Genomic DNA, 56475 nt, shown 5'->3' on the forward strand with positions numbered 1-56475 from the left:
CGGTTGTCCGTCGCGCCACCAAAAGGGGTGAACGGTCGTAACTTTCCCGTGCGGATCGCGTTCCGTCGCGCTAGGAGATCAGCCGGACACGGATCGTCATGCTGCGGCCGACTAGACGCGTTACGCGTCGCTCCTGTGACGCCGTCAGTTTCCGGGATACGCCCAGGGATTGGCCCGGCAGCGGATGCCGTCGTGGTCGAGGAACTTGGTCTGCTGCTGCATGACCGGGGCGAGGCCGCCGTCCTTGTCGCAGGTGACGTGGCCGTAGCCGAGCCGGTGACCGACCTCGTGGTTGATCAGCATCTGCCGGTAGGCGTGGATCTTGTCGCCGTACGTCTCCGAGCCCTGCGCCCACCGGTAGGCGTTGATCATCACGCGCTCGGTGGCGGCCGAGTCGCAGGAGACGTTGTCCACGGTGGTGTCCAGACCGGACTTGGCGCACCATTCGGCGGTCGTGCCGGGGCTGGCGAGCGTGATCACGAAGTCTGGCTTGCCGGAGTAGATCCGCTCGAAGGTGCGTGCGCCGTTGTGGGCCCAGCTGCGCTGGTCGTTGAGCGTCTTCTGCACGGCCTCGGCGAACAGCTCGGCGTCGAGCCCGAGTCCCTGCTCCACGTCCACGCGATAGGTGAATTTCTGCCCCGTACCCGGCCCTGTGGCGATTCCGGGCACGGCGTCGAACTTGCCCGAGCCCTTGAACGTGGCGCCGAGCGGATAGGTCTTGCCCATCTTCTCGTCGTACGTCAGCGGCTTCGCGCCGGCGTGCGGTGCGGGCGCCGGCCCGTCCGCGCGGGACGAGGGGTCCCGGAGGTCGCGGGCCTGATCGGTGGCGGACTGCGACTGCACATCGGCGCCACCGGGGTCGTCGGTGACCTGACCGGCGACGATCACGGCCAGCACGGTGGTCACGGCGGCAGCCGCGATGCCGGTGAACGTACGGCCCTTGGCGCCCTTGACCGGCGCGGGTGCGCCGGTGGGCGCCGCGTCGTCATCGTCGTCGGAGCGGATGCCGGCCGGGGCGCCCGCGTTCCAGTCCGTGACGGAGGCGTAGGCGTCCGCCGCGTGTGCGGAGGCGGGCGTACGGGGTGCGAAGACGTCGTCCTCCTCGTCGAAGGCCTTGATGTACTCCTGCCGCGGGGCGGGCACGGAAGCCCGCCGCTGCCGCGGTATGGGAGCACCGCCAACGGCCCTCAAATCGCCCCAGCCACCTCCGGATTCCCGCTGCTCGGGATGGCCTCCACGCGCTTGCGGAAAGCCGTGCGCGGGAGTGCCGTGCGCCGGAGTCCCGTCGGGAACCCGGGGCACGCCGCGCGCGGGGGTACCGTCCAAAAGCCGCGGAACGCCGTGCGCGGGAGTCCCGTCGGCAAGCCGCGGAACACCCTGCGCGGGAGTCCCGTCGGGCAGGCGCGGAACAGCGCGCGCCGGCGTGCCGTCGGGAAAGCGGGGCAGCCCCCGCGCCGGGGTGCCGTCGGGCAGGCGCGGAGCCCCGTGCACGGGCGTGCCGTCCGGCAGCCAGCCGTCCGGAAGACGCGGCATCCCGTGCGCGGGCGTCCCGTCCATCGGCGCGGGCCGAGGCCCCGGCGTCCGGTGAGGGCCCGCACCCGGCGGCGGCCAGCCGCCCGGCGAGGCGCCGCGGGGCGGGGCCGTCCGGCCTTCCCGGCTCGTGCCCGGCGCCTGACCCTGCTCCGGTTGCTGTCCCGACCCGGCCCGACCGTTCCGTACTGCGGTTGTGTCCGCGGTGTCACCCTTGGCGACCGGCCCACGGCGGCTGTGGCGTCCCACGTCGCGCCTCAGCCCCCCATGCTCTCGTCGGTTTCTGCTTCGTCGACAACCTCGTCCGCGCGAGCCTTCCTCGCTCGCCGTTCGCCCGACTCCCCCGCGTCTTCGAGGAGTTCACGAAATGCCATGGCCACCGTCTCCGGGTACTCCATCATGGCCACGTGCCCCGCGTCCGGCAATGTCACCAGCCGCGAGTCGCGGTACGCCCGGGCCGCCCTCTGGGCCATCCGGAAGCCGACCAGTTGGTCACGGCCACCGTAGACGAGGAGGGTCGGCGCGAGAACCCGTTCGGCCTGGCGCCACAGTCCCTGCTGGCCACCCAGCGTGTACGCGTTGACGATCCCGCGCGCGGAACGCGCCATCGCGTCCCAGAAGTACGGTAGCCGCAGCCGCCGCTCCATCTCGTGCACGGCATTGCTGAATCCTTCCGGCGTCACCCGCCCCGGATCCCCGTAGCACAGCGCCATCACCCCACGGACGCGCTGCTCCGCCGTCCAGTCCCGGGTCAGCCGGGTGAAGAGCGGCGCGACACCGGGCACCGCCAGCAGCGCTGTGGGCACGGCGGTGCGCTGCACTCGGATCTCGGGCAGAGCGGGCGACACGAGCGTGAGCGTACGGACCAGATCGGGCCGTACCGCGGCGACACGGGTGGTGATGGCGCCACCGAGCGAGTTCCCGAACAGGTGCACGGGCCCGCGACCGGTGGCGTCGAGGTACCGGATGACGGCACGCGCGTGCCCCGTGACCGAGTAGTCGCCGTCGTCCGGCGGCGGGGAGTCGCCGAAGCCCGGCAGATCGAGGGCCTCGCTGTCGACGACGTCGTCCAACAGCTGCATCAGCGCCGACCAGTTCTGCGAGGAACCCCCGAGTCCGTGCACGTACAGCGCGGGAGCCGGCCCCTTGCGCGCGGGAGGCCTCGACCGCACCGTCAGCGTGATCCCGGGCAGCTCGACCGACCTCAGCCGCTCACCCTCGGCAACCCTGACGGTCCCCACCTTCGGCAGCACATTGGCGGGCGGCACGAAGGGCAGCTCGGTCGAAGACATGCGGCAATGTTACGAGACGATCACGTAGTGGCTCATGTGTTCGCCATCACAGGAATCGGCCATGCGGGGCGGGCGCATGAGGCGGACACGGGGAAGGCGCGGGAGAGCGGAAAGACATCCGAGCACGGGGTGGCACGGGGGAAAAGCAGGGCACATGAGAAGCACTCGACGGGATGCGCACTGCGTCACGTCCCGGACGCGGATCGCATAGCGTCCGGATCGGGTGTCTCCTAGGCTCGTAGAGAGGGCACCCGCGTGTGGCCCCTGCATTCCCAGGGACGTTCGTAGGAAGGGAGCCCAGCATGGCCGTAGATCCCACAGACCCGGAGACGTTCGAGGCCGAGGAGGCGCCGGAGGCGCCCGAGTACGACGTCGAGGCCCCCGAGGTGGACGCCGTCGAGCAGCACACGGACGTCGCACCGAACCGCGACGACCCGCTGCCCCGCGTCGACCCCGACCGTGCCAATGAGGCCGACCTGGTGGAGCAGGCCCGGATCGTCTCCCTCGACGAGGACGACTACCGGTGACGCACGCCGCCGGGTGGCGACAGGGAGCATCACCGAGCAGGAAAGGAGCCGCATTTTGCCCGCTCTGACCCTGTTTGAAACCTTCTCAACCGCTTTCGTAACCGTCCGGTCCGTGAAATTCTGCGTTCTCACCGCGCACACCACGGTTACCGAAAAGTACGATGGCGACGCGGCCAGATCCGCACATGGACGAACATGGGAGGCGGCGTGACAGCCATCGAGCAGACAGAGGCGGTTCGCCCGCGGGGCACTCGCCTGCCGCGCCGTGCCCGACGGAACCAGCTCCTGGGTGCCGCCCAGGAGGTCTTCGTGGCCCAGGGCTACCACGCGGCCGCGATGGACGACATCGCGGAGCGCGCCGGAGTCAGCAAGCCGGTGCTCTACCAGCACTTCCCGGGCAAGCTCGACCTCTACCTCGCGCTGCTGGACCAGCACTGCGAGTCGCTCATCCAGGCCGTACGGAACGCGCTGGCGTCGACCACCGACAACAAGCAGCGCGTCCGGGCGACGATGGACGCCTACTTCGCGTACGTCGAGGACGACGGCGGCGCCTTCCGCCTGGTCTTCGAGTCGGACCTGACCAACGAGCCCGCCGTGCGCGAGCGCGTCGACAAGGTCACGAACGAGTGTGCGGAGGCGATCTGCGACGTCATCGCCGAGGACACGGGCCTGTCGCGCGCGGAGTCGATGCTGCTCGCCTCGGGGCTGGGCGGCCTCGCCCAGGTGGTGGCCCGGTCCTGGCTGCACAGCGACCGCAGCGTGCCGCGCGACCAGGCCGTACAGCTGCTCGCCTCGCTCGCGTGGCGCGGCATCGCGGGCTTCCCGCTGCACGGAACCGACCAGCAGCACCACTGACGGCCGCCTTGTTCCCGCCCGCTGTTCGCTCGTGGCGTTCTCGGGCGGAGCATGCCGGTCCTCTCACCGGGCTAATGTGTGCTGCGTACGGCGCGGAAGGTCGCGCACATCACTGACCGTCGGAGGGACATAGCCGTGGAGGTCAAGATCGGCGTGCAGCACGCGCCCCGCGAGATCGTTCTGGAGAGCGGTCAGAGTGCCGAGGAGGTCGAGCGGGCGGTGTCCGAGGCGCTGGCCGGGAAGTCGGCGCTGCTGACCCTCGTGGACGAGCACGGCCGCAAGGTCCTGGTCCCGGCCGACCGTCTCGCGTACGTCGAGCTCGGTGAGCCGGCCCCGCGCAAGGTGGGCTTCGGCGCTCTGTAGGCGCATGTGCGGAACGGGGCGGGGCGGCTGTCGGCCGACCCGCCCCGTTCGCGTTCCCTCTTCTCCGCGGCACCCCGTGCGGCACACGGGTTCCGCCACGGATGGAGCACGGTTCGCCCCCAGAGGTGGATTGGATTCCGCAGGTCAGGGGTATGACGGGGTACGACCGATTCGGGCAGGCCATGTGGGAGGGACCCCGACATGCTCCTGGAAGCGCTGAGTTCCGCGATCCTGGGCCTGGCCCTGGCATGGGCGGCCACGCATCGCCTGGCACACCGCCTCCCGTCCCGGCCCCTGGTGCTGTCGACCGGCGTGGCCGGCGCCCTCTTCGGGGCCTTCGTCATGCACAGCGCGCTGGACGCCGGGCACTGGCTGCTGGTGCTGCTCGGCGCGGTGGTCGTCTCGGTGGCGTCGCTGTCGCTGCTGCTGCGCCCCGCGGGGCGCCTGCGCCGACGATCAGCGACGGCGTAACCGCGGCCGACCGGGCGCGGTGACCTGCGCGCCCCGCCGGCAACGGACCGCAGCCGCGACACGGCCGGAACCCCTCGGCGCCCGCCGCCGCTGCGCAAGAGCGCTACGCGGCCAGACCGAGCGCAGCCATCCGCTTGGTGTGCGCCTCGGTGATCCGGGAGAACATCTTGCCGACCTCGGCGAGGTCGAAGCCGTCCGCGACACCGCCCACCAGCATGGTCGACAGCGCGTCCCGCTCGGCGACCACCCGCTGGGACTGCGACAGGGCCTCGCCCATCAGCCGCCGCGCCCACAGCGCGAGCCGCCCGCCCACCCGCGGGTCCGCGTCGATCGCGGCACGCACCTTCTCCACGGCGAAGCCGCCGTGCCCGGTGTCGTCGAGCACGGCCAGCACCAGACCGCGGGAGTCGGAGTCGAGCCGGGCGGCGACCTCCCGGTAGAAGTCGCTGGCGATGGAGTCGCCGACGTAGGCCTTGACGAGGCCCTCCAGCCAGTCCGAGGGGGCCGTCTGCTTGTGGAAGCCGTCGTAGGCCGCGACGAACGGCTCCATCGCCCGCGTCGGCTCCTCCCCGATCTCGGCGAGCCGGTCGCGCAGCCTCTCGAAGTGGTGGAACTCGGCCGACGCCATCTTCGCCAGCTCCGCCTTGTCCTCCAGCGTCGGCGCCAGTTTGGCGTCCTCCGCGAGACGTTCGAACGCCGCCAGCTCCCCGTACGCGAGCGCGCCGAGCAGGTCCACGACCGCGGCGCGGTACTGCGGGTCGGCGGAGGCCGTCGCCCAGTCCCGGGCGGCGACTCCGGTGTGTCCGGCCGGGGTGGCGGTGGTGTCCGAGGCGTTCTCAGGCTTGTCAGAGCTCGTCATGAAGCGCACAATAGCCCGCCCGTCGGGAGGCGTAAGGCCCTGGTCAATCAGTGTGACGACGACTACGTGACCAAATCGGCCATCACATGTGCGGGATTCCGGGGTATGGTGGTAATGCGCCTGCTGGTACGTCGACGTACCTCGACAGGCCGCACGTATGAGGATGCCCGGTCGGTGGCCCGATCGGCTCCGACCCGACAGCCCTCTCCGGTCGTACGGCACTGTGCGTACGAGACCCGGAGGGGACACCCTCAGCGGCATGAGCGCTAGAGCGTCGGCGCGGTCCCGTGCTCTACGGCCGCCCGTAGGCAGCCGACGTCCCCGGCACGGTCCGACAAGACCCCGCGCTCGCCTCGCGCCGCCCACACAGAAGAGGCAGCACCCTGACTACGACGTTCCGAGAGCTCGGGATCCTTCCCGAGACGGCCGAGGCCCTGGAGGCCGTCGGCATCACCACCGCCTTCCCCATCCAGGAGATGACGCTTCCCGTGGCCCTTTCGGGCTCGGACGTCATCGGTCAGGCCAAGACCGGCACCGGCAAGACGCTGGGCTTCGGCCTCCCGCTCCTCGAGCGCGTCACCGTCCCCGCCGACGTCGAGGCCGGACGCGCCCAGCCCGAGGACCTCACCGATGCCCCGCAGGCGCTCGTCGTCGTCCCCACGCGCGAGCTGTGCACGCAGGTCACCAACGACCTGCTGACCGCGGGCAAGGTGCGCAACGTGCGCGTCCTCGCGATCTACGGCGGCCGGGCCTACGAGCCCCAGGTCGACGCCCTGAAGAAGGGCGTCGACGTGGTCGTCGGCACCCCGGGCCGGCTGCTCGACCTCGCCGGGCAGAAGAAGCTGAACCTGAAGCACGTCAGGTGCCTGGTCCTCGACGAGGCCGACGAGATGCTCGACCTGGGCTTCCTGCCCGACGTCGAGAAGATCATCAACATGCTGCCGGTCCGGCGCCAGACGATGCTGTTCTCGGCGACCATGCCGGGCGCGGTCATCGGACTGGCCCGCCGCTACATGTCGCAGCCCACGCACATCAGCGCCACGTCGCCGGACGACGCGGGCAAGACGGTCGCGAACACCAAGCAGTACGTCTACCGCGCGCACAACATGGACAAGCCGGAGATGGTCGCGCGCATACTGCAGGCCGACCACCGGGGACTGGTCATGGTCTTCTGCCGTACGAAGCGCACCGCGGCGGACCTCGCCGACCAGCTCCAGCAGCGCGGCTTCGCGTCCGGCGCGGTCCACGGCGACCTCGGCCAGGGCGCCCGCGAGCAGGCCCTGCGGGCCTTCCGCAACGGCAAGGTGGACGTCCTCGTCTGCACCGACGTCGCCGCCCGCGGCATCGACGTCGAGGGCGTGACGCACGTCATCAACTACCAGTCGCCGGAAGACGAGAAGACGTACCTGCACCGCATCGGCCGTACCGGCCGCGCGGGCGCCAAGGGCATCGCGATCACGCTCGTCGACTGGGACGACATCCCGCGCTGGCAGCTCATCAACAAGGCGCTGGACCTGGGCTTCAACGACCCGCCGGAGACGTACTCCACGTCCCCGCACCTCTACGCCGACCTCGGCATCCCCCAGGGCACGAAGGGCGTCCTGCCGCGCTCGGAGCGCAAGCGTGCCGGGCTGGCCGCGGAGGAGCTGGAGGACCTGGGCGAGACGGGCGGCCGGGGGCCGCGCGGGCGCGGCGGCCGCGGTCGTGGCGGCCGGGACGAGTCCCCGTCGGCCGACCGCGAGCGTTCGGAACGTACGCCTCGGCGCCGCCGCCGCATGCGGGGCGGGACGCCGCTGGACGGAGCGCCGGAGTCCACCGGCACCGCCACTGCCGACACCACGGCCACGGGCGGCTCCTCCGAGGCGGAGGCCGTCTCGGCTCCGCGCACCCCGCGTCGCCGTCGCCGCACCCGCGGCGGTGCCTCTGCCGAGTCGGCGCCGGTCACGGCTGTCGAGTCCCCCGCGTCCGAGCCGGCGGAGAGCGCCGTAGCGACGGCGGAGGGCACGAGCACCGAGGCGGGGACGTCGCGGCGGCGCCGTACGCGCAGGTCGGAGACGCCGGCGGTGGAGGCCGAGGCCGCGGTGACGCCGTCGGCCGCCGCGGACGCCCCGGCGGAGGCGGAAGCCGCGCCGGTCGTGGCCGCCCCGGTGGCCGACCAGCCCGAGGCTCCCGCGTCCAGGCCGCGCCGCCGCACCCGCAGGACCACGGCTGCCACCGCGGCCGAGTCGGCGCTCGACACGGCCGAGGGGACCACCGAGTCCGCGCCTGAGCCGACGGAGACGAAGCCGCGGCGCACCCGCAGGACGGCTGCCGACTCCGCGACCCCTGCCGCTCCGGACGAGGCCGCTGAGACCAAGCCGCGCCGCACGCGCAAGGCGACCGCCGCAGCGGAGGACGCCGTCGACACGGCCGAGGCCGCCGCGGCCAAGCCCCGGCGTACGCGCAAGGCAGCGGCAGCGGCGGAGGACGCCGCCGGCGAGGCGCAGGCCACCGAGCCCAAGCCCCGCCGCACGCGGAAGACCACCGCAGCCGCCGAAGCCGCAGCCGACACCGCCGAAGGCACGGAGGCCAAGCCGCGCCGCACGCGCAAGACGGCCGCAGCCGTGGCGGAGGACGCCGTCGACACGGCCGACACCACCGAGGCCAAGCCCCGCCGCACGCGGAAGACCGCCGCAGCCGCCGAAGCCGCGGCCGACACCGCCGAAGGCACGGAGGCCAAGCCGCGCCGCCGCACCCGCAAGGCCGTCGACGCCGCCGAGCCCGCCGAGTCCGTCGCCGCCGGGATCCCGGCCCAGACGGCTCAGGAGCCGGAGGCCGCCGAGGCCAAGCCGCGGCGTGCCCGCAAGGCGACGGCCAAGGCCGAGGCGAGCGTCGACACGGCCGAGGCGGCCGAGGCGAAGCCGCGCCGTACGCGGAAGACGGCCGCCGCGACCGCGGAGGCCGAGACCGCCGAGGCCAAGCCCCGCCGCACGCGGAAGACCGCCGCAGCCGCCGAGGCCGCGGCCGACACCGCCGAAGGCACGGAGGCCAAGCCGCGCCGCCGCACCCGCAAGGTCACCGAGCCCGCCGACATCCCGGCTCAGGCCGGGCAGGAGCCGGAGGCCGCCAAGCCGCGTCGCACGCGGAAGACCGCGACGGCCGCAGCCTCCGCCGAGGTCGCGGACGACGCGGCCGAGGCGAAGCCGAGGGCCCGCCGCGCCCGCAAGGCCACGGCCGGCGCGGAGCCCACGGAGGGCTGACACTCTCCCCGTTGGCCCGGCCCCACCCGCGTGGTGGGGCCGGGCCATCGGCATTCCCGAGCGCGTCCCGCCCCTCGTCCTTGTCGCCCGTCGCCCCGCCCCCACCCGCTACCCTCACCCCGTGACCAGGCAAGCCACCTTCACCCCGCCCCCGGGCGCCCGCGCCTACCTCCTGCCCACGGCCCGCGGGGAGTTCGCCGTCGTCGACTCGCCGCCGACGGCGGAGGCGGGAGCCAGGGGGGTCGTCCTGATGCTGCCCGGATTCACCGGGAGCAAGGAGGACTTCCGCCTGCTCCACGAGCCGCTCGCGGAGCGGGGATACCGGGTCGTCGCGGTGGACGGGCGGGGGCAGCACGAGTCGGACGGGCCCCTGGACGACGAATCCGCCTACGCCCAGCGGGAACTGGCCCGGGACGTGCTCGCGCAGGCAGAGGCGCTCGGCGTGCCCGTACACCTCGTCGGGCACTCGCTCGGCGGACAGATCGCTCGTGCGGCCGTGCTGCTCGACCACTCCCCCTTCCTCTCCCTCACCCTGATGTCGTCCGGCCCGGCGCAGATCTCCGTCTCCCAGCAGCAGCGCGTGAAGCTGCTGCGCGACGCGCTCGCCGTGCTGTCGATGGAGGAGGTGTGGGAGGCCATCCAGGCCATGGGGCCGCCGGAGGAGGTCGGCGGGCCCGCCCGCGGTCCCGGCGACCCGGAGCAGTTGCGCCGCCGCTGGCTGGGCCACAGTCCCGCCCAACTCCTCGCGACCGGCCGCCAGTTGTGCACCGAGCCGGACCGCGTCGCCGAACTCGCCGCCGTGCCGCTGCCGTTCCACGTCCTGTCGGGGGCGCACGACGACACCTGGCCGGTGGCGATCCTCGACGACATGGCCGTACGGCTGGACGCGCACCGCACGGTCGTCGCGGGAGCCGAGCACTCCCCGGGCGCCGATCAGCCCCTGCCGACCGCCCAGGCCCTCGCCGACTTCTGGGACGCAACCCACTCGGCCGGAACCCACACGGCCTAGTAACTGCGTCTGGAGATGGCCTAATGCTGCGTCTGGAGACGGCCTAGTACTGCGTCTGGAGGTGGTCCCAGAAGCCGTCCCGCAGCGCACGCCGCAGGTCCGCCTGTCCGCGCAGCGAGTACTGCAACAGGCCCTCCGCCTCCACGAGCAGGTCCTGGTCCACCGAGCCGGGCAGGTAGGGGTGGCCGGGCAGCAGCTCGACCAGCGTGTCCCGGCCGCGGGCCGCCAGCCACTTCGCCGCGATCTGGGCGCCGACGAACCGCACGTCCTCACGGGTGGGCCGGCCCGCGGTCGTCTCGTAGGCGGGGGCAGCGCGGCGGGAGACGTAGGGCTTGAAGAAGTCGAGGTCGAAGGTGCGCTGGCTGTCGACCTCCCACAGGAGGGGCTCCGCCTGGTTGCGCCCCTCCGGCGCCTCGATGCCCCAGAGGTGGACGCGGGCGCCGTACCCCTGGGCCGCCTCCACCGCCGACACCAGGTCCTCGTCGCCGCCGAGCAGGGCCGCGTCGCTGATGGCGCGGTGCCGGGCGAGGGACTCCAGGTCGCTGCGGATGAGTGAGTCGACGCCCTTCTGCTGGTTGTTGGAGTTCAGGTTGCCCAGCCGCACCTTCACGTCCGGCAGCTCCGCGATGCTCTGCTGCTCGGCCGTGTGGATGCGGCGGCGGGCGCCGTCGTACCAGTAGACCCGCAGCAGCCTGCTGTCCGCGAAGATCGTGCGGGCCGTGTCGATGAGCGCGTCGATCAGGCCCTCGGCGTCCAGGTCGAACGCCCGGCGGTCCTCCGTGCCGGCGACGAGCCGTCCCGCGGCCGCGTAGAGGTACCCGGCATCGACGAAGATCGCATGGGTCGAGGGCGTCTTCGCCACCTCGGCGAGCATGCGCTGGAGCAGCTCGTTGGTGCGGTCGATGCGGGCGCTCAGGGCCGCGAGGTCGTCGTTCATCGCCTTCATTGTCCTGGCCGTCACGCTGCGAACACAACTGGTCCCGATCGGTCCCGTAACGACAGTCTTACGACTCAGTAATTAGCAGTTCGAAAAATTTCCTTAGCGTAGGGAATGTTTCAACGGTGCAGTCCTGTTGACTCATATGGAACACCGGGCACCGCTGCCTCGTGGGCCGACCACCAAGTAGTTCTCCTCAGGAGGATGACCAGACGAAGGGAGAAGCCCTTGCGCTTCGAAATCATGCACCTCGACGACGTCGACGGCACGCCCGTGGACACGACCGTCGTGGACGCCGCCTCCGTCAACCGCATCGTTCAGCAGGCCGCCGCCACAGGGCAGCGCCTCTGGATCCGCCCGGCCGGGACCACGGCCTCGTAACGCGCGCCGCTCTCCCACACTTCGAGCCCCCGCACGGCATAGGCCGTGCGGGGGCTTTGCTGTTGCGGACCTCCCTGGTGGGGCGCGTACTGGCTGAGGGGAACGGCGACAGCGAGAGCGAGGCGGTGGACCACATGTCCGTGACGGGCCGGTTGAACGAGGAACTGCACGAGCAGGCCGTGGCCGAGGCCGCGCAGCGGTACGAGGACTCTTCCGCGGAGCGCGAGCGGGTCGAAGGCCGGCTGGCGGCCGGTGTGCGGTTCCCGGACAACCCGGACGCGCTCGCCGTGCGCGCCGAACGGATCCTCGACCGGGGCGGTCTCTCGCCCTCGGCGGTGGTGGCCGACATCCACGGCGAGGCCCTGGACCTGCCCCACACCAACGAACGCATCATCAACCTGTCGAACGAGCTCCAGGCCTGGAGCTTCCTGCCGCGCGGGGTCAGGGCCGGAGCCACGGTCGCCCGGATCACCCTGCGCCGCGACGGCCGTGAGCTTCCGCACGGCACCGGCTTCCTGGTCTCGCCGCGGCTGATGATGACCAACCACCACGTGCTGCCCGACGAGGGCTTCGCCCGCCAGTGCTTCGCGGAGTTCAACGCCCAGGTGACGGTCGACAACGTCCCCGACACCGCCGTCCGCATGGAGCTCGACCCGGGGAGCTTCTTCGCCGCGGACAGGCGGCTGGACTTCGCCCTGGTGGCGGTCACGCCCGCCCTGGACGGCCGTCCGCCGGGCGAGATCTTCGGCTGGAACCGGCTCAGCGTGCAGCTCGGCAAGGTGGTGCTGGGCGAGAAGGTGAACATCATCGGTCACCCGGACGGGCGCCTCAAGGAGATCGTTCTGCGCGACAACTCGGTGCTGGTACGACTGGACGACTTCGTCCACTACCTGGCCGACACGCGCCCCGGAAACTCCGGCTCCCCCGTCTTCAACGACCAGTGGGAGGTCGTGGCCCTCCACCACAGCGGCGTGCCGAAGAAGGACGACCAGGGCCGCGTCCTGCGGAAGGACGGCCAGCCCTGGCGCCAGGGCGACGGCGACGACGCGATCGACTGGGTCGCCAACGAGGGCGTCCGCATCAGCTCGATCCTGAAGCATCTGGCCCGGCTGGACCTCGGCCCCGGGCGCCGCGCGCTGCTGGCCGAGATGGGCCCGGACTCCGGCCTGGACCAGAGCACGGCCGTCCCCGCGCCTCAGCCGGAGAGAATCACGCCGGCCGTACCCGGCGTCACGACCCCGTCGGTCCCCGGCGTCCCGGTGACGGTGACCATGACCGAGAGCGATGCCCGGGCGCGGGGCCCCAAGAAGGGACGCCCGGCCCGCGGCACCGCCTTCGGCGGCCGTCAGCACCTGGTGTTCCTGCACGGCAGGGACCAGCAGGGCAAGGAGCCCGAGGACCTCCGGCGGAGCTGGACGTCCGGCCTGAACCAGGGCCTCACGCTCGCGGCACTGCCCACGGTCGACCCGGAGGACGTGTGGTTCCCGTTCTACGGCACGAGACTGGCCGGCCTCGTGAGCGGCCGGGAGAGCACGGCCCAGGCCGTCGGACTCGACGAGGTGAGCGCCGCCGCTGCCGCCGAGGTCTTCGCCGCCGAATCGCCCACCGGCTCCTACGAGCAGCTGCTGTACGAGGCGGCCGCCCGGGCCGGCATGCCCCAGAACGGTCCGGCGGCCACGGAGGGCTTCGGAGCGGGGCTGGTCGGCGCACTGCACCGGCCGCTGAGCTGGCTCGCCGCCAGATCCGACCTGGACGAGTGGACCATCGCCACGTTCCTGCGGGACGTCGACCTGTACCTCGGTGACAGCTCGGTGCGGCAGGCCGTGCTGGACAGCGTCCTGGAGACGATGCCCGCCACGGGTGAAGTTGTCCTGGTCACGCACAGCCTGGGCACGGTCGTCGGCATGGACCTGCTGACCCGGCTCCCGGACGGCCTCGACCCCGTACTGCTGGTCACCGCGGGCAGCCCGCTCGGCCTGGACGGCGTCAACGAGCGGCTCCTCGCCCGCGGCCCGCACCGGCCGCCCAAGGTGCGCGACTGGGTCAACGTCTGGTGCCCCACCGACGCGGTCGCCGTCGGCTGCCCCCTGGAGGACGAGCGGTGGGGCAAGCTCACGCAGCTGGCCGTCCAGAACGGCCGGGACCGCGCGCACAAGATCGAGGAGTACCTCGCCCACGCGGGACCGGCCAGGGAGATCGGCACGGTACTCACCCGCACCGCGTGACGCGGCGGCCTCTCAGCTGCCCTGGATCACCTGCGTGACCCCGTTGATGATCTGCTGCACGGCGATCGCGGACAGCATCATGCCCGCGAGCCGCGTCACCAGGACCACACCGCCGTCCTTGATGATCCGGATGATCACCAGCGAGTAGCGCATCACCAGCCACAGCACGACGTGGATGGCGAGGATCGCCGTCCACACGGAGATCTGCGTGGCGACCGTGTGGGCCTTCTGCACGGCGAGGATGACCGACACGATCGCCCCCGGCCCGGCCAGCAGCGGCATGCCCAGCGGCACGAGGGCGACGTTGACGTCCTTGGTCTGCTTGGGCTCGTCCGTCTTGCCGGTCAGCAGATCGAGCGCGATCAGCAGAAGCAGCAGCCCGCCCGCGATCATCAGCGCGGGCACGGACACGTGCAGGTAGTTCAGGATCTGATGCCCGAGCAGCCCGAACACGGTGATCACACCACCGGCGACACAGACGGCCTGGAAGGCCATCCGCTTCTGCACCTTGCCGGGCCGTCCGGCGGTGAGCGCGAGGAAGATCGGGGTGATCCCGGGGGGATCCATGATGACGAAGAGGGTCAGGAACAGGGAGCCGAAGACGGCGAGGTCGAACATGACAGCGATGGCCTTGCGAGGTGGGTGAAAGAACGCGGCGGACGGTACTGCCGCTCTGGGCAGGCGTTCCTCTGGGGGTCCCCACAGGCCCTTGAGGCACTTGGGGGAGGAACGGGTGGGCACAGCCGACAGCGCCGGGTGCCTGACAACGGACCTACAGGACGGAAACCTCAGACCCCGCCGGCCCCCGGCACGGGAAACGCCCCGAAGGCCCGCCGCGTGATCTCCCCGTACACCTCGGGATCCGTCGTGTACTCCCCGAGCACACACGTCTTCCGGCTGCCGTGATAGTCGCTGGACCCGGTCACCAGGAGCTCCAGCTCCTTCGCCAGCCCCCGCAGCCGCGCACGCGTGTCCGCGTCGTGGTCCATGTGGTCGACCTCGACGCCGTCGAGCCCGGCCGCGGCCATCTCGGCGATCGCGGCCTCCGGCACCGTACGCCCCCGCTTGCTCGCCCCGGGGTGCGCGAACACCGCGACCCCGCCCGCGCCCTTGATCAGCCGGATCGCCTCGAACGGGTCGGTCTCGTGCTTCTCCACGAAGGCCCGGCCGCCGTCGGCCAGCCAGTCCTGGGTGAAGGCGTCGTTGACGGTGGGCACGACACCCAGCTCGACGAGCGCGGTCGCCACGTGCGGACGCCCGACGGACCCGTCGCCGGCGATCCGCGCCACCTGGTCCCAGGTCACGGGCACGCCCAGCTCCTGAAGCCTGGCGACCATGCCCCGCGCCCGGGGCACCCGGTCGTCCCGGACCAGCTCGCGCTCGGCGAGCAGCGCCGGCTCCTCGGCGTCGAAGAGGTACGCCAGCATGTGCATGCTGATGCCGTCGAGCCGGCAGGACAGCTCGGCTCCGGTGACCAGCGTGAGCCCCTCGGGCAGCGCGGCGATCGCCTCGGCGTGGCCACGGGTGGTGTCGTGATCGGTCAGCGCGACGACGTCCAGCCCGACCGCGGCGGCCTTCCGCACCAGATCGGCGGGAGCGTCCGTACCGTCGGAAGCGGTGGAGTGGGTGTGCAGATCGATACGCACGACGCGGACTCCAGACACGAACGGGACGAACAGGGCTGCTCAAGGATAACCGGACTTTCGCCGACCCCTGTCACACCCGAACCCAGCAAGCGCCCCCTACACAGCCCTACGGCTGAAGCAACCGCGGCGACAGCGCCCCGCAGGGCACCAACTCCACCTCGGCACCGGCCTCCCGCAGATCCGCCAGCACCAGCTCGTCGTACATCAGCAACCCGGACTGCTCCGGCCAGACGACCGCCCACAGCCACATCCCGAGCGCCTCCCCCGCGAACACCGCCCGGTCGTCCGGCGCCCCGGACACATGCCACAACGGCGTGGGACGCCCCGCGGCCAGCACCTTCGCCTGGGCCGGCTTCCCGACGTCGATGTACGGCCCCGGATCCGGACCGTCCATGCCCGCGTACCGCGCACCGAGTCCGACGCCGAGCTCCTCCGCCACCAGGATCAGCTCGCCCATCCCGCCGAGCGGGCCGGGCCCCGTGCAGGCCACGGCCGTGGCGCGGCCGCCCGTGCGGTCGTCCCCCGCGCAGGCCACGCCCGTGAACAGCCAGCCGACCGGCAGCGGCCAGGGCATCCACACCGGCACGTGGGTGCGGTGCACCACGACGTTGAGGGCGTCGACGCTGGGCGGTATCACGGGCTGCACCGGATGGACGGTGCCGTGCACATCGCACTGCCACGAGTCGGAGAAGAGGCCGGGAGCCCTGACCCGGCCACCGCACTTCGGGCAACTGGGTTCGCCCCTCATAGGGCCCCACGGTCCTACCCCGGCCCCGCCGCGTCAAGGACGATCACCCAACCGGACGGAACCCTTCACTCCCACATTAGCTGTAGTTTGCATTAATTAGCCTCTCTAACTTAGTGTGTGTATACACCAACTACTTCCGTCCGGGAAAGGGAGCACGCAATGGACCCCTTCGACGCCGGAGCGGGCGGCCTCCTGAAGCAGCCCAAGTCCGTGTGGGCGACCGCCGGGGCGTCGGTCGTCGCCTTCATGGGCATCGGACTCGTCGACCCGATCCTGCCGTCCATCGCCCAGGGCCTGCACGCCACGACGAGCCAGGTCTCCCTGCTCTTCACCTCGTACTTCCTCATCACCGCCGTCGCGATGCTGGTGACCGGCTTCGTCTCCAGCCGGATCGGCGGCCGGAAGACACTGCTGCTCGGCCTCGCGTTCGTCGTGGTGTTCGCCGGGCTCGCGGGCACCTCCGGATCCGTCGGCGAACTGGTGGGCTTCCGGGCCGGCTGGGGTCTCGGCAACGCGCTGTTCGTCTCGACGGCCCTCGCGGTCATCGTCGGCGCGGCGGCCGGCGGCAGCGCGGCGGCGATCCTGCTGTACGAGTCGGCCCTCGGCCTCGGCATGGCGTGCGGTCCGCTGCTGGGCGCCCTGCTCGGGGACGCCAGCTGGCGCTACCCGTTCTTCGGAACGGCGTTCCTGATGGCGGTCGGCTTCCTGTGCATCACGGTGTTCCTGAAGGAACAGCCCAAGCCGGCCCGCAAGACCTCGCTCCTGGACCCGGTCAGGGCACTGGGCCACGGCGGCCTCGCCTCGGCGGCGGTCTCGGCGTTCTTCTACAACTACACGTTCTTCACCGTGCTGGCCTTCACGCCGTTCGTGCTGAACATGAGCCCGTACCGGTCGGGGGCGGTGTTCTTCGCCTGGGGCGTGCTGCTCGCCGTCTTCTCGGTGATCGTGGCGCCCCGGCTCCAGAAGCGGTTCGGCTCGCTGAAGGTGCTCGGCGGTTCGCTGGTGCTGCTCGCGGCCGACGTCCTCGTGCTCGGCTACGGCGATCACACGACCGCCGTGGTCTGCACGATCCTGTCCGGCGCCTTCATCGGCGTGAACAACACCGTCTACACCGAGCTGGCCCTCGGCGTCTCGGACGCGCCCCGGCCGGTGGCGAGCGCGGGCTACAACTTCGTGCGCTGGTTCGCCGCGGCGGCCGCCCCGTACTTCGCGCCGAAGATCGAGGAGTGGACCGACATCCACATCCCGTTCGTCGTGGCGGCGGTCACCGCGGTCGCGGGCGCACTCGTGGTCGTCGTACGGCGGAAGGCGCTCACGCACGAAGCCGAGGAGCTGGAGCCGAAGCACGCGACCGAGGACGGTGTGGCCGTCTTCGCCAACTGACGCTTTGCAGCCAAGGTTTGGTGAGCTTCCTCACTCCAGCGGGACGGACTTCCGGGACGGATCCCGGAGGTCCGTCCCCTGGTTCAGCCACCGCTCCTGGAGCGCCTGCGCGCCGTGCACGCGCTTCCAGGCGGCCTCGTTCGGGGTCATCGGCAGCAGCGGCAGGAACCGCACGGGGTCGAGGGGCTCGTCGAGCTCCAGGTCCTCGACCAGGCCGCCCGGCTCGGCGACCAGGACCGAGGTGAAGGGAGCGCCGGGCCACAGCGGTTCCCCGACGTCGAGGGAGGCTCCCGGAGCCACGACCAGCCCCTCCACCTGCGGAGACGCGGCGAGCACGGCGAGCGGACGGAGCACCTTGCCGGTGTCGGCCAGCCCGGCTCGCACCGACAGGACCAGCTCGGCGCGCGGACCCTTGACCGGGTCGGCGACCACCGACGTCGGGTCCGTCATGGGGTGCTCGGACATGCCGAGCGTGGCGTAGCGGACGATGTCCTCCTCCTGGAAGCGGAGCACCTCGATACGGTCCGTGCCCAGGAAGGTGACCGCGGCGCGCGCGTCCGGTTCGCCCAGCGCGGTGCGCAAACGGGCTTCGACCAGAGGAAGAACAAGTGCCATGCGGCGAGCATAGAACTCGTCAGTAGCGGGCAAACAAGCGCCTTGACACGTCGGGCGACTGATACTCTTGCCCGGTGGTTCGGGGCAGCACGCAGAAGCGTCGCGATCAAGCCCCGACGCCGAAGGAACTCCCTTACGAGGGACCGGCCGGAGGAGGTGGGACTGCAATGGACCGAAGTCGACCGTGCAGTAGCACCACGCTCTTCCCGCCGCTGACGTAGCTGTTCTGGCTCTGGCTGGTCGCCACCTCTCGCACTCGCCTCACCGCGGAAGAGCGCTTCGTTTCGCTTTGCCTGATCTGCCTCAGAAGCTGAATCAGTAACGAGACTCGCCACCGCGACGGTGCGGTGCTCCCCGCTTTGTGGACGTGCCAAACATCTCGGTCCCAACGTCCTCATTCCGGGTAGTTCCACCTGTCGGGTGCTGCGCCTTTCGTTGCCTGTCGCGAAGGAGCCCGCCATGTCGATGATCCGCGACCTGCGCGCCGTCGTCCGTCCGTCCCGTGTGTCACTGCGCAAGGACGGTGCGACGTACGACGCCACCCGCAGCCCCGCGACGTCCTCCGCCGTCGTCGACTGCGCCGTCTACCGGGACGGCCGCCGCATCGAGACCGAGACCCCGCTGACCCCGCACGAGGCGGTGCGCCTGGCGCGCCGCGACGGCGGCTTCGTGTGGATCGGCCTGCACGAGCCGACCGAGGCCGAATTCTCCGGCATCGCCGGTGAGTTCGGGCTGCACCCGCTGGCCGTGGAGGACGCCGTCCAGGCCCACCAGCGGCCCAAGCTGGAGCGCTACGACGACTCCCTCTTCACGGTGTTCAAGACCATCCACTACGTGGAGCACGACCAGTTCGACGCCAACAGCGAGGTCGTCGAGACCGGCGAGGTCATGTGCTTCACCGGACGGGACTTCTTCATCACCGTCCGGCACGGCGGTCAGGGCTCCCTGCGGGCCCTGCGGCACCGGCTCCAGGACGACCCCGAGCTGCTGTCCAAGGGTCCCTCGGCCGTGCTGCACGCCATCGCCGACCACGTCGTCGACGGTTACATCGCGGTCGCCGACGCCGTGCAGGACGACATCGACGAGGTCGAGACGGAGGTGTTCTCCCCGGGGCGCAAGGGCTCGCCGCGCGGCTCGGACGCCGGACGGATCTACCAACTCAAGCGTGAGGTGCTGGAGTTCAAGCGGGCCGTGTCGCCGCTGCTGCGGCCCATGCAGCTGCTGAGCGAGCGGCCCATGCGGCTGATCGACCCGGACATCCAGAAGTACTTCCGCGATGTCGCCGACCACCTGGCCCGCGTGCAGGAGCAGGTGCTCGGCTTCGACGAGCTGCTCAACTCCATCCTCCAGGCCAACCTCGCGCAGGCGTCCGTGGCGCAGAACGAGGACATGCGCAAGATCACCTCATGGGCCGCGATCATCGCCGTGCCGACGATGGTGTGCGGGGTGTACGGCATGAACTTCGACCACATGCCGGAGCTGCACTGGCGGTACGGCTACCCGGTGATCATGGGCATCACGGTGGTCATCTGCCTGGGCATCCACCGCACGCTGAAGCGGAACGGCTGGCTGTGAACAGCGTGGATAGGCTGGGGGCCATGACAAGCGAGCTGCTCGGCCAGGCCCTCGTCGAGGAGGCCACGAAGAAGTCCGGCCTCGTCTGGGTCCAGGGCCCCGACGGCCCGGCGCGCGCCCTGTGGCACGTGTGGCACGAGGGTGCCGCCTGCCTGGTCGGCGACGGGCCCGGGGAGCAGCCGCTGCCGGGCCTGCCCGACGGGTCCGAGGCCCGGGTGACGGTCCGCAGCAAGGACAAGGGGGGCCGGCTGGTCTCCTGGACGGCCCGGGTCACCCAGCTCGCACCGGGCTCCGAGGCGTGGGACGCGGCGGTCGCCGAGCTCAAGGGCAAGCGGCTGAACGCGCCCGACGGCGAGGCCATGACCGGCCGCTGGGCCCGCGAGTGCCGGGTGCTGCGTCTGGAGCCGACCGGGACGACGGCGCCGCTGCCCGACGATTCCCTGTCCGAGCCGCCGCTGCCGACCCCGGCGATCACCCGCCGGCCGATTCCGGCGGGTCTGCCCCGCCTGCTGCTGAAGAAGCGCAAACGCAAGTGACGGCCTACGACGCCGGCAGCTGCCTGCCGTAGTCCACCGTCTCGTTCTTCTCCGGCTCCCTCAGGGAGAAGTCCTGCCCCCAGGCGGAGAACGTGAGGGTACCCGCCCCACCGGCCCGCTCCAGGCGCAGCGGATACGGCTTGCCCTCCAGGGACACCTCCAGGGTGCCGCCGGAGCCCTTGTCGCCCGAGATGCGGATGGTGCGGATGCCCGCCTGCTCGTCGTGGCCGTCCGTCGCGAGCTTGCCGTGCAGGGTCAGCAGACCGTCGAGGAGGACACCCTTGTCCGTGAAACCGCTGAACTTCTGGTACGAAGGGTCGCCCTGCGGCACCTTCACGAACTTGCCGCCGAGCTTGGACGCCGCGGCGGCGTCCGCCTCGCCGTCCCCGCTCTGGCCCGCGCCATGACTCCAGAACTCCGCGTCGGCCTTGAGGAAGAGATGCTCGCCGACGCGCAGCAGCCGGAAGGTCGCCCCCTCGGAGGTGACCGAGCCCTCGCCGCCGTCGTCCTTCAGCCGCATGTCGAGCGCGTAGGTGTGCTCGCCGCTGACCACGTTCCCGTGCACCCGGACCGCCCCGGCGGACTCGGCGACCGAACGGGTCTTGGCCTGGATCTTCTCGGCGGGCAGTCTGCCGACCCCGTTGGTGCCCTCGTTCGGATCCTCCGCGCAGCCCGTGAGCACCGTTCCGGTCACGGCCAGTGCGCACATCGCGCTCGCGAGTGCGGCACTGTGGTTGCGGCCCTGGCGAATCGGAGTCACGGGTGGGGCTGCCTCTCTGACGGGAGACCTGAACGGCGTACCGCAGGGTACCGGGCACGTGCGGGCAGGTCGGAGCCAGTCCGTCCGGACCGCCCGCCGACGCGCCCCCGATCGGGACGGGCTAGCCTGAAGCCCACCCGAGCGGGCAATTCGGAAGACACAGCGACAAAGACAGGCACGCAGACAGGGACCACGAACCACCCCGCACGAAAAGGAGCCGCGGCCATGGCAGCGGGCGCCCCCCGGATCTTCGTATCGCACCTCTCCGGTGTCGCCGTCTTCGACCCCGCCGGCGATCAGGTGGGGCGTGTCCGCGATCTGGTCGTCATGCTGCGGATGGCGCAGCGGCCGCCGCGGCTGCTCGGCCTCGTCGTCGAACTCGCCACCCGTCGCCGCATCTTCCTGCCGATGACGCGGGTCACCGCCATCCAGTCCGGGCAGATCATCACCACCGGTGTGCTCAACGTCCGGCGCTTCGAGCAGCGGCCCACCGAGCGGCTGGTCTTCGGGGAGTTGCTGGACCGGCGCGTCACGCTCACCGAGACCGGCGAGGAGGTCACCGTCCTCGACCTGTCGGTGCATCAGCTGCCCGCCCGCCGGGAGTGGGAGATCGACCGGGTCTTCGTCCGCAAGGGCCGGAAGCAAAGCGCCTTCCGGCGCGCCAAGGGCGAGGCGCTGACCGTCGAGTGGACCGCCGTCACCGGCTTCTCGCTGGAGGAGCAGGGGCAGGGCGCCGAGAACCTGCTCGCCACGTTCGAGCAGCTGCGCCCCGCCGACCTGGCCAACGTCCTGCACCACCTCTCCCCCAAGCGCCGCGCCGAGGTGGCCGCCGCCCTCGACGACGACCGTCTGGCCGACGTCCTGGAGGAGCTCCCGGAGGACGACCAGATCGAGATCCTCGGCAAGCTGAAGGAGGAGCGCGCCGCCGACGTCCTGGAGGCCATGGACCCCGACGACGCGGCCGACCTGCTGGGCGAGCTGCCGACGGAGGAGCAGGAACGGCTGCTGAGCCTGATGCAACCCGGCGACGCGGCCGACATGCGGCGCCTGATGTCGTACGAGGACCGCACGGCGGGCGGCCTGATGACCACCGAGCCGATCGTGCTGCGCCCCGACGCCACCGTCGCCGACGCCCTCGCCCGCGTGCGCAACCCCGACCTCTCCCCCGCCCTGGCCGCCCAGATCTACGTCTGCCGGCCACCGGACGAGACGCCGACCGGCAAGTACCTCGGCACGGTCCACTTCCAGCGCCTGCTGCGCGAGCCACCGCCCTCCCTGGTCAGCTCGATCCTGGACAGCGACCTGCAACCGCTCGACCCCGACGCGGACCTGCCCGCCATCGCCGGGTTCTTCGCCACGTACGACATGGTCGCGGCGCCCGTGGTCGACGAGTCCGGCTCACTGCTGGGCGCGGTGACCGTGGACGACGTCCTCGACCACATGCTCCCGGAGGACTGGCGGGAGACGGAGTTCCACCTGGACGAGGAGGAGGTCGCGACCGATGGTTCCTGAGCGCGACACCCTGCGCGAGCGCACGCCGTCCGGCTCCACGGCCGCGGGCCGGCCGCGCACCACCCGCCTCGACCAGCCGGGCGTGCCCAGGCGCCGGATCCTGCCCGAGTACGACCCGGAGGCCTTCGGACGGTTCTCGGAACGCATCGCGCGCTTCCTCGGCACCGGACGGTTCCTGGTCTGGATGACGGCCGCCATCATCCTGTGGGTGGCCTGGAACACCCTCGCCCCGCGCGACCTGCGCTTCGACGAGTACCCGTTCATCTTCCTGACCCTGATGCTGTCGCTCCAGGCCTCTTACGCGGCCCCGCTGATCCTGCTCGCGCAGAACCGGCAGGACGACCGCGACCGGGTCAATCTGGAGCAGGACCGCAAGCAGAACGAGCGGTCGATCGCGGACACCGAGTACCTGACCCGCGAGGTCGCGGCCCTGCGCATCGGCCTGGGCGAGGTCGCCACCCGCGACTGGATCCGCTCGGAACTCCAGGACGTGGTCAAGGAACTGGAGGAGCGGCACAACGGCCACCGTCACGGCTCGGTCGTATTCCCGGCGGAACGGTCACCGGGACGTGACGCAGACGACCGCTGACAGCCTTTCCTACGCAACGGTAAGGCGCCGTACCATCGACCCTATGGCTACGGAAGACGCGGTGCGCGAGGCACTGGCGACGGTGAACGACCCCGAGATCCACAAGCCCATCACCGAACTCGGGATGGTCAAATCCGTGGAGATCGGCGCGGACGGGGCGGTCGCGGTCACCGTGTACCTCACGGTCTCGGGCTGCCCGATGCGGGACACGATCACGCAGCGCGTGACCGAGGCGGTCTCCGCCGTGGAGGGCGTCACCCGCGTCGACGTCACGCTCGACGTGATGAGCGACGAGCAGCGCCGCGAGCTGGCGTCCGCCCTGCGCGGCGGCCAGACCGAGCGCGAGGTCCCCTTCGCCAAGCCGGGGAGCCTGACCCGCGTCTACGCGGTCGCCTCCGGCAAGGGCGGCGTGGGCAAGTCCTCGGTGACGGTGAACCTGGCGGCGGCGATGGCGGCCGACGGCCTCAAGGTCGGTGTCGTGGACGCCGACATCTACGGCCACAGCGTGCCTCGCATGCTGGGCGCCGACGGCCGGCCCACCCAGGTCGAGAACATGATCATGCCGCCGTCGGCGAACGGCGTGAAGGTCATCTCCATCGGCATGTTCACGCCGGGCAACGCCCCGGTCGTCTGGCGCGGCCCGATGCTCCACCGCGCCCTCCAGCAGTTCCTGGCGGACGTGTACTGGGGCGACCTGGACGTCCTCCTGCTGGACCTGCCGCCCGGCACGGGCGACATCGCGATCTCCGTGGCCCAGCTGGTCCCGAACGCCGAGATCCTGGTCGTCACGACCCCGCAGCAGGCCGCTGCCGAGGTCGCCGAGCGCGCCGGCTCCATCGCGGTGCAGACCCACCAGAAGATCGTCGGCGTGGTCGAGAACATGTCCGGCCTGCCCTGCCCGCACTGCGGCGAGATGGTCGACGTCTTCGGCACGGGCGGCGGCCAGGCGGTCGCCGACGGCCTGACCCGCACGACCGGCACGAACGTCCCGGTCCTCGGCAGCATCCCCATCGACGTCCGCCTCCGCGAGGGCGGCGACGAGGGCAAGCCGGTGGTCCTGACGGACCCGGACTCCCCGGCGGGCTCGGCCCTGCGGTCGATCGCGGGGAAGCTGGGAGGCCGCCAGCGGGGCCTGTCGGGCCTGTCCCTGGGGATCACTCCGCGGAACAAGTTCTGATCGCTGCGCCGCTGAGGGCAACGCCTTCAGGGGCGCGGGACTGTATCGACATGCGGCTCCGCCGCGTGGGCGCGAGCAACCACATCGCACCCGCGGCCGCCCACATGGCCAAGGCCCTACGGCGAAGGGGCGCCGAAACCAACCGGCGCCCCACAACTCACTCGTACGCGGCGATGTCCTTGACCACGGCGAAGCCGAGCCCGTACGCACTCATGCCACGGCCGTACGCGCCCACGTGGACACCCGCCGAAGTCGACCCGGCCAGCACCCACCCGAACTCCGACTCCCGGTAGTGGAACGCCGTCGGCACCCCGTCCACCGGCAGCGACAGCGTCGACCAGTCGGAGCCGTCCAGGTCATCCGCCAGCACCCACGCCGTCTCCGTCTGCTGTTCCAGCCAGTCGTCCCGCAGGGAGTGGTCCATCTGCCCGGGCCAGGTGAAGGACAGCAGCCCCACACCCGCGAGCCACGCCGCCGAGGACACCGACGTCGCCTCCAGCAGCCCCGTGCCGTCCGCACTGCGCCGTGAGGGACTCGCCGCCACGGTCACCACGACCGCGAACTTCTCCTTGGCCTCCTGATCACCCCCGGCGGCATGCTCGTTGCGCACCGAGGGCTCGTCGCCGTGCCCGATCGACCCGTGTTCCACGGCTCCGTCGGCCGTCGTACCGACCTGCATCAGCCAGCGCGGCCCCGTGAACGCCTCGTCGAGGCCGTACCACGGGAAGGGCGCGCGCAGGTAGCCGTCGACCGTACGCCGTGCGGAGGGGACCTCTTGTCCGCCCTCCCCGGCCGGCGCCTGTGCGACTGCCCGACTCGTCGTCTCCATATGCCCGGACGCCTCCTCGCTCTCGTCGGGCCGGAACGGCCCGCCCCCCTTCGGGCGGCGTTGCTGGTCCAGTACGGCCCGCCCATCAACTCGGCAGCATAGCCACACCGCTGCGAGCGGCTGGGAAACCGCCCGGCGCATGGGCCGCACGGGCGCCTCGTTCAGGCCCTGTGCAGCCCGACCGGAGTATGAAACGCGTCACGCGCCGGGGGGCGTGCGCCCCGGCGTGTCGCTCAGGTGGCGTCCGCGTCGAAGGGCGGCCGGTCGTCCCGGTCAGGGAGCTCGGGCTTCTTCGTCATGTCGATACGGCCGCCGGACGAGCCGGAGGACGACGAGGAGGACGTGTCGGAGTCACGGCCGTGGACGGCGTCGGTGACCTCGGCCATCTCCTTCTTCAGGTCGAAGCCGTTGCGGATCTCCTTGAGCCCCAGGTCCTCGTTGTCCAGCTGCTTGCGGATGAACGTCTTGGGGTTGAGGTCCTCGAACTCGAAGTCCTTGAACTCCGGGCCCAGTTCCTCCCGGATGTCGTGCTTGGCGCTCTCCGAGAACTCACGGATCTTCCGGATCGTGCGCGTCACGTCCTGGATGACCTTGGGGAGCTTGTCCGGACCGAAAACGAGCACGGCAAGGACGATGATCGTCACCAGCTCGAGTGGTCCTATGTCATTGAACACCTGAAGCTCCTTGCGATGTCCTCGGTCCTCGGCCCTCAGTGGTCATGGGGGTCTTGCCGTGGTCCGGGCCGGATCCACGGTACCCGGCGATCCTGTCCGACCGGTACTGTCCCGAGCGCTCCGAGTGCGGGGAGTGGGAGCGCTTTCCCGGATGTTCGCCCCTTTCGCCCCTGTACGTCCCGGACATCACGACTCAGCTGCCGCCGGAGGATCCGAGGACGAGCGACACCGTCCGCTCCTTGCCGGCGCGCTCCACGGTCAGCTCCAGCCGGTCGCCGGGGCGGTGAGCACGGGTCTTGACGATCAGCTCCTCGCCGGAGTGGACGCGCTGCCCGTCGACCTCCGTGATGACGTCGCCCGCCTTGATGCCGGCCTTGGCGCCCGGGCCGCCCACGGTCACCGGGGGTCCGCCCTCGCTGCCCTCGGCGGCGACGCGGGCGCCGTCGCCCGTGTAGTCCATGTCGAGGGTGATGCCGATCACCGGGTGGGTCGCCTTCCCGGTGTTGATCAGTTCCTCGGCGACACGCTTGCCCTGGTTGATGGGTATGGCGAAACCGAGGCCTATCGAGCCGGACTGGCCGCTGTCCGGCTCGGAGCCGCTGCCCGCCGACCGGATGGCGGAGTTGATGCCGATGACCCGGGCCTCGGCGTCGAGCAGGGGACCGCCGGAGTTGCCGGGGTTGATGGGCGCGTCGGTCTGGAGCGCGTCGACGTACGACACGTCGCTGCCGTCACCCTTCTCGCCGCCCGCCGTGATGGGCCGCTGCTTCGCGCTGATGATGCCGGAGGTGACGGTGCCGGCCAGGTCGAAGGGCGCGCCGATGGCCACCACCGGGTCGCCGACCTGCACGTTGTCCGAGTTGCCGAGGGGCAGCGGGGTGAGCCCGCGCACGCCCTTCACCTTCACGACGGCGAGGTCGTAGCCGCTGTCCCGGCCGACGAGCTCGGCCTCGGCGGTCTCCCCGCCGTTGAAGGTCACCGTGATCTCACCGGTGGATCCGGCGGACTGCACGACGTGGTTGTTGGTGAGGATGTGCCCTCGGGTGTCGAGCACGAAGCCGGTGCCCGTGCCCTGCTCGCCGGAGCCGCTCACGTGCAGGGTGACCACGCTGGGCAGGGCCCGCCGGGCGATCCCCGCCACACTGTCCGCGTCCCGCCCGGTGGACTCCTTCCCGGCCTGCGGCAGCTCGAGGGTCCCGACGCCGCCGTTCCGCTCCAGATACGTCCCTATGGCGCCACCGACGCCACCGGACACGAGCGCGAGCAGCACGGCGGCACCGACCAGCGCCTTCCTGCCCCGCCGGCGCCGCTGCTCCGTGCTGGGCACCCCGGCCCCGTTCTGCTGGAGAGGGCCGTGGCCGCCTGGAGCCACGAAGGCTGCCCAGGGGTCGTAGCGCTGCCAGGGATCGGGGGCGGGGGCCGCGGGCCGGGCGTCGGCGTGGACGGCCGCGGCGGGCACCGGCGTGGGGGCGCTGGGGGGCGGCAGGGGCGCGGCCGGCCCGGGGACGCCGACAGGCGCGGCCGGTGTCCCCTGCGGCGGCGGAACGGGCGTGCCGGGCATGGCAGGCCGGTCCGCCGTCGTCACGCCGTGCGCCGGTGTCGCCGCCGGATGCTGCACCGGCGGCGCGGGCGCCCAGGGGCCGGGTTCACCGTAGGGCGGGGTGCTGTACGGGTCGGGATCGTGCAGGGGCTTGGGGGCACCGTCGGCCGGCACGGCGGAGGTGGCCTTCCCGGCCTCCGTCGCGCTCCCGGCGGGTCCGCCCTGGGCCGGCACGGCGGACGTGGCGGTAACGCGGTCCTCGGCGCCCTTGGGCATCCCCGCAGGCACCCCGGCGGGCTCGCCGTCGGCCGGTACCGGCTCGGGGCGCCTCAGCTCGTAGTCGCCACCGTCGCCGGCCTGCCGCGCGGCGGGCCGCGCCAGCTCGAAGTCACCTTCGGTGTCAGCCAAGTCCCCCGGGGCCGGCCCCGCACTCTCCGGCTCCCCCGACAGGCCCTGCGGCCGAGGACGGCTCCACCACTTGGCCTTCGTGGGCTTCCCCTCGTTCATGCTCTCCCCACAGCCGCGGCACGGCTCGACGGCGGTAGCCGCAGTTCGTCGAATCGGCGCCACGGCCACGCCTCGGCCGCGGGCGCCACCCCCGGATTCAATCAGGTCCGCTCGCCGCCGCGCAGCGGCCGGTCAGCGGGCCGTGCGGGAGGAGGCGGGAGGAGAGGGGGACGAGGTCGTGTCCGGGAGGGGCACGGCGAACAGGGGCGCCGCGATCTCGGGGACCGTGGACCACGAGCTCAGGGCGGCCGGCGGGGCCGCCTGGAGCGGACCTATCAGCGGGGACATGGCGGCGGCACCGGCCATCACCGGGGCGGCCAGCGCGTGGACGGCGTGCTGCCCAGCGGCGGAAGGCGGCATCCCCGGCAGCAGGGGGGCGGACACCTCGGTCGGGGCGACCGGGGTGCGGCCGAGCACGCTCTGGCCGTGCACCTGCCCGAGCAGCGGCCCCGTACCGCGGCGCCGCTGGGATTCGGGCTGCGTCGCGGCGCCCGTGCCCTGTGTGCGCATCGGTGTCACGTTGCTCCCCGTGCCGGAGCCGCCGCGGGCCTCCGTGTCGGTCGGGGTGCCGGTGGTGACGCCGCCGAGCGCGAGCGCGGCCAGGGAGACGGCTCCGGCGGCCGCGAAGGCGAACCGCAGCCGCGAGGAGGATCTCTCGGGCTCGTGCCGGCCGACGTCGTGGATACGGAAGCCCCGGCTGCCCGCCGGAAGGCCGCGGCCGTCGGACGGCAGGCCTCGGTCACCCGAGGGAAGGCCCTGGCCTCCCGCGGAAGACGGCAGCACGGGGACGTGCGGCCGGGCGGGGACGTACCCGAACTCGAGCCGGCCGCCGCGCTTGGCTCCGAAGGCCCCGGACGGTCCGAACCGTCCGGGCAGTCCGCCGGGCAGCCCTGCCCCGCCCGGCGGTGTGGCATCACCGTCCGGGCCGCCGCCCGCGGGTAGTCCCTGCAGGCGGGCCAGGAAACTCTCGGACGGTGGCGGCGGAGCCGCCTCCGCGAAGACGTTCTTCAGCCGGCGCTGGGCGTCCACCTCCGCCTTGCACTTCGGGCAGGTGGCCACGTGCGCCAGTACGCGCTCACGCGCGTCATGACCGAGCTCTCCGTCGACCAGGGCGGAGAGTCGGTCTCCCAGGTGCTGCTCTGCGAGGTGTCCCTCGGAAGCTTTCGGCCGTGATCCGCTCACGCGCTCGTGCCCCCTCCTCCCAGTGCGGGAACACGGGGCACGAAGGAGCGGCGCTCGGCGCGCGCCTCCGGGGAGCGGTGCGCGAGGGCCTTGCGCAGCTGGGAACGGCCCCGGTGGATGCGCGACCGGACCGTGCCGAGCTTGACGCCGAGGGTCGCGGCGATCTCCTCGTACGACAGTCCCTCGATGTCGCACAGGACGACCGCGGCGCGGAACTCGGGGGCGAGGGTGTCGAGGGCCTGCTGGACGTCGGCGTCGAAGTGCGCGTCGTTGAAGACCTGCTGCGGCGAGGGCTCCTTGCTGGGCAGCCGCTCGGCCGCGTCCTCGCCGAGGGCGTCGAAGCGGATGCGCTGCTTGCGGCGGACCATGTCCAGGAACAGGTTCGTCGTGATGCGGTGCAGCCAGCCCTCGAAGGTGCCCGGCGTGTACGTCGACAGGGAACGGAAGACACGGACGAAGACCTCCTGCGTGAGGTCCTCGGCGTCGTGCTGGTTGCCGGTCAGGCGGTAGGCGAGCCGGTAGACCCGGCCGCTGTGCGTGCTGACGATCTCCTCCCACGTGGGCGGAGTCCACGCCTGCCCGTCCGCGTCGGTGGTGAAGGTCGCGGTCTGGGCGAAGTCAGCGGCGTGGCTGTGGTCAGCAGTGTCGTTCACGGATGTCGGCCTGCCCGCCGATGTGAAGAAGCGCCGGAGCACTCCTCCCCTATCCACAGGCGCAGCCGCACCTCCCCTGTCAGCTCTGGTGGTGTCCAGTGGAGCCCCTACCATAGCCACCTCGCCCGTTAGGACCGGATAAGCGGTTTTACGAGAATTTGATCTGGGCTGATACGCCTCGTACTGCTGCGTCGGCACTTGCTCGGCGCCTCGATCCACTGCCTGCCCCCCGTCACGAACCGCGCCACTCGCTCATCCCCTTAAACGACCGGTCCCATCTGCGGGTTCCCGGGCCCAACGGATACAGTCACGCCCAGGCATTCACGGGGACAGGAGAGGGTCATTACCGGCAACCGGCAGACGAGCTGGGCGTTCGCCGACGCCTATGTCGCCGAGGACGACGCGCTGCGCTGGGCCCGCGACCGGGCCCGTGAGGCGGGTCTGCGCTCGGTGTCGCCCGGCACGGGCGCCGCGCTGCGGTTGCTGGCCGCCTCCGTCGACGCCAAGGCCGTCGCGGAGATCGGGACCGGCTGCGGTGTCTCCGGCATCCACCTCCTGCACGGTATGCGCCCGGACGGTGTTCTGACCACCGTGGATCCCGAGCCGGAGCACCAGCAGTTCGCCCGCCAGGCCTTCCGCGCCTCCGGCTTCGCCAGCAACCGGGCCCGCTTCATCCCGGGCCGCGCCCTGGACGTGCTGCCGCGCCTCGCGGACGCCGGCTACGACCTCGTCTTCTGCGACGGCGATCGCCTGGAGGTCATGGACTACCTCGCTGAATCGTTGCGGCTTTTGCGCGCCGGCGGACTGGTCGTCTTCGAGGGCGCCTTCGCGAACGGCCGGACGGTGGACTCCGGTCCGCAGCCCACCGAGGTGCTGCGGCTGCGCGAACTGCTGCGCGCGGTGCGCGAGAGCCAGGAGCTGGTGCCGTCCCTGCTGCCGGTGGGCGACGGACTGCTGTGCGCGGTGAAACGGTAGCCGGGCAGCACGTTAGCCGGGCCGGACCCGGGGCAGGCGAAAGACATCGGTGAGAAAACAGCCGCCCCGGCACCTCAAATGATGCCGGGGCAGCTGAAAGGGTATGGTCGCTTGCGCGTCAGCCGACGACCTTCTTGAGGGCATCGCCCAGGGCGTCGGCCTCGTCCGGGGTCAGCTCGACGACGAGCCGACCGCCGCCTTCGAGCGGAACGCGCATGACGATGCCCCGCCCCTCCTTGGTCACCTCGAGCGGGCCGTCACCCGTCCGCGGCTTCATGGCCGCCATGCTCGTTCCCCTTCCTGAAACCCAGCTCATCGTCAAGGCCGACGGACCCCTGAAGAAGGGCACAGTGCGGTCCTTGAGGCAGGACACGCGACACCGGCATCGAACACATTGCTTCCAAGCCATTATCCCGCATCTCAGGACCCGATGACCAACATCAGTCGGCATCGCTTGGGCAACGCACGCGAGCAAAACCACTCAATTCGGCGATGTGACTGCGATACTCCGCCACCGCGCACACTTCCGCCGAACGGATCCGGACGAGAATTCTTTGACGCAGGTCACATGTCCGGTCCGATCACCTGTCCGCGATCTCCGTCATGCTGTCCTCAGACCCGGGACGTACCGACCGGTACGTCCCCGAGCGGCGACACGGAGGGGATACCCCATGGCCGACACCGTGCTCTACGAGGTGAGCGACGGACTCGCGACGATCACGCTCAACCGCCCGGAGGCGATGAACGCGCTGAACGTGGCGGCCAAGGTCGCCCTGCGGGAGGCGGTCAGGTCCGCGGCGGACGACACCGCCGTACGGGCGGTGCTGCTGACCGCCGCCGGTGACCGGGCGTTCTGCGTCGGGCAGGACCTCAAGGAGCACATCGGGCTGCTGGCCGAGGACCGGGAGACCGGTTCCGGGCAGACCATGAGCACGGTGCGGGAGCACTACAACCCGATCGTGCGGGCGCTGACCGAGGCCGCGAAGCCGGTCGTCGCCGCCGTGAACGGGGTGGCGGCCGGGGCGGGCTTCGGCTTCGCGCTCGCGGCGGACTACCGGATCGTGGCGGACACGGCCGCGTTCAACACCTCGTTCGCCGGGGTGGCGCTGACCGCCGACTCGGGGGTCTCCTGGACGCTGCCGCGCGTGATCGGCCCCGGGCGGGCGGCCGACCTGCTGCTCTTCCCGAGGAGCATCGGCGCGCAGGAGGCGTACGAGCTCGGCATCGCCAACCGGCTGGTGCCGGCCGGCGAGCTGCGCGCGGAGGCCGAGAAGGTGGCGCGGGCGCTGGCCGGGGGGCCGACGGTGGCGTACGCGGCGCTGAAGGAGTCGATGGCCTACGGGCTGACGCACTCCCTGGAGGAGACGCTGGAGAAGGAGGACGAGCTCCAGACCCGGGCGGGCTCCTCCGAGGACCACGCGATCGCGGTGCAGGCCTTCGTCAACAAGGAGAAGCCGCGGTATCTGGGGCGCTGACCCGCTGCGACGGCATCAGCGACGCGCGACGCAGGCCTGAAGGTGGTCGTCGACCAGTCCGCAGGCCTGCATCAGCGCGTACGCCGTCGTCGGGCCGACGAAGCGCAGGCCTCGCTTCTTCAGCGCCTTGGACAGGGCCGTCGACTCGGGTGTGACGGCCGGGACGTCGGAGAGCGCCTTCGGGACCGGGCGGGTGCCCGGCTCGGAGGCGTGCGACCAGATCAGTTCGTCCAGTTCGCCCGGGGCCCACTCGGCCAGGACGCGCGCGTTGGCGAGCGTCGCGTCGATCTTGGCGCGGTTGCGGATGATTCCGGCGTCGGCCAGGAGGCGCTCGCGGTCCTCGTCGGTGAAGGCGGCCACCGAAGCGATCTTGAAGTCGGCGAAGGCGGCGCGGAAGCCGGAGCGGCGGCGCAGGATCGTGATCCAGGACAGGCCCGACTGGAAGGCCTCCAGGCTGAGGCGCTCGAAGAGCGCGTCGTCGCCGTGGACCGGGCGGCCCCACTCCTCGTCGTGATACGCCACGTACTCCGGGGCGGACAGGGCCCAGGGGCAGCGCAGCGCGCCGTCCGGGCCGGCGAGGGCGGCGCCGTCGCTCATGGCCTGTCCTCCTGGCCCGGGGCGGGCTTGTCCATGGACACGTGGTTCTCCGCGGGGGTGTGGTTCTCCCTGGAGACCGGGCCGTGGCCGACGGCCGCCCGGGCGCCCGCCAGGGCCGACTCCAGGTCGGCGATGCGGGCGTCACGCTCGGCGAGCTCGGCGCCGAGGCGGCTGAGGGCGTCGTCCACGTCCGCCATGCGGTAGCCGCGGGCGGCGAGCGGGAAGCGGAGGCTCTCCACGTCGGCACGGTCGACCGGGCGGTCCGGGGGCAGCGGGTCCCGCAGCCGCTCGGGGGCGGCCTCGGGCAGCGGGCCGTTCTCGCCGCCGCCCACCACGGCGAGGGTCACCGCGGCGACCACGACGGCTAGCGCGACGACCAGGAACAGGAACATAACCATCGCGGAGCCCCCACGGTCGGATGTGTCGGTGTCTTCGGACACGCATGGTGTCAGGCTCCGATCGTGCCACGTCACTCTGACAGTTAGGGTCGCAGGCGGCGGAAGACGGGGACGTATCAGGAAAGGTCACAGCGGATGCTCAGGCTGGGCAGGCGGGAATTCGGGCCGCACGAGCCGGTGATCATGGCGATCGTGAACCGGACCCCGGACTCCTTCTACGACCGGGGCGCGACCTTCCGCGACGAGCCCGCCCTCGCGCGCGTGGAACAGGCGGTGGCCGAGGGAGCCGCGATCATCGACATCGGCGGCGTCAAGGCCGGGCCGGGCGAGGAGGTCACGGCCGAGGAGGAGGCCCGGCGGACGGTCGGCTTCGTCGCGGAGGTGCGGCGGCGGTTCCCGGACGTGATCATCAGTGTCGACACGTGGCGGGCCGAGGTCGGGGCGGCCGTGTGCGAGGCCGGGGCGGACCTGCTGAACGACGCGTGGGGCGGGGTGGACCCGGGGCTCGCCGAGGTCGCCGCGCGGTACGGCGTGGGCTTGGTGTGCACGCACGCGGGGGGCGCGGAGCCGCGGACCCGCCCGCATCGGGTGGAGTACGACGACGTCATGGCCGACATCCTGGACGTGACGGTCGGGCTGGCCGAGCGGGCGCTGGCGCTGGGCGTGCCGAGGGAGTCGATCATGATCGACCCCGGGCACGACTTCGGGAAGAACACGCGGCACAGTCTGGAGGCCACCCGGCGGCTGGGCGAGATGGTCGCCACGGGGTGGCCGGTGCTGGTGTCCTTGTCCAACAAGGACTTCGTGGGGGAGACGCTGGATCGGCCCGTGAAGGAGCGGGTGGTGGGGACGTTGGCTACGACCGCGGTGTCCGCGTGGCTCGGGGCGCAGGTGTACCGGGTGCACGAGGTCGCGGAGACGCGGCAGGTGCTGGAGATGGTGGGGGCGATTGCGGGGCATCGGGGTCCTGCCGTCGCGCGGCGCGGGTTGGCCTAGCCGAGGTACCAGGGGGTTCCGCCCCCTGGCCCCCCGGCCTATGCCCACCCGCCACCCGAATCACTCGGACAAGAACCCCGGCTCGCCCGGCCGAAGCGGTCGACCAGAACCCCGGCTCGGCCCTACCTGCCCGCTTCCTTCGACACCAGTGCCACCGCCTCGTCCACGTCGTCCGTCACGTGGAACAGCAGGAGGTCCTTCTCCGCGGCCTTGCCCTGGGCGATGACCGTGTGGCGGAGCCAGTCGAGGAGGCCGCCCCAGTACTCGCTGCCGAAGAGGACGATCGGGAAGCGGGTGACCTTCTGCGTCTGGACGAGGGTGAGTGCCTCGAAGAGTTCGTCGAGGGTGCCGAGGCCGCCGGGCAGGACGACGAAGCCCTGGGCGTACTTGACGAACATCATCTTCCGGACGAAGAAGTAGCGGAAGTTCAGGCCGATGTCGACGTACGGGTTCAGGCCCTGCTCGAACGGCAGCTCGATACCGAGGCCGACCGAGATGCCCTTGGCCTCCAGGGCACCCTTGTTCGCCGCCTCCATCGCGCCCGGGCCGCCGCCCGTGATGACCGCGAAGCCCGCGTCCACCAAGCCCCGGCCCAGCCGGACACCCGCCTCGTACTCGGGTGAGTCCGCCGGAGTCCGGGCCGAGCCGAACACGCTGATCGCGGGCGGGAGTTCGGCGAGCGCACCGAAGCCCTCGATGAACTCCGACTGGATGCGCAGCACGCGCCAGGGGTCGGTGTGCACCCAGTCGGACGGGGCGCGCTCGTCCAGCAGCCGCTGGTCGGTGGTGCTGGCCTGCACCTGCCCCCGCCGCCGGAGGACCGGACCCAGGCGCTGTTCCTCCGGCGGCTGCTTCTTCCCCTCGGGGTTGCCGGTCGCCATGTGCGCTCCCTCCGTCGTGCCGGTCGTTCCGCCTCAGCGTAGATCTACGCGGGTTACGAACGAGGGACGTGAGCATGTCCGCGATCGAGCGCCGTAAACACGACGGCGTTCCGGCCGGTCAGGCCGTCAGCCAGGTCCGCAGGCGCTCCTCGCCCGCGAGGACCTTCGCGACCTCGACGCGCTCGTCCCGCTTGTGCGCCAAGTGGGGGTTGCCCGGGCCGTAGTTGACCGCGGGGACGCCCAGGGCCGAGAAGCGGGACACGTCCGTCCAGCCGTACTTCGGCATCGGGGTGCCGCCCACCGCCTCGATGAACGCCTTCGCCGCCGGGTGGGACAGGCCCGGCATCGCGGCCGAGCTGTGGTCGACCACCTCGAACTCGTCCACGCCGCAGTCCGCGAAGACGTCCCGGACGTGGGCCACGGCCTCCTCGGGCGTGCGGTCGGGCGCGTAGCGGAAGTTGACGGTGACGACGCACTCGTCGGGAATGACGTTGCCGGCCACTCCCCCGGTGACGCCCACCGCGTTCAGGCCCTCGCGGTACTCCAGGCCGTCGATCACCGGCCGGCGCGGCTCGTAGGAGGCCAGGCGGGCCAGGACCGGGGCGGCCGCGTGGATCGCGTTGGAGCCCATCCAGCCGCGCGCCGAGTGGGCCCGCTCGCCCTTGGTCTTCAGCAGCACCCGCAGCGTGCCCTGGCAGCCGCCCTCGACCTGGCCGTCCGACGGTTCCAGGAGGACCGCGAAGTCGCCCTGGAGCCATTCGGGGTGCGCCTCGGAGACGTGCTTGAGGCCGTTCAGCTCCGCGGCGACCTCCTCGTTGTCGTAGAAGACGAAGGTCAGGTCGCGGTTGGGAGCCGGGACCGTGGCCGCGATGCGCAGCTGGACCGCGACGCCCGACTTCATGTCGCACGTGCCGCAGCCCCACAGCACGCCGTCCTCGTCGAGCCGGGAGGGGACGTTGTCCGCGATCGGGACGGTGTCGATGTGACCGGCCAGGATCACCCGCTCCGGACGGCCCAGGTCCGTCCGCGCCACGACGTTGTTGCCGAACCGCTCGACCGTCAGGTGGGGCAGCGCGCGCAGCGCGGTCTCGATCGCGTCCGCGAGCGGCTTCTCGGTGCCGCTCTCGGAACGGAAGTCGACGAGCCGGGCGGTGAGCTCTGCGGCGTCCAGCGAGAGGTCAAGAGAGGTGTCGGCCATGCCGTCGACCCTAACGCGCCAGGCCCGTGCACACTGTCCACACCCGGCACAAGGCACTCCGTACTCTCCAGTACCTTGTACCGCGTGCCAGAGCCGTCCTCTCCCCCCAAACGTCGCGGCCGCCTCTTCCGATGCGGGTCCGCGTTCGTGATCCTGCTCGCGATCGCCGGTTACCTCGTGGTGCAGTACGTCACCGGAGGCACGGGCGAACCGGGCTGCAAAGTCGTCTCCGGCAAGGGCGACGGGGCGTCGTACGAGTTCACGCCCGAGCAGGCGGTGAACGCGGCGACGATCGCCGCCGTGGGTGACGGACGCGGCCTGCCCGAGCGGGCCGTGACCATCGCGCTGGCGACCGCGCTCCAGGAGTCGGCCCTGCGCAACATCAACCACGGCGACCGGGACTCGCTCGGCCTGTTTCAGCAGCGGCCCTCGCAGGGCTGGGGCACGCCGAAGGAGATCATGGACCCGACGTACTCGGCCGGCGAGTTCTACGACCACCTGGTCAAGGTGCCCGGCTACACGCGGCTGCCGCTCACGGTCGCCGCGCAGCGCGTGCAGCGCAGCGGCTTCCCGCAGGCCTACGCCAAGCACGAGCCGGACGCGGCGCTGCTCGCCGCCGCGCTCACCGGGCAGTCCGCGGCCACGCTGACCTGCGAGGGCCGCCCGGCCGCGACCCGGGCGACGGGCCCGGACGGGGTGCGTGCGGCGCTCGTGCGGGACTTCGGGCGCGATGTGCTGGCGCCGGCCGGTGCGGAGGTGGGCGCGGCGGCCACGCCGACGCCGTCCCCGAGCGCTACGGGCGGGTCAGCCGGGCGGACGGTGACGCTGCCGGTGACCGACGGGACGAGTTCCGCCGGCGGACGGAGCGTGGAGCAGCGGGGCTGGCAGCTGGCGCACTGGGCCGTGGCCAACGCCTCCGAGCTGCACATCGCACGCGTCACGTACGCGGGGCGGGAGTGGGTCGCCGGGAACACCGCCAGCGAGTGGCGGGACGCCGCGGCGAAGGGCACGGCTGGTGCGGAGCGGGACCCGGACGCCGTCCGTATCGTGACGATGGGCTAGATCGCGCAGGGGTGCGGGGCTTCACCCCTGGGGGTCACCCGTACGGCGTGGTGGCGGCGGGGTGCGCGGGTTTTCGCGTCCTCGGTCCGGAAACCACGCGAACCCTTGGGAGCAAAGGGCCGGAAGGATTCGGCGGGCTTTCCGGCGGGAACCTCTTTGCCCGTTTTTATCCGCAGGCGATAATGCGACGCATTACCAACTCTTTACGTTGCGGCGCCGCAACCTTCGCGGGCTTCGAGCGGTAGTCACTGCGTCCGAGCCGGGGAGATCAACAGCCAGTCGATCAACTCCCGGACCCGGCCGGACACTTCACAACCTCACCGTTCTCTCCCGACGAAGGAGCACCATGTCCCTCCCCCTGACCCGCCGGATCGCCCGTGCCGCGTTGATCGTCGCGGCGGGAGCGGCTGCCGGGGTCGGTGCGGCCGGCTCCGCCAGCGCGGCCCCCGAGCTGCCGGCCACCCCGAACCTCGGCGGACTGACCGCCCTGGACGGGGCGAACGTCGGCAACACCGTCGACGGCGCGGCGCAGAACGTCACCAAGTCCGCGGGTGACACCGGCAGCAAGACCGTCAAGAAGGCGGTGCCGGACGCGGGCAAGACCAGCGGCAAGGCGGTCAAGAAGACCACGCCGGTCGCGCAGAAGGCCGCCGGTGACGCGGCGGGCTCGGCCGGGCAGCTCGTCGGTGACGCGGCCGGTTCCGCGCAGGGCGGCGTGCCGACGGACTCCCTGACGAAGGGCGGCGTGCCGTCCGCCGACTCGCTGCCGGTCAAGGGTCTGCCGGTCGGCTGACGCCGGGTCGTAGCCGCCGAGGGGTCCAGGGAGTTTCCCTGGACCCCTCGGTCTGTGTGTGCAGGTCGGTGCGGCTGGAGCGTCTTGGCCGGTGCTCGGCGCTGGTGGCTGTGCCCACCCGTTCCGCCCCAGCGGAACGACTGCCCACAGCCTGGCCGGCCGTTACAGGCGTCGTACCGCCGCTGCCACCCGCTCGTCCGTCGCCGTCAGGGCGACGCGGACGAACTCGGCGCCCGCCGGGCCGTAGAAGTCGCCGGGGGCGACCAGGATGCCCCGTTCGGCCAGGTGGGCCACCGTGTCCCAGCAGGACTCGCCCCTCGTGACCCACAGGTAGAGGCTGGCCTCGCTGTGCTCGATGCGGAAGCCGTGGGCGAGGAGGGCCTCGCGCAGGAGGGCGCGGCGGGCGGCGTAGCGCTCGCGCTGGACGCGGACGTGGTCGTCGTCGCCGAGGGCAGCGATCACCGCGGCCTGGGTCGGTGCCGACGTCATCATGCCGCCGTGCTTGCGGATCTCCAGGAGGGGAGCCAGGACCGCGGGGTCGCCGGCCAGGAACGCCGCCCGGTAGCCGGCCAGGTTCGAGCGCTTGGAGAGGCTGTGGACCGCGACGATGCCCTCGTACGAGCCGCCGTTGACGTCCGGGTGCAGCACCGAGACCGGCTCGGCCTCCCAGCCCAGCTCCAGGTAGCACTCGTCGGAGAAGAGCAGGACGCCGTGCTCGCGGGCCCAGGCGACGATCCGGGTGAGCTCCGCCTTCGACAGGACCTTGCCCGTCGGGTTGGACGGGGAGTTCAGCCAGAGGAGCTTCAGGCCCTCGGGGTCCAGCTCCGTCGGGTCGTCGTAGACCTCGTACTCGGCGCGGGCCAGTCGGGCGCCCACCTCGTACGTCGGGTAGGCCAGGCGCGGGTGGGCCACCCGGTCGCCGGGGCCGAGGCCCAGCTGGGTCGGGAGCCAGGCGACGAGTTCCTTGGAACCGACGATCGGCAGGACGTGGCGGTGGGTGACGCCCCGGGCGCCGAGGCGGCGCTCGACCCAGCCGGTGATCGCGTCGCGCAGCTCGGGCGTGCCCCAGACGGTCGGGTAGCCCGGGGAGTCCGCCGCGGCGACCAGCGCCTTCTGGATCAGCTCGGGGACCGGGTCGACCGGGGTGCCGACCGACAGGTCCACGATGCCGTCCGGATGGGCGGCGGCCGTGGCCTTGAACGGCGTCAGCTTGTCCCAGGGGAAAGTGGGGAGACGGTCGGAGACTGCGGACACGGTTTCTGGCTCACTTTCTGGTACGGACGAGCCGTCGCGGCAAACGCCTCGGCCCCGCACGGCGACCAGGGCGTGATCAGGCCGTACGGGACCGAGGCGGCACGGATGTGCGGGCCGCTCGCGGTGACTATGCCTGCGGCGGCAGCGCGGCGATGAAGGGGTGGTCGCGCTCGATCAGCCCCAGCTTGCTGGCTCCGCCGGGCGAGCCGAGCTCGTCGAAGAACTCGACGTTCGCCTTGTAGTAGTCCTTCCACTCCTCCGGAGTGTCGTCCTCGTAGAAGATCGCCTCGACCGGGCAGACCGGCTCACAGGCACCACAGTCGACGCATTCGTCCGGGTGGATGTACAAGGACCTGGAGCCCTCGTAGATGCAGTCGACCGGGCACTCCTCGATGCACGCCTTGTCCTTGACGTCGACACAAGGCTGCGCGATGACGTAGGTCACGCTGTCGTTCCTCCTCGATAGGGCGCTGGCGGGCCTCCTCAGGCTCCGCCGCCTGGCGCGCGGGAGCGCGGCGTCGTCGATGCCCGCCTCTAGTATCTCCGTTCCTGGGCATGATCCGAACAGGAGGGGTGAACTGACCAGTGGAAATCTCTGCCGCCGGGCGACTCGAGGTCCGTATCACCGCTGCTGACGTGGGCAAACGGGTCTCCGTACGGAGCATGATCGAACATGCGGCTCCGGGTGAGAAGTTCACCGACACGGTCGGAGTTCTCACATCATGGGACAAAGGTGTGTTGCTGATCACACGCAAGGGCGGCGAGAGCGTCCGCATCGCGGAATCCACGCTGGTCGCGGGCAAGGTCGTGCCCGCCGCTCCGGCGCGTCGCCGCGGTCCGGCCGCCTCCTACGAGGAGCTGGCCCGGGTCGCCGCGCGGGCCTGGCGGCCCGTGGAGAGCGAGCGGCTCGGGGACTGGGAGCTGAGGGCCGCGTCCGGGTTCACGCGCCGGGCGAATTCCGTGCTGCCGCTCGGTGACCCGGGCGTGTCCCTGGACGAGGCTCTCGACGCCGTCCGGCGGTGGTACGGCGAGCGCGGCCTGCCCGCCTACGTCCAGACCGCGACCGGTGCCGAGGGCACGCAGGAGCTGCTGTGCGCGGAGCTGGAGGCGCGGGGCTGGGTGCGGGAGGTGACCGCCGGGATGTGGGTCGGGCCGCTGGCGCCGGTGGCCGACCTCGCCGAGCCGTCGGGGGTGGCGCTGTCCCGGGAGGCCGACGAGGCGTGGCTGGCCCGGTACCAGCGCAAGGGCGTGAGCGAGGTCGCGCTGCGCGTGCTGGGGGGAGGGCCTTCGGTGTGGTTCGTGACCGTGCCCGGTTCGGAGGGGGCCGCTCCGGCCGCCATCGGGCGATGTGTCGTCGACGGGCGCTGGGCCGGGTTCGCCGCCGTCGAGGTCGATCCGGATCTGCGGCGGCAGGGGCTGGGCACGGCCGTGATGGCGGCGCTGGCCCGGCGGGCACTCGACGAGGGCGCGTCGGCCGCGTGGCTCCAGGTCGAGGACGAGAATGAGGGAGCGCGGGCGTTGTACGCCGGAATGGGTTTCGCCGCGCACCACGCCTACCACCACTACCGGGAGCCGGACGACCGCGACTCCGGCCGGTAACCGATCGTCGTGAGAGGGCACGAGCCAGCTATGCGTCCCCCGTATCCCCCGCCCCCCGAGCGTTCCGCCGAGCTGCGGCGGCGGTTCGCCGAAGAAGCCCGGTCCGAGCGGCCCGATCTGTCGACGCTGTGCCTGCTGGTGGGCGCGGAGGCGGACGGCGCGCTGGACGAGGCGGGCCTGGACACCGCGCAGGTCGAGCTGGACCGGCTGGCCGGGCTGCTGCCGTACCGCCCCGGGGGGCCGCGGGCATGGGCGGTCGCCTTGCGGGAGCTGCTCGGGGACCGGATGGGCTTCCACGGCAGTCCGGCCGACTACCAGCGTCTGGAGTCGTCGCTGCTGCACGAGGTGCTGGTGCGGCGCCGCGGGCTGCCGATCCTGCTGTCCGTGGTGTGGATGGAGGTGGCCCGGCGGGCCGGGGCGCCGGTGTACGGGGTGGCTCTGCCGGGGCATTTCGTGGTCGGCTTCGGGCCTGACGAGGGGCAGGTGCTGGCCGATCCGTTCGACGGGGGGCGGGTGCTGACGGGGGCGGACGCCGAGATGCTGGTCGCCGGGGCGATCGGCACGCACCTTGACCCGTCGATGCTGCGGCCGGCCGATCCACTGGATGTCGTACTGCGGATCCTCAACAACGTGCGGGCGTGGGCGGCGGCGCGGCCGGAGCGGTCGGACGTGGCGTTGTGGGCGGTCGAGTTGTCGTTGTTGCTGCCCTCGCATCCGGCTCGGCTGCGGTACGAGCGGGCGCAGTTGCTGGTGGGGCGGGGGGATTTCCTGGGCGGAGCCGTGGAGTTGGAGGCCTACGCGGAAGTGGTGGGGGCGGTGGACGAGGGGGCCGCTGAGCGGGTGCGGGGGGAGGCTCACGCGGCCCGGGCGATGCTCAACTGACGCCTTCGCGCCGTGGAGCTTTGCGTCGTCGGGCGGGTACGGGTGTGTTGTGGCTGGTCGCGCAGTTCCCCGCGCCCTGAGATGACTATTGTCATGCCTCTCGGGTGACAGCGACGAAAGCCCCCGCCCGGAGTGGGCGGGGGCTTCGTGCGGCCGGGCGGCCGGAGGTCAGTTCGGCTTGGTGTCGATGACTCCGACGCGCTCCGCCGGCGTCTTGCCGCGCAGGGCCTTGCGCAGCGCGCTGACGACGTCCTGTGGCGTGACGTCCCGCTTGCCGCTGGCGCCCTCGATCTGCACGCCCTGGAAGGTGGTGCCGTACGCCTCCCGGAGCGCCTTGAGGTCGTACGTGTCCACCAGCTTGCCGTCGACGGCCTTGAAACCGAGGATCTTCGGCAGGGACACGGGGCCGAAGTCGATGCTGTGCGCCGCGTCCGTGCGAACGGTGGCGAGGTCGGACATCGCGGGCTGCGCGAACTCCTTCAGCATCCGGTCGACCTCGGCGTTCGAGACCGTCGGCTGCCGGGTGGTGGTCGGGAGGTTCACCGTGCCGGCCGTGCCGGTCTCCACCTGGGAGCGGTATGCCTCCTCCACCGCCGCCGTCGACTTGGCGACGTCGATGCCCTTGCCCACCTTGCCGTACACGGGGACGGCCTTGCCGCCCTCGAACTTGATGGTGCCGTCGCTCGCCGAGCCGGAGCCGCCCGCGGCGTCCTCCAGGGAGGCGTGCAGCTTCTCCTCGTCGACGGGCATGACGGGCTTGACGACCCGGTGGCTGCCGAACAGCGAGCTGATCACGGAGACCGGGTTGTAGTCGCTCTTCGCCGCCGAGTCGGCCGTGGCGTCCATGTCGAACTGGAGGCCCGCGTTGTCCGGGTCGAGGGAGACGGTCTTGCCGTCCACCGACAGCTTCAGCGGCTTGCCCACGCGGTCGTCGAAGGCGTCGTCGAGCTTCTTGACCGCCCCGTCACGGGTCGTGCCGCCGATGTCGACGCCGAGCACGGAGGTGCCCTTGGGCACGTCGGTGCGGTTCATCAGCAGGCCGGCGCCGTAGACGCCACCGGCGGCCACCACCACGGCGGCGGCAAGCAGCACGAGCTTGTTGCGCCCCTTCTTCTTCGGCGCCTTCGAGGAGCTCGCCGGGGGCGGGGAGACCGGCTCGGGCAGCTTCGGGGCCGTGTGGGGCGCCGGGCCGTCGCCGGGCGCGCCCGGGCCGAACGGCGAGGCCGCGCCGGGCGGTACGACCGGGATGCCGCTGGTGACGGTGTGGCCGGAGACGTTGTCGTGCCGGGGACCGTAGCCCTGGCCGTCCGGCGGCTCCGGGGCCGGCTTCTGCGGGGTGAGGATCGCGGTGTCGTCGCTCATCCCGCCGCCGGGGCCGTGGCCGGTGGGGGCGGCAGCGCCGGGAGCGCCGCCGAGGGGGCCGGGGCCACCGGGACCCGAAGGGGTGCCGGGGCCGCCAGGAGCGCCGGGCTTGCCCTTACCACCGGGGCCTCCGGGACCTGCGGGGTTGGCCGCACTGGCGGGTCCGCCCGTGCCGGCGGGGCCGCCTATGGCTCCGGGACCGGCAGGTCCGCCGGGGCCTCCCGGCCGGCCGGGGTCGTTGAAGGCGCCGGGGCCGCCCTGATCGTTGAAGCTGCCGGGGCCGCCGGAGCGGCCGCGCTCGTTGAAACCGCCGGGAGCGCCAGGGCCGCCAGGCTCGCTGAAGGCGCCCGGGCCGCCGGAGCGACCAGGCTCGCTGAAGCCGCCAGGCCCGCCGGGGCCACCGGGCTCGTTGAACGCGCCGGGGCCACCGGGACCACCAGGAGCACCCGGCTCATCGAAAGCGCCGGGCCCGCCGGGACCGCCCTGTTCGTTGAAGCCGCCCGGTCCGCCGGGGCCGCCCGCCGGAGGGATCATCGGGCCGTCCCCGGTGACCGGACCGCCGGTCGGGCCGACCGGGCCCTGTATGCCGGGGTCACCCGCGTCGCCGAGGCCGCCGGCCGCGCCCTGGCCGCCGTAGCCGCCCTGACCGTTCTGGCCCCCGAGGCGGTCGTTCTCCGAGAAGTACGGCAGGTCGTCGCGGCGCGTCTCGCCGCCGTCAGTGCCCGGGCCGGGACGCGAGCCGTTGCCGAGCGGGCCCGCCGCCAGGGCCTCGGTGACGTCGAAGGAGCCCGTGCCGCCGCCGTGCCCGGGCGCGACGGGGCCGCCGGTCGCGCCGCCGGGGAGCCCCGCGCCGTTCGTGCCGCCGGACCGGGATCCGCCCGGCCTGCTCATGGAACCGACCACGCCTCCGGGCCGCCCGGCACCGGAGCCGCCCGCGGCGGGGCCGCGCGAGCCGGTGCCGGCGGCACCCGGGCCACCCGCACCGGAACCACCCGACGCCGGACCCGAACCGCCCGGCAGACCGGCCCCGTTGGTGGAGCCGCTCCCCTGACCGGGCTTGCCCGAGCCGGACTTGCGGGGCGCGAACCAGTCGCTGGTCGGCTTGTCATCGCCGGACTGGGCGGACTGGCCGGGCTCGGCCGGAGACTCGACGGTGCCGGTGCCCCCGGGCGTGGCGGTGCCCGGAGCCGTCGCGTCGTTGCCCGCGCCGGCGCCCGAACCGGTACCGGTGTCACCGGAGCCCGCCGCGTCCGCGACGGGCTTGCGCACCACCACGGGCGGAATGGGCCGTGACCCGGGGATGTTGATCCGGATCCGGGTCGTCAGCGTGGTCTCGGTCTTGCGTTCCTCCGGCCGCGTGGCCGAACGGCCCGCTTCCGTACCGCTGTCGGAGACCGCCGGGATCCCGTACGGCGGCGTGCCCGACGGGTAGGCGGCTCCGCCGCGCCCGTTGGGCCCGGAGGACGGAGTGTCAGTTTCACGACTCAAGGCAGGTTCTCCCGGTTGGCTCCGCCGCCCGACACAACCTCACGCGGGCAGCTCGGCGGCGCGCACCACCATACTGGCCACTTCTCACCCGTATCTCAGGACCGCTGGGGAAAGTCACACCGGACCCCCACGGGCGCGTCCTGGCGAAGTGGTACGTCACTTCCCAAGTCGGACGGGGTCCCCGTCCGGTTGCCGCCTCGGAGCGAGGGTGGCGCAGATCACAGCTACTCCGATGCCCCCGAGCAGGAAGAGATAGGAGCCGGCGCCCGCCGCGAAGAGGAAGTCGCCCTCCGGGCGGCTGGCGGTGAGCAGGACGACGGCGAGCATCCAGCCGGCGGCCGCCGCGACGCCCCCGGACCGACCGCGGGTGACGCGCGCGGCGCCGAGGACGAGCCCGGCCTCTCCGGCGAGGGCGAGCAGCAGTCCGCCCGGGAACCACCCGGGCTGCACCAGCGCCCCGGCCGCGCCGACCACGGCCCCGAGCAGGAAGAACCCGGCACAGGCGGTGATCCGTCCGGCGGAGGGCGGCCGCATCGGCTGGGCGAGCATCGGGCTCCGGTCGCTCATGAGATCTCCTCGACACCGGCGAACAGGTCCGTCTCCCGCTCGCCGGATCCCCGCTCGCCCCGCACCAGCTCGTAGTACTCGGTCGTGAGGATCGGCTGGGCGAGTTCGTTGGAGAGGACGAAGTACGGCCCGGACACGGTGATCTGGGTGGCGTGGGCGCGCATCGCGGCGGCCTTGGCGGCGGCGTGCGCGGTGCCGTCGACGGCGGTGGTGATCCGCTCGTCGGCCACGACGCCCGGTACGTCGGCGACGTCGGCCGCCTTGGCGAAGGGGAGGCCGGGCAGGTCCTCCCGGAGCCGCGCGAAGGACTGCTCCACAACGGACCGGGGGGCCCGGTTCCAGTAGACCTTCGGGATCGGCCGGCCGGCCTCGGCGGACAGCTCGGCGGCCCGCATGGCGACGCGGTGGGCCTGGATGTGGTCGGGGTGGCCGTAGCCGCCGTTGTCGTCGTAGGTGACGAGGACCTGGGGGCGTACCTCCCGGATCACCTCGAGGAGGTGTGCGGCGGCCTCGTCGACGTCGGCCTGCCAGAAGCAGGCGGGGTCGTCGTTGTCGGGCAGGCCCATCATCCCGGAGTCGCTGTAGCGTCCGGCGCCGCCCAGCAGGCGGAAGTCATGGACGCCGAGCTCGGCCATGGCGGCGGTGAGCTCCCGGCGGCGGTGCTGGCCCAGGGCGGGGCCGGTCAGGTGCGCCAGCTCCGGCGGGATGACCTCGCCGCGTTCGCCGAGGGTGCAGGTGACCAGGGTGACGTGGGCACCCTCGGCCGCGTACCTGGCCATGGTCGCGCCGTTGTTGATCGACTCGTCGTCCGGGTGCGCGTGCACCAGCAGCAGACGCCGGTCGGGCAGTTCCGTCATGGAGCCCACCCTACGAGGTCTCACGACCCCGCCCTACGAGGCCGTACGCGCTGACCGGGAGGTCAGAACTTGATGCTGCCGATCATGCCCGCGATGTTCGTCGTCAGCTCGTTGATCGTGGGAGCCACGGTCGAGGAGGCGAGGTAGAAGCCGAGCAGCATGCAGACGATCGCATGCCCCGCCTTCAGTCCCGACTTCTTGATCAGCAAGAAGACGATGATCGCCAGCAGCACCACCGCCGAAATCGAGAGTGCCACGGCGGCTCACCTCCAAAGATCCACGAGGGCAGGGGGGTCGGACTATGGGGGCATCAAATCCGTACAGCAGCCAGCAGGTTCATACCCACTATGCGACATTGATCATAACTATCCGTCCGTGCGCATCGATCGGCGCACGGCCGCACAAGGGGGCGCATGGCCAATATGGTCAGGGCATGACGACCGAGCCTGACTCCTTCCCCCGACGGCACGCCCGTACCCAGCGCTTCACGCTCGGCGCGCCGCGTTCGTTCACCGTGGCGCCCGACGGTTCGCGTGTCGTGTTCCTGCGCTCCGGTTCCGGTACGGACCGGGCGAACTCGCTGTGGGTCCTCGACATGGAGGAGGGCGGGGAGCGCGTGGCAGCGGACCCGCGCGCCCTGCTGGGCGGCGCCTCGGAGGACCTCTCGCCCGAGGAACGCGCCCGGCGTGAACGCAGCCGGGAGGGTGGCGCCGGCATCGTCGGGTACGCCACCGACGCGGCCGTCGAGTTGGCCTCTTTCGCCTTGTCAGGGCGGCTCTTCACGGCTGAGCTGCGGGCCGGGACGGCGCGTGGTCTGACCACGCCCGGGCCGGTGATCGACCCGCGTCCGTCGCCCGACGGGCGGTATGTCGCCTACGTCGCGCGGGGCGAGCTGCGGGTCGTGGGCGCGGAGGGGGACGACGACCGGGCGCTCGCCGAGCCGGAGTCGGAGAATGTCTCATATGGACTGGCCGAGTTCATCGCGGCCGAGGAGATGGGGCGGTCGCGCGGCTTCTGGTGGGCCCCGGAGTCGGACCGGCTGCTCGTGGCGCGCGCGGACGACACGCCGGTGGACCGGTGGTGGATCTCCGATCCCGCCCATCCGGAACGCGAGCCGCAGCGGGTGGCGTATCCGGCGGCGGGCACCGGCAACGCGGACGTACGGCTGTTCGTGATCGGCCTGGACGGCGTGCGCACGGAGGTCGCCTGGGACCGGGCGCGGTACCCGTATCTGGCGCGTGTGCACTGGTCAGCGGCGGGCGCGCCGCTGCTGCTCGTACAGGCGCGCGACCAGCGCAGCCAGCTGATTCTCGCGGTGGACCCGGAGTCGGGCGCGACCCGGATGGTGCACGCCGATGAAGATCGAACATGGCTTGATCTTTTCCCCGGGGTGCCGTGCTGGAGCCCGGCCGGGCAGCTGGTGCGGATCGCGGACGAGGGCGGTGCGCGGGTGCTGGCGGTCGGGGACCGGCCGCTCACGGGAGCGCAGTTGCACATGCGGGCCGTGCTGGACGTCTCCGACGACGACGTGCTGGTCTCCGCGTCGGCGGGCGAGGAGGCCGCCGAGGCGGAGACGGGCCAGGTGCATGTGTACCGGGTGAACGAGCTGGGCGTGGAGCGGGTGTCGCAGGAGCCTGGCGTGCACTCGGCGGCGCGGGCCGGGGACGTGACGGTTCTGGTCTCGGCGACGCTGGACCGGCCAGGTACGCGGGTGCGGGTACTGCGCGACGGGAAACCGACGGCTGTTGTCCCTTCCTATGCCGAAGATCCAGGTATGTCCCCCCGCGTGACGCTCACCGAAGGGGGCGCACGCCGCATCCCGTGCGCCGTGCTTATGCCTCGGGACTACGCCGGTGACACCCCCCTCCCGGTGCTCATGGACCCGTACGGCGGGCCGCACGGGCAGCGGGTCTTCGCGGCCCACAACCCGCATCTCACGTCGCAGTGGTTCGCGGACCAGGGATTCGCGGTGGTCGTCGCGGACGGCCGGGGCACCCCGGGCCGCTCCCCCGCCTGGGAAAAGGGAATCCACCACGACTTCACGCTGTCGCTGGACGACCAGGTGGAGGCCCTGGAGGACCTCGCGAAGAGGTTTCCGCTGGATCTGTCGCGGGTGGCGATCCGCGGCTGGTCCTTCGGCGGCTGGCTGGCCGGCCTCGCGGTGCTGCGCCGGCCGGACGTCTTCCACGCGGGAATCGCGGGCGCGCCGGTGACGGACTGGCACCTGTACGACACGCACTACACGGAGCGCTACCTGGGGAACCCGGCCGAGCACCCGGACGCGTACGCGAAGAGCTCCCTCGTCACGGCGGACGGCCTGTCCTCCCCCGCCGAGCCGCACCGCCCGCTGATGATCGTGCACGGCCTCGCCGACGACAACGTGGTCGTCGCCCACGCCCTGCGCCTGTCCTCGGCCCTCCTGGCCGCCGGCCGCCCGCACGAGGTGCTGCCACTGTCCGGGGTCACCCACATCACCCCACAGGAACAGGTCGCGGAGAACCTGCTGCTGCTCCAGGTCGACTTCCTGAAGCGGTCCCTGGGGATCACCGGCGCCTGAACATGCAACGGGCCGGGGCGACATGGCGCGCCCCGGCCCGTTTACGGCACCCGCACGGCCGTACGCTGTTCAGCCTGACGCGTCCGTATATCGGGACCGGGTCGGCTAAGTTGCCTGCGTGTTAACGCGGTTCGTGGGGGTTTGCGGGTACTTCGGCGGCCACCAGCTCGACCTCGAACCCGTCCGTGTTGGCGAGGTAGGCGGCGTAGTGCCCGAGGCCTCCGGCGTGGGGGTAGCGGTCGGGGAACAGGGGCTCCCAGCCGTGTGCCGGGCCTTCGTGAGCCAGCTCGTCGACCGCGGCCGGTGTCCCGGCGTGGAACGCCAGGTGGTTGAGGCCAGGCCGCGTGCGGTCGTGCTCGGCGGCACGCATCGCCGGTGACTGCTCCACGACGAGGTACACCGGGCCGAACCGCCAGCTACGGCCGAGCTCCCACTCCCGGTATGGCTCGTAGCCGAGGCGGCCCAGGAGCCAGCCCCACTCGCGGGTCGCTCTGGGAAGGTCGGGGACCCAGAGTTCGATGTGATGCAGCAATCCAGATCCTCGAACGCCGGTTCCCGGCGCCTTCGGCAAGAAGGGCCGGGAACCGGAGGGGATGCCGTACAGGTCCGTCAGGCCGCGTGGATGACGTCCTTCTCCTCGGCGAAGTGGCAGGCCGACTCGTGGGCCGCCGGGGTGTCCTCGCCCTTGAAGCGCTCGGGGACCGCGAGCAGCGGGACCTCCTGGGCGCACTTGTCCTGGGCCTTCCAGCAGCGGGTGCGGAAGCGGCAGCCCGAGGGCGGGTTGGCCGGGGACGGGACGTCGCCGGTGAGGATGATCCGCTCACGGTGGGCGCGGGCCTCCGGGTCGGGGACCGGGACCGCCGACAGCAGCGCCTGGGTGTACGGGTGCGTCGGGTGCTCGTAGATCTGCTCGTCGGTGCCGATCTCGGCCATCTTGCCGAGGTACATCACACCGACCCGGTCCGAGATGTGCCGGACGATCGACAGGTCGTGGGCGATGAAGACGTAGGAGAGGTTGAACTCGTCCTGAAGGCGCTCCATCAGGTTGATGACCTGGGCCTGGACGGACACGTCCAGGGCCGACACCGGCTCGTCGCAGATGATGATCTCGGGGTTCAGGGCCAGACCGCGGGCGATGCCGATGCGCTGGCGCTGACCGCCGGAGAACTGGTGCGGATAGCGGTTGATGTACTCCGGGTTGAGGCCGACGACGTCCAGGAGCTCCTGCACCTTGCGGCGCCGGTCGCCCTTCGGGGCCACCTCGGGGTGGATGTCGAAGGGCTCACCGATGATGTCGCCCACCGTCATACGGGGGTTGAGCGAGGTGTACGGGTCCTGGAAGACCATCTGGATGTTGCGGCGAACCGCCTTCAGCGCGCGCCCGGACAGCCTGGTGATGTCCTGGCCCTTGTAGAAGACCTCGCCGGCCGTCGCCCGCTCCAGGGTCATCAGGAGCTTGGCGACCGTGGACTTGCCGCAGCCCGACTCGCCCACGATGCCCAGCGTCTCCCCCTGGTAGAGGTCGAAGGAGACGCCGTCGACGGCCTTGACCGCGCCGACCTGCCGCTTGAACAGGATGCCCTGGGTGAGCGGGAAGTGCTTGACCAGGTTGCGCACCTGGAGGATCGGCTCACCCCGCTCGACCGGCGCCTCGATCGCGGCGACCGCCTCCGACTCGGAGCCGGCGTCGACGACCTCGACCTCGGAGACGTTCGGTGTGGCGTCCTGCGGCTCGTCGGTCTTGCTGAGCTCAGCCATGGATCGTCTCCTTCCAGAAGTGGCAGGCCGAGCCGCGGCCGGCCAGCTCGGTGCCGTCCCGCTCGGCGACCGGGAGCAGGGCCGGGACGTCCGTACGGCAGATGTCCTGGGCCTGGGGGCACCGCGGGTTGAAGGCGCAACCGGTCGGGATGCGCAGCAGGTTGGGCGGCAGGCCCTTGATCGCGTACAGATCCTGGCCCTTCTGGTCCAGGCGCGGGATCGAGTGCAGCAGGCCCTTGGTGTACGGGTGCGCGGGGCGCTTGTACAGCTCGTGGACCGGGGCCCGCTCGACGATGCGCCCCGCGTACATCACGGCGATCTTGTCCGCGACATCGGCGACCACGCCGAGGTCGTGGGTGATCAGGATCAGACCCATGTTGTACTCGCGCTGCAACTCCGCGAGCAGGTCCATGACCTGGGCCTGGACCGTCACGTCGAGGGCCGTGGTGGGCTCGTCGGCGATGATCAGGTCCGGCTCCAGGGCGAGCGCCATCGCGATCATGATGCGCTGGCGCATACCGCCCGAGAACTGGTGCGGGTAGTCGTTCACCCGGTCCGCGGCGGCCGGGATCTTCACCCGGTCCATCAGCTCGATCGCCTTGGCCTTGGCGTCCTTTTTGGACATGCCCTGGTGCACGCGGAACATCTCGCCGAGCTGGTAGCCCACGGAGAGCACCGGGTTCAGCGAGGACAGCGCGTCCTGGAAGATCATCGCGATCTTGCTGCCGCGGATCTTCCGGCGCTCTTCGCCGGACATCTTCAGCATGTCCTGGCCGCGGAAGAGGATCTCCCCCTTGGGGATGCTGCCGGGCGGCATGTCGAGGATGCCCATGATCGCCTGAGCGGTCACGGACTTGCCCGAGCCGGACTCGCCGAGCACGGCGAGCGTCTCGCCTGCGGCGACGGAGTAGTTGACGCCGTTGACGGCCTTGGCGACCCCGTCCCGGGTGCGGAACTCCACGTGCAGGTCGCGGACTTCGAGCAGCGGGCGGCCCGTGTCCTGTGAGCCGTCCGGTGCGGGACTCTCGGCCATTTCATCGATGATGGTCACGTACGCCTCCCTCAGCGCAGCTTGGGGTCGAGGGCGTTGCGTACCGCATCGCCGAACATCAGGAACGAGAGCACCGTAATCGAGACCATCACCGAGGGAATGATCAGGGTGTGGGGGGCGATACGGAGCTGCTCACGGCCTCGCGCCACGTCGCCGCCCCAGGACACGGCCGTGTCACCGAGACCCACGCCCAGGAAGGACAGGGTGGCTTCGGCGGCGATGTAGCCGCCGAGCGCGATGGTCGCCACCACGATGATGGGCGCGAGTGCGTTGGGCAGGATGTGCCGGATCAGGATCCGGGACGTCGAGGCGCCGAGCGCCTTGGCGGCCACCACGTAGTCCGACTGCTTGATGGTGATCACGGCACCGCGGGCGACACGCGCGATCTGGGTCCAGCCCAGGAAGGCGAGGGCCATGATGACGACCCAGACGGTGCGGTTGTCGAAGGAGTTCAGCACCACCAGGGCGCCGAGCAGGAACGGGATGCCGAGGAAGATGTCGGTCAGCCGCGAGAGCAGGGTGTCGGTCCAGCCGCCGAAGTAGCCGGCGACCATGCCGATGAACGTGCCGATGATGGTGACGGCGATGGTGACACCCACACCGACGGTGATCGAGGCCCGGGCACCGTGGACGACACGCGCGTAGATCGAACGGCCCTGGACGTCGTAGCCGAGCCAGTCCGGAGCGAAGAAGTGCCCCCAGTTCGGCTTGCCCAGGTAGTGCTTGGCCAGATCGGCGTCGCGCGGCGAGGCGCTGGTGAACAGGCCCGGCCAGATCGACATCACCAGCAGGAACACGATCAGCACGGCCGACACCAGGAACAGCGGGTTGCGCCGCAGGTCGTGCCAGGCGTCGGACCACAGGCTGCGCGCCTTCTCGGGAGCCGGGCCTGCGTCGGTCACGACCACACCCGCGGTGCTCGCGGTGTCACCGGGAAGGGCGTCGACCTTCTTTTCGACGGTCTTGTCAGGCATACCGGATCCTCGGGTCCAGGACCGCGTAAAGCAGGTCGACGATCAGGCTGGCGGCGAGGTAGATCAGCACCATCAGCGAGGCGATTCCCACGACCGTGGCGCCCTCACGCCGGCTGAGCGCCTCGTAGATCTCGATACCGATGCCCCGCACGTTGAAGATGCCCTCGGTCACGATGGCCCCGGTCATCAGGTTGCCGACCTCGATGCCGAGGAAGGTGACCACCGGGATCAGCGAGTTGCGCATCAGGTGGACACCGATGACACGGCGGCGCGGCAGCCCCTTGGCCACGGCGGTGCGGATGTAGTCGGAACGCAGGTTCTCCGCGACCGACGTGCGGGTCAGCCGGGCGACGTAGGCGAGGGACAGGGACGCCAGCACGGTGGCGGGAAGCACGAGTTGGGAGAAGTCCGTCGAGTCGGTCACCGTGGGCGTGGTGACCGCCCACTTGAACGCGAGCAGGTACTGCAGCAGGAAGCCCAGCACGAAGGACGGCATCGAGACGAGGAACAGTGTCAGCGTCAGCAGTCCGCGGTCCCGCAGCGTGTCGGGGCGCAGGCCGGCGACGATGCCGAGGCCGATGCCCACCAGCGTGACGAAGGTGAAGGCGAAGATCGTCAGCCGGATCGTCACCGGGAACGCGTCGAGGATGATGTCCTTGATGGGGCGCTGGCTGGCGATCTGGGTACCGAAGTCGCCCTGCAGCAGCCCGGTCATGTAATTCACGTACTGCTGAAGGAGCGGCTGATCGAGGCCGAGTTCCTTCTTGATGCTCGCAACCACCGCCGGGTCGTACGCCTGATCCCCCATCATCGCCCGGACGGGGTCGCCGGGCAGGGCGTACATCATGCAGAAGATGAGCAAGGTTGACCCGATGAACACCGGGATCATCTGGAGCAGTCGTCGTGCGACATAGCGCCCCATAGGTGCCTCCGTGATGGGTTAACGCAGGTGCGGGGGCCGTCTCCTGGTGATGAGACGGCCCCACGCACCTCCCACCGCCACCTGAGCGGCGGCGGGCTTACGGCCGAGTGGGAAGAGCCCGCAGGGCTCCTCTTACTTGGTGGTGACGCCCCACACTTCGAGGTCACCGTGGAAGTCGACGTTGACGTTGTCGACGTTCTTACCGTGGCCGCCGTTGATGCGGTAGTACCAGAGCGGGATGGCCGGCATGTGCTCGACCAGCTTCTTCTCGACCTCCTGGAAGGCCTTCACCGACTCGTCGACGGACTTGGCGTTGTCGGCCTTGTTCATCAGGCCGTCGATCTCCTTGTTGGAGAACTTGCCGTTGTTGGCCTCGGCGGTGGTGTGGTACAGCTCCTTCATGAAGTTGGCGTTGACCGGGTAGTCGGCGACCCAGCCACCGCGGTACATGCCCTTCACCTGGTCGTTGTCACGGGCCTCGAGGTCCGTGGCGAAGTCCGGCTTCGGGTCGCCGGCGCAGTCGACGCCGGTGGCCTTGCGGATGGACTCGCAGACCGCGGTCACCCACTCCTTGTGCCCACCATCGGTGTTGTACTGGATGGTGAACTTGTTGCCCGGAACGCCGCCACCCTCCTTGATGAGCTGCTTGGCCTTCGCCGGGTTGTACGTGAACACGTCGGTGTCCAGGTTCTGGTAGCCCTTGACGCCCGGCGGCGTGAAGCCCTTGGCCGGCGTGCGGGTGTTGTTCAGAACCGTCTTGGTGATCGTGTCACGGTCGATCGCCATCGACAGACCCTGCAGGACCTTCGGGTCGATGTCCTTGAAGGTCTTGGAGTAGAACGCCGGGGTCAGCGTCTGGATGGCCGCGTACGGCTGCTCGATGGCGCCGTCGCCCAGGTCCTGCTTGTACTTCGGCAGGTCCGTCGGGCCGACCTGGCGGATCATGTCCAGGTTGCCGGAGACGACGTCCTTGTAGGCGGCCTCGAGCGTCGTGTAGGCCTTGAACTGGACGCCCTTGTTCTTCGCCTTGTTCGGGCCCTGGTAGTCATCCCAGGCCTTGACCTGGATGAGCTTCTTGTGGTCCCACTTCTCGAAGGCGTAGGGACCGTTGCCGACCGGCTTCTGGCCGAAGGCCTTCGGGTCGTCGTAGAAGACCTTGGGCAGCGGGGCCCACGTGGTGTAGCCCAGCTTGTAGTTGAAGTACGGCATCGTGTACTTCAGCTCGATCGTGAAGGTGTGGTCGTCCACGATCTTCAGGCCGGACATGGTGTCGGCCTTCGGGTCGCCCTTCTCCGGGTGGACATCGTCGTAGCCCTTGATGTCCTGGAACCAGAAGGAGTTCTGCTGGTTGTTCTTGATGTTGGCGTACCAGTTCCAAGCGTCGACGTACGACTTGGACGTGACCTCTTCGCCGTTGTGGAACTTCCAGCCCTTCTTGAGCTTGACCGTCCACGTCTTGGAGTCTTCGGAGCTGACCGACTCGGCGTTCGTGTAGACGATCTCGCCCTTGGCGTCGAAGTCCAGCAGCTGGGTGAAGAGGGCCTGGATGACGTACGAGCCGTTGTTCTCGTTGGTGTCGGCCGGGATCAGCGGCTTCTGCGGCTCGCCGACGTCGATCGAGACGTACCCCGCAGGGCCGGAACCCTTGCTCTTGTCCCCACCATCACTGTCGCCGCCGCAGGCGGTGGCGGCCAGAGCGACAACTATCGCCCCCGCGACCCACTTGGCGCTCTTGGCACCGCGCATGGGTTCCTCCTATGAAGTCATTGGTTCACCGCAAAGGGAGCACAGACAGACCACCGCCACCGCCCGTCGCCGGTGCCGGAAATCGTCAGGTGCCCCCGCGCTCGTGAGTCGGCGCCGCCTCCAGCGAGTGACCCGTTCATCCGAGCTCTACGCGCCTAACTATCTGCCAAACGTCTGGGCCGAACCACACTCTCGAGGTCTCGGTTCGATCACAGCTCGCGTATACATCTTCCAAAATCCGGACAAAGGGTTTGGTGAAAGATCCCTGCGAAACGGACTTGTTACACATCTATCGGTGGCGGGTGTCCGTATTCCGGACGCGAGAGTGAGATAAACCGCTTGCGCCTGCCGTGGGCGCCGTGCAGGGTGCCACCGAGGGGTGTCACGCGCTCAAGAAGCCTCTGCCGCAGGGCCGTTGTACGGGCCCGTGCGCGGGCGGAGCGCGGCACTTCCGCAGCAGGGTAGTGCGCACGGGGCGCTAAGGACGGCTCTCCCCGGCAAATCAAGGGTTTTCCCTAACCCTTGCCTTCTCGTTCCCTCCGCTTCACGACGACGCCGGGCACCCCGCGAGGCGGGGTGCCCCGCGTCGTCGTGCGGCAGGCGTCAGCCGTGCTTGGCGCGGCTCGCGGCGCGGGCGCGCTCGCGGGCGTCCAGGTTCACCTTGCGGATGCGCACGGCCTCCGGGGTGACCTCGACGCACTCGTCGTCGCGGCAGAACTCCAGGGACTGCTCCAGCGACAGCTTGCGCGGCGGGACGATCGCCTCGAACGAGTCGGCCGAGGACGACCGCATGTTGGTGAGCTTCTTCTCCTTGGTGATGTTGACGTCCATGTCGTCAGCGCGGGAGTTCTCGCCGACGATCATGCCCTCGTACACCTCGGTGCCCGGCTCCACGAAGAGCACGCCGCGCTCCTGGAGGTTGGTCATCGCGAACGCGGTGACGGCGCCGGAGCGGTCGGCGACCAGGGAGCCGTTGTTACGGGTCTGGAGGGTGCCGAACCAGGGCTCGAAGCCCTCGTGGATGGAGTGGCCGATGCCCGTGCCGCGGGTCTGGGTCAGGAACTCGGTGCGGAAGCCGATGAGGCCGCGCGAGGGCACGACGAACTCCATGCGGACCCAGCCGGAGCCGTGGTTGGACATGTTGTCCATGCGGCCCTTGCGGACGCCCATGAGCTGCGTGACGGCGCCCATGTGCTCCTCGGGCACGTCGATCGTCATACGCTCGACCGGCTCGTGGACCTTGCCGTCGACCTCCTTGGTGACGACCTGCGGCTTGCCGATGGTCAGCTCGAAGCCTTCCCGGCGCATCGTCTCGACCAGGATGGCGAGCGCCAGCTCACCGCGGCCCTGCACCTCCCAGGCGTCCGGCCGCTCGGTGTCGAGCACGCGGAGGCTGACGTTACCGATCAGCTCGCGGTCGAGGCGGTCCTTGACCTGGCGGGCCGTGACCTTGCGGTCCTTGACGGCCG

At 71.3% G+C, this 56475-nt stretch carries 54 protein-coding genes (1 of these 54 only partly in view); 22 read left to right on the top strand and 32 right to left on the bottom strand.

The features are described from left to right. Positions 1 to 144: 144 nt before the first annotated feature. A complete protein-coding gene (locus tag QC385_RS27575; RefSeq protein WP_279544084.1) occupies positions 145 to 1779 on the bottom strand; it encodes a DUF3152 domain-containing protein in 1635 nt (544 codons plus the stop codon). A gap of 8 nt (positions 1780 to 1787) precedes the next feature. Then, complete coding sequence (locus tag QC385_RS27580; protein ID WP_279544085.1) at positions 1788 to 2822, bottom strand: alpha/beta fold hydrolase; 1035 nt, start codon at positions 2820 to 2822, stop codon at positions 1788 to 1790. A 302-nt stretch (positions 2823 to 3124) separates the two neighbouring features. On the opposite strand from QC385_RS27580, the gene QC385_RS27585 reads away from it, so the two are divergent. The 4 genes from QC385_RS27585 to QC385_RS27600 all read left to right on the top strand — a co-directional run bounded on the left by QC385_RS27585 (position 3125) and on the right by QC385_RS27600 (position 5038). After that, positions 3125 to 3349: a hypothetical protein gene (locus QC385_RS27585; protein ID WP_279544086.1), complete on the top strand. Its 225-nt coding sequence runs from the start codon at positions 3125 to 3127 to the stop codon at positions 3347 to 3349. Between the two features lie 207 nt (positions 3350 to 3556). Next, a complete protein-coding gene (locus tag QC385_RS27590; protein ID WP_020269805.1) occupies positions 3557 to 4204 on the top strand; it encodes a TetR/AcrR family transcriptional regulator in 648 nt (215 codons plus the stop codon). A 135-nt stretch (positions 4205 to 4339) separates the two neighbouring features. Further along, a complete protein-coding gene (locus QC385_RS27595; RefSeq protein ID WP_086604288.1) occupies positions 4340 to 4567 on the top strand; it encodes a DUF3107 domain-containing protein in 228 nt (75 codons plus the stop codon). 201 nt (positions 4568 to 4768) lie between these two features. Beyond that, the gene (locus QC385_RS27600; protein ID WP_279544087.1) at positions 4769 to 5038 is read left to right on the top strand and encodes a hypothetical protein; all 270 of its coding nucleotides are present in this window, start codon (positions 4769 to 4771) and stop codon (positions 5036 to 5038) included. Positions 5039 to 5141: 103 nt separating this feature from the next. Here QC385_RS27600 and QC385_RS27605 read toward each other — a convergent pair whose 3' ends face one another. Further along, positions 5142 to 5897, bottom strand: coding sequence for a ferritin-like fold-containing protein (locus QC385_RS27605; protein ID WP_279544088.1), 756 nt, complete (start codon positions 5895 to 5897; stop codon positions 5142 to 5144). A gap of 476 nt (positions 5898 to 6373) precedes the next feature. Between QC385_RS27605 and QC385_RS27610 the strand changes: the two genes are divergently transcribed. Together QC385_RS27610 and QC385_RS27615 are read left to right on the top strand one after the other, a co-directional pair. Then, on the top strand, positions 6374 to 9136 hold the full coding sequence (locus tag QC385_RS27610; protein WP_279544089.1) for a DEAD/DEAH box helicase: 2763 nt from the start codon (positions 6374 to 6376) through the stop codon (positions 9134 to 9136). Positions 9137 to 9257: 121 nt separating this feature from the next. Next, entirely contained in the window at positions 9258 to 10145 is an 888-nt protein-coding gene (locus QC385_RS27615) for an alpha/beta fold hydrolase (RefSeq protein WP_279544090.1), read from the top strand. Between the two features lie 43 nt (positions 10146 to 10188). Here the strand turns inward: QC385_RS27615 and QC385_RS27620 are convergent, their stop codons facing one another. Beyond that, the gene (locus QC385_RS27620; RefSeq protein ID WP_279544091.1) at positions 10189 to 11082 is read right to left on the bottom strand and encodes an NYN domain-containing protein; all 894 of its coding nucleotides are present in this window, start codon (positions 11080 to 11082) and stop codon (positions 10189 to 10191) included. Between the two features lie 204 nt (positions 11083 to 11286). On the opposite strand from QC385_RS27620, the gene QC385_RS27625 reads away from it, so the two are divergent. Further along, positions 11287 to 11463, top strand: coding sequence for a hypothetical protein (locus QC385_RS27625; RefSeq protein WP_167337993.1), 177 nt, complete (start codon positions 11287 to 11289; stop codon positions 11461 to 11463). Positions 11464 to 11540: 77 nt separating this feature from the next. After that, a complete protein-coding gene (locus QC385_RS27630) occupies positions 11541 to 13688 on the top strand; it encodes a trypsin-like serine peptidase (protein WP_279544092.1) in 2148 nt (715 codons plus the stop codon). A 12-nt stretch (positions 13689 to 13700) separates the two neighbouring features. Here the strand turns inward: QC385_RS27630 and QC385_RS27635 are convergent, their stop codons facing one another. The 3 genes from QC385_RS27635 to QC385_RS27645 form a co-directional block, all read right to left on the bottom strand. Then, complete coding sequence (locus tag QC385_RS27635; RefSeq protein WP_279544093.1) at positions 13701 to 14306, bottom strand: MarC family protein; 606 nt, start codon at positions 14304 to 14306, stop codon at positions 13701 to 13703. A 170-nt stretch (positions 14307 to 14476) separates the two neighbouring features. Beyond that, a complete protein-coding gene (locus QC385_RS27640) occupies positions 14477 to 15334 on the bottom strand; it encodes a PHP domain-containing protein (protein WP_279544094.1) in 858 nt (285 codons plus the stop codon). Between the two features lie 106 nt (positions 15335 to 15440). Continuing rightward, on the bottom strand, positions 15441 to 16082 hold the full coding sequence (locus QC385_RS27645; RefSeq protein WP_086847261.1) for a DUF6758 family protein: 642 nt from the start codon (positions 16080 to 16082) through the stop codon (positions 15441 to 15443). Positions 16083 to 16241: 159 nt separating this feature from the next. On the opposite strand from QC385_RS27645, the gene QC385_RS27650 reads away from it, so the two are divergent. Next, positions 16242 to 17465 (top strand): MFS transporter, encoded by a 1224-nt coding sequence (locus tag QC385_RS27650; RefSeq protein WP_279544095.1) that lies wholly within the window; start codon positions 16242 to 16244, stop codon positions 17463 to 17465. 30 nt (positions 17466 to 17495) lie between these two features. On the opposite strand, the gene QC385_RS27655 is transcribed toward QC385_RS27650, so the two are convergent. Beyond that, positions 17496 to 18080: a suppressor of fused domain protein gene (locus QC385_RS27655; protein WP_279544096.1), complete on the bottom strand. Its 585-nt coding sequence runs from the start codon at positions 18078 to 18080 to the stop codon at positions 17496 to 17498. Between the two features lie 459 nt (positions 18081 to 18539). On the opposite strand from QC385_RS27655, the gene QC385_RS27660 reads away from it, so the two are divergent. Further along, the gene (locus tag QC385_RS27660) at positions 18540 to 19655 is read left to right on the top strand and encodes a magnesium and cobalt transport protein CorA (RefSeq protein WP_184987802.1); all 1116 of its coding nucleotides are present in this window, start codon (positions 18540 to 18542) and stop codon (positions 19653 to 19655) included. Positions 19656 to 19678: 23 nt separating this feature from the next. Then, positions 19679 to 20191 (top strand): hypothetical protein, encoded by a 513-nt coding sequence (locus QC385_RS27665; RefSeq protein ID WP_279544097.1) that lies wholly within the window; start codon positions 19679 to 19681, stop codon positions 20189 to 20191. A gap of 4 nt (positions 20192 to 20195) precedes the next feature. Here the strand turns inward: QC385_RS27665 and QC385_RS27670 are convergent, their stop codons facing one another. Then, on the bottom strand, positions 20196 to 20951 hold the full coding sequence (locus QC385_RS27670) for a hypothetical protein (RefSeq protein WP_279544098.1): 756 nt from the start codon (positions 20949 to 20951) through the stop codon (positions 20196 to 20198). Positions 20952 to 21176: 225 nt separating this feature from the next. On the opposite strand from QC385_RS27670, the gene QC385_RS27675 reads away from it, so the two are divergent. The 3 genes from QC385_RS27675 to QC385_RS27685 are packed head-to-tail and all read left to right on the top strand — an operon-like array spanning position 21177 to position 24229. Next, entirely contained in the window at positions 21177 to 22463 is a 1287-nt protein-coding gene (locus QC385_RS27675) for a magnesium transporter MgtE N-terminal domain-containing protein (protein ID WP_279544099.1), read from the top strand. Then, positions 22453 to 23052: a DUF1003 domain-containing protein gene (locus tag QC385_RS27680; protein ID WP_279544100.1), complete on the top strand. Its 600-nt coding sequence runs from the start codon at positions 22453 to 22455 to the stop codon at positions 23050 to 23052. The genes QC385_RS27675 and QC385_RS27680 overlap by 11 nt, the downstream gene beginning before the upstream one ends. Before the next feature lie 43 nt (positions 23053 to 23095). Next, complete coding sequence (locus tag QC385_RS27685) at positions 23096 to 24229, top strand: Mrp/NBP35 family ATP-binding protein (protein ID WP_279544101.1); 1134 nt, start codon at positions 23096 to 23098, stop codon at positions 24227 to 24229. Positions 24230 to 24386: 157 nt separating this feature from the next. Here the strand turns inward: QC385_RS27685 and QC385_RS27690 are convergent, their stop codons facing one another. The 5 genes from QC385_RS27690 to sigE all read right to left on the bottom strand — a co-directional run bounded on the left by QC385_RS27690 (position 24387) and on the right by sigE (position 29728). Next, positions 24387 to 25058 carry a hypothetical protein gene (locus QC385_RS27690; protein ID WP_279544102.1) on the bottom strand — a complete coding sequence of 224 codons (672 nt, stop codon included), beginning with the start codon at positions 25056 to 25058 and terminating at the stop codon, positions 24387 to 24389. A gap of 233 nt (positions 25059 to 25291) precedes the next feature. Beyond that, positions 25292 to 25732, bottom strand: a complete 441-nt coding sequence (locus tag QC385_RS27695; RefSeq protein ID WP_086847243.1) for a sec-independent translocase — start codon at positions 25730 to 25732, stop codon at positions 25292 to 25294. A 193-nt stretch (positions 25733 to 25925) separates the two neighbouring features. After that, a complete protein-coding gene (locus tag QC385_RS27700) occupies positions 25926 to 27779 on the bottom strand; it encodes a trypsin-like peptidase domain-containing protein (protein ID WP_279544103.1) in 1854 nt (617 codons plus the stop codon). A gap of 132 nt (positions 27780 to 27911) precedes the next feature. After that, positions 27912 to 28961 carry an anti-sigma factor family protein gene (locus QC385_RS27705; RefSeq protein WP_279544104.1) on the bottom strand — a complete coding sequence of 350 codons (1050 nt, stop codon included), beginning with the start codon at positions 28959 to 28961 and terminating at the stop codon, positions 27912 to 27914. Continuing rightward, entirely contained in the window at positions 28958 to 29728 is a 771-nt protein-coding gene (sigE, locus tag QC385_RS27710; protein WP_279544105.1) for an RNA polymerase sigma factor SigE, read from the bottom strand. The genes QC385_RS27705 and sigE overlap by 4 nt, the downstream gene beginning before the upstream one ends. A gap of 162 nt (positions 29729 to 29890) precedes the next feature. On the opposite strand from sigE, the gene QC385_RS27715 reads away from it, so the two are divergent. Beyond that, positions 29891 to 30589: an O-methyltransferase gene (locus tag QC385_RS27715; protein WP_279544276.1), complete on the top strand. Its 699-nt coding sequence runs from the start codon at positions 29891 to 29893 to the stop codon at positions 30587 to 30589. 118 nt (positions 30590 to 30707) lie between these two features. Here QC385_RS27715 and QC385_RS27720 read toward each other — a convergent pair whose 3' ends face one another. Continuing rightward, a complete protein-coding gene (locus QC385_RS27720) occupies positions 30708 to 30875 on the bottom strand; it encodes a DUF3117 domain-containing protein (RefSeq protein WP_003966491.1) in 168 nt (55 codons plus the stop codon). 385 nt (positions 30876 to 31260) lie between these two features. Between QC385_RS27720 and QC385_RS27725 the strand changes: the two genes are divergently transcribed. Further along, positions 31261 to 32064 (top strand): enoyl-CoA hydratase/isomerase family protein, encoded by an 804-nt coding sequence (locus tag QC385_RS27725; protein ID WP_279544106.1) that lies wholly within the window; start codon positions 31261 to 31263, stop codon positions 32062 to 32064. A gap of 15 nt (positions 32065 to 32079) precedes the next feature. On the opposite strand, the gene QC385_RS27730 is transcribed toward QC385_RS27725, so the two are convergent. After that, positions 32080 to 32661, bottom strand: a complete 582-nt coding sequence (locus QC385_RS27730) for a DNA-3-methyladenine glycosylase I (RefSeq protein WP_279544107.1) — start codon at positions 32659 to 32661, stop codon at positions 32080 to 32082. After that, positions 32658 to 33059, bottom strand: a complete 402-nt coding sequence (locus QC385_RS44340; RefSeq protein ID WP_388062954.1) for a DivIVA domain-containing protein — start codon at positions 33057 to 33059, stop codon at positions 32658 to 32660. The genes QC385_RS27730 and QC385_RS44340 overlap by 4 nt, the downstream gene beginning before the upstream one ends. A gap of 135 nt (positions 33060 to 33194) precedes the next feature. Here QC385_RS44340 and folP point away from each other — a divergent pair, with 135 nt between their 5' ends. Then, positions 33195 to 34055 (top strand): dihydropteroate synthase, encoded by an 861-nt coding sequence (folP, locus tag QC385_RS27740; protein WP_279544108.1) that lies wholly within the window; start codon positions 33195 to 33197, stop codon positions 34053 to 34055. Between the two features lie 122 nt (positions 34056 to 34177). Here the strand turns inward: folP and QC385_RS27745 are convergent, their stop codons facing one another. Both QC385_RS27745 and dapE read right to left on the bottom strand, forming a co-directional pair. Then, positions 34178 to 34936 (bottom strand): TIGR00730 family Rossman fold protein, encoded by a 759-nt coding sequence (locus tag QC385_RS27745; protein ID WP_279544109.1) that lies wholly within the window; start codon positions 34934 to 34936, stop codon positions 34178 to 34180. 118 nt (positions 34937 to 35054) lie between these two features. Further along, positions 35055 to 36134 (bottom strand): succinyl-diaminopimelate desuccinylase, encoded by a 1080-nt coding sequence (dapE, locus tag QC385_RS27750; protein WP_279544110.1) that lies wholly within the window; start codon positions 36132 to 36134, stop codon positions 35055 to 35057. Positions 36135 to 36218: 84 nt separating this feature from the next. Between dapE and QC385_RS27755 the strand changes: the two genes are divergently transcribed. Next, positions 36219 to 37196 (top strand): heavy metal transporter, encoded by a 978-nt coding sequence (locus QC385_RS27755; protein ID WP_279544111.1) that lies wholly within the window; start codon positions 36219 to 36221, stop codon positions 37194 to 37196. Positions 37197 to 37542: 346 nt separating this feature from the next. Continuing rightward, positions 37543 to 37989, top strand: coding sequence for an ATP-binding protein (locus QC385_RS27760; RefSeq protein ID WP_279544112.1), 447 nt, complete (start codon positions 37543 to 37545; stop codon positions 37987 to 37989). Between the two features lie 162 nt (positions 37990 to 38151). Here the strand turns inward: QC385_RS27760 and QC385_RS27765 are convergent, their stop codons facing one another. Both QC385_RS27765 and fdxA read right to left on the bottom strand, forming a co-directional pair. After that, positions 38152 to 39243, bottom strand: coding sequence for a bifunctional succinyldiaminopimelate transaminase/glutamate-prephenate aminotransferase (locus QC385_RS27765; protein WP_279544113.1), 1092 nt, complete (start codon positions 39241 to 39243; stop codon positions 38152 to 38154). A gap of 127 nt (positions 39244 to 39370) precedes the next feature. Continuing rightward, complete coding sequence (gene fdxA, locus QC385_RS27770; protein ID WP_010047804.1) at positions 39371 to 39688, bottom strand: ferredoxin; 318 nt, start codon at positions 39686 to 39688, stop codon at positions 39371 to 39373. Positions 39689 to 39828: 140 nt separating this feature from the next. On the opposite strand from fdxA, the gene QC385_RS27775 reads away from it, so the two are divergent. Both QC385_RS27775 and QC385_RS27780 read left to right on the top strand, forming a co-directional pair. Beyond that, a complete protein-coding gene (locus QC385_RS27775) occupies positions 39829 to 40842 on the top strand; it encodes a GNAT family N-acetyltransferase (protein ID WP_279544116.1) in 1014 nt (337 codons plus the stop codon). A gap of 30 nt (positions 40843 to 40872) precedes the next feature. Then, on the top strand, positions 40873 to 41724 hold the full coding sequence (locus tag QC385_RS27780) for a transglutaminase-like domain-containing protein (RefSeq protein WP_279544117.1): 852 nt from the start codon (positions 40873 to 40875) through the stop codon (positions 41722 to 41724). A 168-nt stretch (positions 41725 to 41892) separates the two neighbouring features. Here the strand turns inward: QC385_RS27780 and QC385_RS27785 are convergent, their stop codons facing one another. The 4 genes from QC385_RS27785 to QC385_RS27800 form a co-directional block, all read right to left on the bottom strand. Then, the gene (locus tag QC385_RS27785) at positions 41893 to 44574 is read right to left on the bottom strand and encodes a hypothetical protein (RefSeq protein ID WP_279544118.1); all 2682 of its coding nucleotides are present in this window, start codon (positions 44572 to 44574) and stop codon (positions 41893 to 41895) included. 156 nt (positions 44575 to 44730) lie between these two features. Then, complete coding sequence (locus QC385_RS27790) at positions 44731 to 45141, bottom strand: DUF6113 family protein (protein ID WP_150482852.1); 411 nt, start codon at positions 45139 to 45141, stop codon at positions 44731 to 44733. Further along, the gene (gene mshB / locus QC385_RS27795; protein ID WP_279544120.1) at positions 45138 to 45998 is read right to left on the bottom strand and encodes an N-acetyl-1-D-myo-inositol-2-amino-2-deoxy-alpha-D-glucopyranoside deacetylase; all 861 of its coding nucleotides are present in this window, start codon (positions 45996 to 45998) and stop codon (positions 45138 to 45140) included. Before mshB ends, QC385_RS27790 begins: the two co-directional genes overlap by 4 nt. 62 nt (positions 45999 to 46060) lie before the next feature. Then, positions 46061 to 46255 carry a hypothetical protein gene (locus QC385_RS27800; RefSeq protein ID WP_030842840.1) on the bottom strand — a complete coding sequence of 65 codons (195 nt, stop codon included), beginning with the start codon at positions 46253 to 46255 and terminating at the stop codon, positions 46061 to 46063. Positions 46256 to 46431: 176 nt separating this feature from the next. Here QC385_RS27800 and QC385_RS27805 point away from each other — a divergent pair, with 176 nt between their 5' ends. Beyond that, positions 46432 to 48555 carry a S9 family peptidase gene (locus tag QC385_RS27805; RefSeq protein WP_279544121.1) on the top strand — a complete coding sequence of 708 codons (2124 nt, stop codon included), beginning with the start codon at positions 46432 to 46434 and terminating at the stop codon, positions 48553 to 48555. A 121-nt stretch (positions 48556 to 48676) separates the two neighbouring features. Here QC385_RS27805 and QC385_RS27810 read toward each other — a convergent pair whose 3' ends face one another. The 7 genes from QC385_RS27810 to typA form a co-directional block, all read right to left on the bottom strand. Continuing rightward, positions 48677 to 49087, bottom strand: coding sequence for a VOC family protein (locus tag QC385_RS27810; RefSeq protein WP_279544122.1), 411 nt, complete (start codon positions 49085 to 49087; stop codon positions 48677 to 48679). A gap of 77 nt (positions 49088 to 49164) precedes the next feature. Next, positions 49165 to 50313 (bottom strand): ABC transporter ATP-binding protein, encoded by a 1149-nt coding sequence (locus QC385_RS27815; RefSeq protein ID WP_279544123.1) that lies wholly within the window; start codon positions 50311 to 50313, stop codon positions 49165 to 49167. Further along, positions 50306 to 51346, bottom strand: a complete 1041-nt coding sequence (locus QC385_RS27820) for an ABC transporter ATP-binding protein (protein ID WP_279544280.1) — start codon at positions 51344 to 51346, stop codon at positions 50306 to 50308. Before QC385_RS27820 ends, QC385_RS27815 begins: the two co-directional genes overlap by 8 nt. A gap of 29 nt (positions 51347 to 51375) precedes the next feature. Next, positions 51376 to 52338, bottom strand: coding sequence for an ABC transporter permease (locus QC385_RS27825; protein ID WP_279544124.1), 963 nt, complete (start codon positions 52336 to 52338; stop codon positions 51376 to 51378). Then, positions 52331 to 53260, bottom strand: coding sequence for an ABC transporter permease (locus QC385_RS27830; protein WP_279544125.1), 930 nt, complete (start codon positions 53258 to 53260; stop codon positions 52331 to 52333). Before QC385_RS27830 ends, QC385_RS27825 begins: the two co-directional genes overlap by 8 nt. A gap of 132 nt (positions 53261 to 53392) precedes the next feature. After that, the gene (locus tag QC385_RS27835; RefSeq protein ID WP_279544126.1) at positions 53393 to 55006 is read right to left on the bottom strand and encodes a peptide ABC transporter substrate-binding protein; all 1614 of its coding nucleotides are present in this window, start codon (positions 55004 to 55006) and stop codon (positions 53393 to 53395) included. Between the two features lie 603 nt (positions 55007 to 55609). Then, positions 55610 to 56475, bottom strand: partial view of a translational GTPase TypA gene (typA, locus tag QC385_RS27840; protein WP_279544127.1) — the final stretch only. It continues 1042 nt past the right edge of the window; 866 of the gene's 1908 nt are visible here — the last part of the coding sequence; its start codon lies beyond the right edge, outside the window; the stop codon is at positions 55610 to 55612.

Origin of the sequence: Streptomyces sp. DH10 (genome assembly GCF_029813805.1) — a bacterium.
Taxonomy (GTDB): Bacteria; Actinomycetota; Actinomycetes; order Streptomycetales; family Streptomycetaceae; genus Streptomyces; species Streptomyces coeruleofuscus.

Bases quoted from the DNA above. Each gene is read 5' to 3' on its own strand.
- QC385_RS27625 (WP_167337993.1), top strand. From the start codon at position 11,287: ATGACCAGACGAAGGGAGAAGCCCTTGCGCTTCGAAATCATGCACCTC.
- QC385_RS27760 (WP_279544112.1), top strand. From the start codon at position 37,543: ATGTCCCTCCCCCTGACCCGCCGGATCGCCCGTGCCGCGTTGATCGTC.
- QC385_RS27585 (WP_279544086.1), top strand. From the start codon at position 3,125: ATGGCCGTAGATCCCACAGACCCGGAGACGTTCGAGGCCGAGGAGGCG.
- QC385_RS27830 (WP_279544125.1), bottom strand. From the start codon at position 53,260: ATGGGGCGCTATGTCGCACGACGACTGCTCCAGATGATCCCGGTGTTC.
- QC385_RS27780 (WP_279544117.1), top strand. From the start codon at position 40,873: ATGCGTCCCCCGTATCCCCCGCCCCCCGAGCGTTCCGCCGAGCTGCGG.
- dapE (WP_279544110.1), bottom strand. From the start codon at position 36,134: ATGGCCGACACCTCTCTTGACCTCTCGCTGGACGCCGCAGAGCTCACC.
- QC385_RS27815 (WP_279544123.1), bottom strand. From the start codon at position 50,313: ATGGCTGAGCTCAGCAAGACCGACGAGCCGCAGGACGCCACACCGAAC.
- QC385_RS27820 (WP_279544280.1), bottom strand. From the start codon at position 51,346: ATGGCCGAGAGTCCCGCACCGGACGGCTCACAGGACACGGGCCGCCCG.
- QC385_RS27835 (WP_279544126.1), bottom strand. From the start codon at position 55,006: ATGCGCGGTGCCAAGAGCGCCAAGTGGGTCGCGGGGGCGATAGTTGTC.
- QC385_RS27675 (WP_279544099.1), top strand. From the start codon at position 21,177: ATGGCAGCGGGCGCCCCCCGGATCTTCGTATCGCACCTCTCCGGTGTC.
- QC385_RS27600 (WP_279544087.1), top strand. From the start codon at position 4,769: ATGCTCCTGGAAGCGCTGAGTTCCGCGATCCTGGGCCTGGCCCTGGCA.
- folP (WP_279544108.1), top strand. From the start codon at position 33,195: ATGCTCAGGCTGGGCAGGCGGGAATTCGGGCCGCACGAGCCGGTGATC.
- QC385_RS27700 (WP_279544103.1), bottom strand. From the start codon at position 27,779: ATGAACGAGGGGAAGCCCACGAAGGCCAAGTGGTGGAGCCGTCCTCGG.
- QC385_RS27790 (WP_150482852.1), bottom strand. From the start codon at position 45,141: ATGAGCGACCGGAGCCCGATGCTCGCCCAGCCGATGCGGCCGCCCTCC.
- QC385_RS44340 (WP_388062954.1), bottom strand. From the start codon at position 33,059: ATGGTTATGTTCCTGTTCCTGGTCGTCGCGCTAGCCGTCGTGGTCGCC.
- QC385_RS27650 (WP_279544095.1), top strand. From the start codon at position 16,242: ATGGACCCCTTCGACGCCGGAGCGGGCGGCCTCCTGAAGCAGCCCAAG.
- QC385_RS27580 (WP_279544085.1), bottom strand. From the start codon at position 2,822: ATGTCTTCGACCGAGCTGCCCTTCGTGCCGCCCGCCAATGTGCTGCCG.
- QC385_RS27685 (WP_279544101.1), top strand. From the start codon at position 23,096: ATGGCTACGGAAGACGCGGTGCGCGAGGCACTGGCGACGGTGAACGAC.
- QC385_RS27720 (WP_003966491.1), bottom strand. From the start codon at position 30,875: ATGGCGGCCATGAAGCCGCGGACGGGTGACGGCCCGCTCGAGGTGACC.
- mshB (WP_279544120.1), bottom strand. From the start codon at position 45,998: ATGACGGAACTGCCCGACCGGCGTCTGCTGCTGGTGCACGCGCACCCG.
- QC385_RS27655 (WP_279544096.1), bottom strand. From the start codon at position 18,080: ATGGCACTTGTTCTTCCTCTGGTCGAAGCCCGTTTGCGCACCGCGCTG.
- QC385_RS27690 (WP_279544102.1), bottom strand. From the start codon at position 25,058: ATGGAGACGACGAGTCGGGCAGTCGCACAGGCGCCGGCCGGGGAGGGC.
- QC385_RS27725 (WP_279544106.1), top strand. From the start codon at position 31,261: ATGGCCGACACCGTGCTCTACGAGGTGAGCGACGGACTCGCGACGATC.
- QC385_RS27620 (WP_279544091.1), bottom strand. From the start codon at position 11,082: ATGAACGACGACCTCGCGGCCCTGAGCGCCCGCATCGACCGCACCAAC.
- QC385_RS27730 (WP_279544107.1), bottom strand. From the start codon at position 32,661: ATGAGCGACGGCGCCGCCCTCGCCGGCCCGGACGGCGCGCTGCGCTGC.
- QC385_RS27645 (WP_086847261.1), bottom strand. From the start codon at position 16,082: ATGAGGGGCGAACCCAGTTGCCCGAAGTGCGGTGGCCGGGTCAGGGCT.
- QC385_RS27635 (WP_279544093.1), bottom strand. From the start codon at position 14,306: ATGTTCGACCTCGCCGTCTTCGGCTCCCTGTTCCTGACCCTCTTCGTC.
- QC385_RS27610 (WP_279544089.1), top strand. From the start codon at position 6,374: ATGACGCTTCCCGTGGCCCTTTCGGGCTCGGACGTCATCGGTCAGGCC.
- QC385_RS27805 (WP_279544121.1), top strand. From the start codon at position 46,432: ATGACGACCGAGCCTGACTCCTTCCCCCGACGGCACGCCCGTACCCAG.
- QC385_RS27605 (WP_279544088.1), bottom strand. From the start codon at position 5,897: ATGACGAGCTCTGACAAGCCTGAGAACGCCTCGGACACCACCGCCACC.
- QC385_RS27825 (WP_279544124.1), bottom strand. From the start codon at position 52,338: ATGCCTGACAAGACCGTCGAAAAGAAGGTCGACGCCCTTCCCGGTGAC.
- QC385_RS27660 (WP_184987802.1), top strand. From the start codon at position 18,540: ATGTCGATGATCCGCGACCTGCGCGCCGTCGTCCGTCCGTCCCGTGTG.
- sigE (WP_279544105.1), bottom strand. From the start codon at position 29,728: ATGGTAGGGGCTCCACTGGACACCACCAGAGCTGACAGGGGAGGTGCG.
- QC385_RS27745 (WP_279544109.1), bottom strand. From the start codon at position 34,936: ATGGCGACCGGCAACCCCGAGGGGAAGAAGCAGCCGCCGGAGGAACAG.
- QC385_RS27665 (WP_279544097.1), top strand. From the start codon at position 19,679: ATGACAAGCGAGCTGCTCGGCCAGGCCCTCGTCGAGGAGGCCACGAAG.
- QC385_RS27680 (WP_279544100.1), top strand. From the start codon at position 22,453: ATGGTTCCTGAGCGCGACACCCTGCGCGAGCGCACGCCGTCCGGCTCC.